The organism is Aurantibacter sp. (genome assembly GCF_039941195.1).
Classification (GTDB): domain Bacteria; phylum Bacteroidota; class Bacteroidia; order Flavobacteriales; family Flavobacteriaceae; genus Aurantibacter_A.
The window spans coordinates 1-48,809 of the sequence record NZ_JBDVFA010000036.1; the positions used below are offsets into that span (position 1 = coordinate 1).

At 34.0% G+C, this 48,809-nt stretch carries 58 protein-coding genes; 17 read left to right on the forward strand and 41 right to left on the reverse strand.

Features of this window, described 5'->3' with window-relative positions; genetic code table 11:
- Positions 1 to 278 precede the first annotated feature (278 nt).
- Positions 279 to 911 (reverse strand): 7-carboxy-7-deazaguanine synthase QueE, encoded by a 633-nt coding sequence (locus tag ABJF52_RS06645; RefSeq protein ID WP_348148117.1) that lies wholly within the window; start codon positions 909 to 911, stop codon positions 279 to 281.
- Between the two features lie 171 nt (positions 912 to 1,082).
- On the opposite strand from ABJF52_RS06645, the gene ABJF52_RS06650 reads away from it, so the two are divergent.
- Both ABJF52_RS06650 and ABJF52_RS06655 read left to right on the forward strand, forming a co-directional pair.
- A complete protein-coding gene (locus ABJF52_RS06650) occupies positions 1,083 to 2,585 on the forward strand; it encodes a helicase HerA-like domain-containing protein (RefSeq protein ID WP_348148119.1) in 1,503 nt (500 codons plus the stop codon).
- A 34-nt stretch (positions 2,586 to 2,619) separates the two neighbouring features.
- Positions 2,620 to 3,174, forward strand: coding sequence for a hypothetical protein (locus ABJF52_RS06655; RefSeq protein WP_348148122.1), 555 nt, complete (start codon positions 2,620 to 2,622; stop codon positions 3,172 to 3,174).
- A 21-nt stretch (positions 3,175 to 3,195) separates the two neighbouring features.
- On the opposite strand, the gene ABJF52_RS06660 is transcribed toward ABJF52_RS06655, so the two are convergent.
- On the reverse strand, positions 3,196 to 3,615 hold the full coding sequence (locus ABJF52_RS06660; protein WP_348148124.1) for a helix-turn-helix domain-containing protein: 420 nt from the start codon (positions 3,613 to 3,615) through the stop codon (positions 3,196 to 3,198).
- A gap of 105 nt (positions 3,616 to 3,720) precedes the next feature.
- Here ABJF52_RS06660 and ABJF52_RS06665 point away from each other — a divergent pair, with 105 nt between their 5' ends.
- On the forward strand, positions 3,721 to 4,560 hold the full coding sequence (locus tag ABJF52_RS06665) for an alpha/beta hydrolase (protein WP_348148127.1): 840 nt from the start codon (positions 3,721 to 3,723) through the stop codon (positions 4,558 to 4,560).
- Between the two features lie 32 nt (positions 4,561 to 4,592).
- On the forward strand, positions 4,593 to 5,018 hold the full coding sequence (locus ABJF52_RS06670; RefSeq protein ID WP_348148130.1) for a VOC family protein: 426 nt from the start codon (positions 4,593 to 4,595) through the stop codon (positions 5,016 to 5,018).
- 28 nt (positions 5,019 to 5,046) lie between these two features.
- Here the strand turns inward: ABJF52_RS06670 and ABJF52_RS06675 are convergent, their stop codons facing one another.
- From ABJF52_RS06675 to ABJF52_RS06710, 8 genes are all read right to left on the reverse strand, one after another.
- A complete protein-coding gene (locus ABJF52_RS06675; protein ID WP_348148133.1) occupies positions 5,047 to 6,150 on the reverse strand; it encodes a Gfo/Idh/MocA family oxidoreductase in 1,104 nt (367 codons plus the stop codon).
- Between the two features lie 20 nt (positions 6,151 to 6,170).
- A complete protein-coding gene (locus tag ABJF52_RS06680; RefSeq protein WP_348148136.1) occupies positions 6,171 to 7,220 on the reverse strand; it encodes a glycoside hydrolase family 43 protein in 1,050 nt (349 codons plus the stop codon).
- A 9-nt stretch (positions 7,221 to 7,229) separates the two neighbouring features.
- Positions 7,230 to 8,081, reverse strand: a complete 852-nt coding sequence (locus tag ABJF52_RS06685) for an alpha/beta hydrolase-fold protein (protein WP_348148139.1) — start codon at positions 8,079 to 8,081, stop codon at positions 7,230 to 7,232.
- Between the two features lie 66 nt (positions 8,082 to 8,147).
- Positions 8,148 to 8,519: a VOC family protein gene (locus ABJF52_RS06690; RefSeq protein WP_348148142.1), complete on the reverse strand. Its 372-nt coding sequence runs from the start codon at positions 8,517 to 8,519 to the stop codon at positions 8,148 to 8,150.
- A 58-nt stretch (positions 8,520 to 8,577) separates the two neighbouring features.
- On the reverse strand, positions 8,578 to 10,050 hold the full coding sequence (locus tag ABJF52_RS06695; protein ID WP_348148145.1) for a vanadium-dependent haloperoxidase: 1,473 nt from the start codon (positions 10,048 to 10,050) through the stop codon (positions 8,578 to 8,580).
- Positions 10,051 to 10,279: 229 nt separating this feature from the next.
- Positions 10,280 to 10,675 carry an antibiotic biosynthesis monooxygenase gene (locus ABJF52_RS06700; protein ID WP_348148148.1) on the reverse strand — a complete coding sequence of 132 codons (396 nt, stop codon included), beginning with the start codon at positions 10,673 to 10,675 and terminating at the stop codon, positions 10,280 to 10,282.
- Positions 10,676 to 10,741: 66 nt separating this feature from the next.
- Entirely contained in the window at positions 10,742 to 11,098 is a 357-nt protein-coding gene (locus ABJF52_RS06705; protein WP_348148151.1) for a DUF1801 domain-containing protein, read from the reverse strand.
- A gap of 37 nt (positions 11,099 to 11,135) precedes the next feature.
- Positions 11,136 to 11,864 (reverse strand): SDR family oxidoreductase, encoded by a 729-nt coding sequence (locus ABJF52_RS06710; protein ID WP_348148154.1) that lies wholly within the window; start codon positions 11,862 to 11,864, stop codon positions 11,136 to 11,138.
- Positions 11,865 to 12,109: 245 nt separating this feature from the next.
- On the opposite strand from ABJF52_RS06710, the gene ABJF52_RS06715 reads away from it, so the two are divergent.
- The 8 genes from ABJF52_RS06715 to ABJF52_RS06750 all read left to right on the forward strand — a co-directional run bounded on the left by ABJF52_RS06715 (position 12,110) and on the right by ABJF52_RS06750 (position 16,916).
- Positions 12,110 to 12,616: a TlpA disulfide reductase family protein gene (locus ABJF52_RS06715; protein WP_348148157.1), complete on the forward strand. Its 507-nt coding sequence runs from the start codon at positions 12,110 to 12,112 to the stop codon at positions 12,614 to 12,616.
- Between the two features lie 9 nt (positions 12,617 to 12,625).
- On the forward strand, positions 12,626 to 13,396 hold the full coding sequence (locus tag ABJF52_RS06720; protein ID WP_348148160.1) for a thioredoxin family protein: 771 nt from the start codon (positions 12,626 to 12,628) through the stop codon (positions 13,394 to 13,396).
- 192 nt (positions 13,397 to 13,588) lie between these two features.
- Positions 13,589 to 14,152, forward strand: a complete 564-nt coding sequence (locus ABJF52_RS06725) for a TetR/AcrR family transcriptional regulator (RefSeq protein ID WP_348148163.1) — start codon at positions 13,589 to 13,591, stop codon at positions 14,150 to 14,152.
- A gap of 75 nt (positions 14,153 to 14,227) precedes the next feature.
- Positions 14,228 to 14,791: a carboxymuconolactone decarboxylase family protein gene (locus ABJF52_RS06730; protein WP_348148166.1), complete on the forward strand. Its 564-nt coding sequence runs from the start codon at positions 14,228 to 14,230 to the stop codon at positions 14,789 to 14,791.
- Between the two features lie 98 nt (positions 14,792 to 14,889).
- Positions 14,890 to 15,531, forward strand: a complete 642-nt coding sequence (locus tag ABJF52_RS06735) for a DsbA family oxidoreductase (protein WP_348148169.1) — start codon at positions 14,890 to 14,892, stop codon at positions 15,529 to 15,531.
- Between the two features lie 9 nt (positions 15,532 to 15,540).
- Positions 15,541 to 15,891, forward strand: coding sequence for a DoxX family protein (locus ABJF52_RS06740; RefSeq protein WP_348148172.1), 351 nt, complete (start codon positions 15,541 to 15,543; stop codon positions 15,889 to 15,891).
- Between the two features lie 30 nt (positions 15,892 to 15,921).
- Positions 15,922 to 16,629 (forward strand): haloacid dehalogenase type II, encoded by a 708-nt coding sequence (locus tag ABJF52_RS06745; RefSeq protein ID WP_348148175.1) that lies wholly within the window; start codon positions 15,922 to 15,924, stop codon positions 16,627 to 16,629.
- Positions 16,630 to 16,778: 149 nt separating this feature from the next.
- Positions 16,779 to 16,916 (forward strand): hypothetical protein, encoded by a 138-nt coding sequence (locus ABJF52_RS06750; protein ID WP_348148178.1) that lies wholly within the window; start codon positions 16,779 to 16,781, stop codon positions 16,914 to 16,916.
- A 6-nt stretch (positions 16,917 to 16,922) separates the two neighbouring features.
- On the opposite strand, the gene ABJF52_RS06755 is transcribed toward ABJF52_RS06750, so the two are convergent.
- From ABJF52_RS06755 to ABJF52_RS06770, 4 genes are all read right to left on the reverse strand, one after another.
- Positions 16,923 to 17,804: a tetrahydrofolate dehydrogenase/cyclohydrolase catalytic domain-containing protein gene (locus tag ABJF52_RS06755; protein ID WP_348148181.1), complete on the reverse strand. Its 882-nt coding sequence runs from the start codon at positions 17,802 to 17,804 to the stop codon at positions 16,923 to 16,925.
- 74 nt (positions 17,805 to 17,878) lie between these two features.
- A complete protein-coding gene (gene ffh, locus ABJF52_RS06760) occupies positions 17,879 to 19,216 on the reverse strand; it encodes a signal recognition particle protein (protein WP_348148183.1) in 1,338 nt (445 codons plus the stop codon).
- 135 nt (positions 19,217 to 19,351) lie between these two features.
- Positions 19,352 to 19,810 carry a hypothetical protein gene (locus ABJF52_RS06765; protein ID WP_348148186.1) on the reverse strand — a complete coding sequence of 153 codons (459 nt, stop codon included), beginning with the start codon at positions 19,808 to 19,810 and terminating at the stop codon, positions 19,352 to 19,354.
- Positions 19,811 to 19,848: 38 nt separating this feature from the next.
- On the reverse strand, positions 19,849 to 21,603 hold the full coding sequence (locus ABJF52_RS06770; RefSeq protein ID WP_348148189.1) for a hypothetical protein: 1,755 nt from the start codon (positions 21,601 to 21,603) through the stop codon (positions 19,849 to 19,851).
- 103 nt (positions 21,604 to 21,706) lie between these two features.
- Here ABJF52_RS06770 and ABJF52_RS06775 point away from each other — a divergent pair, with 103 nt between their 5' ends.
- The 3 genes from ABJF52_RS06775 to ABJF52_RS06785 all read left to right on the forward strand — a co-directional run bounded on the left by ABJF52_RS06775 (position 21,707) and on the right by ABJF52_RS06785 (position 25,768).
- Positions 21,707 to 22,219: a sigma-70 family RNA polymerase sigma factor gene (locus tag ABJF52_RS06775; RefSeq protein ID WP_348148261.1), complete on the forward strand. Its 513-nt coding sequence runs from the start codon at positions 21,707 to 21,709 to the stop codon at positions 22,217 to 22,219.
- A gap of 119 nt (positions 22,220 to 22,338) precedes the next feature.
- Positions 22,339 to 23,253, forward strand: coding sequence for a FecR family protein (locus ABJF52_RS06780; protein ID WP_348148192.1), 915 nt, complete (start codon positions 22,339 to 22,341; stop codon positions 23,251 to 23,253).
- The gene (locus tag ABJF52_RS06785) at positions 23,234 to 25,768 is read left to right on the forward strand and encodes a carboxypeptidase-like regulatory domain-containing protein (RefSeq protein WP_348148195.1); all 2,535 of its coding nucleotides are present in this window, start codon (positions 23,234 to 23,236) and stop codon (positions 25,766 to 25,768) included. Before ABJF52_RS06780 ends, ABJF52_RS06785 begins: the two co-directional genes overlap by 20 nt.
- Here ABJF52_RS06785 and ABJF52_RS06790 read toward each other — a convergent pair.
- From ABJF52_RS06790 to argS, 3 genes are all read right to left on the reverse strand, one after another.
- On the reverse strand, positions 25,752 to 26,576 hold the full coding sequence (locus ABJF52_RS06790; protein ID WP_348148197.1) for a zinc-dependent peptidase: 825 nt from the start codon (positions 26,574 to 26,576) through the stop codon (positions 25,752 to 25,754). The genes ABJF52_RS06785 and ABJF52_RS06790 overlap by 17 nt on opposite strands.
- A 57-nt stretch (positions 26,577 to 26,633) precedes the next feature.
- Positions 26,634 to 28,280: an FAD-dependent oxidoreductase gene (locus tag ABJF52_RS06795; protein WP_348148199.1), complete on the reverse strand. Its 1,647-nt coding sequence runs from the start codon at positions 28,278 to 28,280 to the stop codon at positions 26,634 to 26,636.
- Between the two features lie 142 nt (positions 28,281 to 28,422).
- Positions 28,423 to 30,210 (reverse strand): arginine--tRNA ligase, encoded by a 1,788-nt coding sequence (gene argS, locus ABJF52_RS06800; RefSeq protein ID WP_348148202.1) that lies wholly within the window; start codon positions 30,208 to 30,210, stop codon positions 28,423 to 28,425.
- A gap of 114 nt (positions 30,211 to 30,324) precedes the next feature.
- Between argS and ABJF52_RS06805 the strand changes: the two genes are divergently transcribed.
- Entirely contained in the window at positions 30,325 to 30,750 is a 426-nt protein-coding gene (locus ABJF52_RS06805) for a hypothetical protein (protein WP_348148205.1), read from the forward strand.
- Entirely contained in the window at positions 30,747 to 32,177 is a 1,431-nt protein-coding gene (locus ABJF52_RS06810) for an SDR family oxidoreductase (RefSeq protein ID WP_348148207.1), read from the forward strand. Before ABJF52_RS06805 ends, ABJF52_RS06810 begins: the two co-directional genes overlap by 4 nt.
- Here ABJF52_RS06810 and ABJF52_RS06815 read toward each other — a convergent pair.
- The 24 genes from ABJF52_RS06815 to rplN all read right to left on the reverse strand — a co-directional run.
- The gene (locus ABJF52_RS06815; RefSeq protein WP_348148210.1) at positions 32,174 to 33,121 is read right to left on the reverse strand and encodes an arginine deiminase-related protein; all 948 of its coding nucleotides are present in this window, start codon (positions 33,119 to 33,121) and stop codon (positions 32,174 to 32,176) included. The genes ABJF52_RS06810 and ABJF52_RS06815 overlap by 4 nt on opposite strands.
- Before the next feature lie 8 nt (positions 33,122 to 33,129).
- Positions 33,130 to 34,041, reverse strand: coding sequence for an arginine deiminase family protein (locus tag ABJF52_RS06820; protein ID WP_348148213.1), 912 nt, complete (start codon positions 34,039 to 34,041; stop codon positions 33,130 to 33,132).
- An 87-nt stretch (positions 34,042 to 34,128) separates the two neighbouring features.
- Positions 34,129 to 35,415 carry a citrate synthase gene (locus tag ABJF52_RS06825; protein ID WP_348148216.1) on the reverse strand — a complete coding sequence of 429 codons (1,287 nt, stop codon included), beginning with the start codon at positions 35,413 to 35,415 and terminating at the stop codon, positions 34,129 to 34,131.
- Between the two features lie 137 nt (positions 35,416 to 35,552).
- A complete protein-coding gene (locus tag ABJF52_RS06830; protein ID WP_348148219.1) occupies positions 35,553 to 37,097 on the reverse strand; it encodes a glycogen/starch synthase in 1,545 nt (514 codons plus the stop codon).
- A gap of 143 nt (positions 37,098 to 37,240) precedes the next feature.
- Positions 37,241 to 38,533: a phosphopyruvate hydratase gene (gene eno, locus ABJF52_RS06835; protein WP_348148222.1), complete on the reverse strand. Its 1,293-nt coding sequence runs from the start codon at positions 38,531 to 38,533 to the stop codon at positions 37,241 to 37,243.
- A gap of 102 nt (positions 38,534 to 38,635) precedes the next feature.
- A complete protein-coding gene (carA, locus tag ABJF52_RS06840; protein WP_348148225.1) occupies positions 38,636 to 39,760 on the reverse strand; it encodes a glutamine-hydrolyzing carbamoyl-phosphate synthase small subunit in 1,125 nt (374 codons plus the stop codon).
- Between the two features lie 183 nt (positions 39,761 to 39,943).
- On the reverse strand, positions 39,944 to 40,444 hold the full coding sequence (gene rplQ, locus ABJF52_RS06845) for a 50S ribosomal protein L17 (protein WP_348148228.1): 501 nt from the start codon (positions 40,442 to 40,444) through the stop codon (positions 39,944 to 39,946).
- A gap of 59 nt (positions 40,445 to 40,503) precedes the next feature.
- Positions 40,504 to 41,496 (reverse strand): DNA-directed RNA polymerase subunit alpha, encoded by a 993-nt coding sequence (locus tag ABJF52_RS06850; protein WP_153757419.1) that lies wholly within the window; start codon positions 41,494 to 41,496, stop codon positions 40,504 to 40,506.
- Positions 41,497 to 41,517: 21 nt separating this feature from the next.
- Positions 41,518 to 42,123, reverse strand: a complete 606-nt coding sequence (gene rpsD / locus ABJF52_RS06855) for a 30S ribosomal protein S4 (protein WP_348148231.1) — start codon at positions 42,121 to 42,123, stop codon at positions 41,518 to 41,520.
- 91 nt (positions 42,124 to 42,214) lie between these two features.
- Positions 42,215 to 42,607: a 30S ribosomal protein S11 gene (rpsK, locus tag ABJF52_RS06860; protein ID WP_348148234.1), complete on the reverse strand. Its 393-nt coding sequence runs from the start codon at positions 42,605 to 42,607 to the stop codon at positions 42,215 to 42,217.
- Positions 42,608 to 42,704: 97 nt separating this feature from the next.
- Positions 42,705 to 43,079 (reverse strand): 30S ribosomal protein S13, encoded by a 375-nt coding sequence (rpsM, locus tag ABJF52_RS06865; protein ID WP_348148237.1) that lies wholly within the window; start codon positions 43,077 to 43,079, stop codon positions 42,705 to 42,707.
- A 2-nt stretch (positions 43,080 to 43,081) separates the two neighbouring features.
- Positions 43,082 to 43,198 carry a type B 50S ribosomal protein L36 gene (gene ykgO / locus ABJF52_RS06870; protein ID WP_013621733.1) on the reverse strand — a complete coding sequence of 39 codons (117 nt, stop codon included), beginning with the start codon at positions 43,196 to 43,198 and terminating at the stop codon, positions 43,082 to 43,084.
- 12 nt (positions 43,199 to 43,210) lie between these two features.
- Complete coding sequence (gene infA, locus ABJF52_RS06875; RefSeq protein WP_013305172.1) at positions 43,211 to 43,426, reverse strand: translation initiation factor IF-1; 216 nt, start codon at positions 43,424 to 43,426, stop codon at positions 43,211 to 43,213.
- Between the two features lie 7 nt (positions 43,427 to 43,433).
- Complete coding sequence (gene secY, locus ABJF52_RS06880) at positions 43,434 to 44,780, reverse strand: preprotein translocase subunit SecY (protein WP_348148239.1); 1,347 nt, start codon at positions 44,778 to 44,780, stop codon at positions 43,434 to 43,436.
- A 13-nt stretch (positions 44,781 to 44,793) separates the two neighbouring features.
- Positions 44,794 to 45,246 carry a 50S ribosomal protein L15 gene (rplO, locus tag ABJF52_RS06885; protein WP_348148241.1) on the reverse strand — a complete coding sequence of 151 codons (453 nt, stop codon included), beginning with the start codon at positions 45,244 to 45,246 and terminating at the stop codon, positions 44,794 to 44,796.
- A gap of 13 nt (positions 45,247 to 45,259) precedes the next feature.
- Complete coding sequence (gene rpmD / locus ABJF52_RS06890; RefSeq protein ID WP_348148243.1) at positions 45,260 to 45,439, reverse strand: 50S ribosomal protein L30; 180 nt, start codon at positions 45,437 to 45,439, stop codon at positions 45,260 to 45,262.
- 62 nt (positions 45,440 to 45,501) lie between these two features.
- Positions 45,502 to 46,026, reverse strand: a complete 525-nt coding sequence (rpsE, locus tag ABJF52_RS06895) for a 30S ribosomal protein S5 (protein WP_348148245.1) — start codon at positions 46,024 to 46,026, stop codon at positions 45,502 to 45,504.
- A gap of 7 nt (positions 46,027 to 46,033) precedes the next feature.
- Entirely contained in the window at positions 46,034 to 46,390 is a 357-nt protein-coding gene (gene rplR / locus ABJF52_RS06900; protein WP_348148247.1) for a 50S ribosomal protein L18, read from the reverse strand.
- A gap of 12 nt (positions 46,391 to 46,402) precedes the next feature.
- On the reverse strand, positions 46,403 to 46,945 hold the full coding sequence (rplF, locus tag ABJF52_RS06905) for a 50S ribosomal protein L6 (RefSeq protein ID WP_348148249.1): 543 nt from the start codon (positions 46,943 to 46,945) through the stop codon (positions 46,403 to 46,405).
- A 20-nt stretch (positions 46,946 to 46,965) separates the two neighbouring features.
- Complete coding sequence (gene rpsH / locus ABJF52_RS06910; RefSeq protein ID WP_348148251.1) at positions 46,966 to 47,364, reverse strand: 30S ribosomal protein S8; 399 nt, start codon at positions 47,362 to 47,364, stop codon at positions 46,966 to 46,968.
- Between the two features lie 66 nt (positions 47,365 to 47,430).
- Positions 47,431 to 47,700 carry a 30S ribosomal protein S14 gene (gene rpsN, locus ABJF52_RS06915; protein WP_348148253.1) on the reverse strand — a complete coding sequence of 90 codons (270 nt, stop codon included), beginning with the start codon at positions 47,698 to 47,700 and terminating at the stop codon, positions 47,431 to 47,433.
- A gap of 1 nt (position 47,701) precedes the next feature.
- Positions 47,702 to 48,253, reverse strand: coding sequence for a 50S ribosomal protein L5 (gene rplE, locus ABJF52_RS06920; RefSeq protein WP_348148255.1), 552 nt, complete (start codon positions 48,251 to 48,253; stop codon positions 47,702 to 47,704).
- 2 nt (positions 48,254 to 48,255) lie between these two features.
- Entirely contained in the window at positions 48,256 to 48,564 is a 309-nt protein-coding gene (gene rplX, locus ABJF52_RS06925; protein ID WP_348148257.1) for a 50S ribosomal protein L24, read from the reverse strand.
- A 12-nt stretch (positions 48,565 to 48,576) separates the two neighbouring features.
- A partial coding sequence (rplN, locus tag ABJF52_RS06930; protein ID WP_348148259.1) for a 50S ribosomal protein L14 occupies positions 48,577 to 48,809 on the reverse strand: 233 nt, incomplete at its 5' end.

The window sequence follows — 48,809 nt, forward strand, 5'->3', positions numbered from 1 at the left end:
TTGATGGTTGATGGTTGATGGTTGATGGTTGATGGTTGATGGTTGATGGTTGATGGTTGATGGTTGATGGTTGATGGTTGATGGTTGATGGTTGATGGTTGATGGTTGATGGTTGATGGTTGATGGTAAAAATTAAAAAAATTAGCTACTTTACTCTGAATAGACTACTATTTATTTTTATAATCCAGATGTCTATGAGCCGAAGAGTTTTTAACGAATCTATCTAGTTATTCAAAGAAATAGTATTTTTTAAAAAGTGCTACGTACTTAATTTACCACTAAGGAATATTCAAATATTTATGCGTCTGTAGTGATACTTTCCATTTCGGGTTTTTCATTACGTAATCTACAATTAAAGGCACGACTTTATCCCGAACGCTCCATTCTGGTTGTAGGTATAAAATACATTCTTCATTTACTAAAGCTGCTTGTTCTTCAGCGAAAATTAAATCATGTTTGTTGTAAATTATGGCTTTAAGTTCATGTGCCGCTGCATGTACAGCTGGTGTTGGAAGTTTGTTTTTTTTAGGCGACAAACAAATCCAATCCCAAATCCCAGTTAATTCATAAGCTCCGGATGTCTCTATATGTGTTTGCAAACCCTTTTCTTTAAGTGATTCGGTTAACGGAAACATGTTCCACATTAATGGTTCACCCCCAGTCACAACAATTGTATCCGAATATTTTGCCGCATTATCAACAATACTCGTAATCTCAGTCGGAGGATGCGACTCAGCATTCCAACTCTCCTTTACATCGCACCAATGACAGCCAACATCGCAACCGCCAATTCTAATAAAATATGCCGCGGTACCTTTATGATACCCCTCCCCTTGAATGGTATAAAACTCCTCCATCAAGGGTAACATAGATCCTTTTTCAACTTCCTGTAAAACTTCTTCATTAAGCATTCGGCAAAGATACATTTTAGCTAGCACTAACCATTGGTGGTTGGTAAAAATCAAAATCTGTTAACAAATAGAGTTTAAAAATGATAAAATGAGGACTTCAAAAAGATCATCACCTATAATGTCTGCGGCTATTTCTTCAAAATGATCTATTTTTATGGCAAATTTCTCCAAATGTCTAAAGAAGAAGATTTTTACGCCCACATTGAAAAGGGATACGCTACCAAAGGTGATTTTATTACAATGGGTGCTGCCATGTTAAATGAAGTGGCAATTAACAAGGCTTTTGTCAAAATACCATTAAAGACTTTAAACCGCCATGGACTAATAGCTGGTGCAACTGGTACCGGCAAAACAAAAACACTACAGGTTTTAGCGGAAAACCTTTCTGAAAAAGGAATACCTGTTTTATTAATGGATTTAAAGGGAGATTTAAGTGGATTGGCACAGCCAAGCCCTGGACATGCGAAGATTGATGAACGGCATGAGCAAATTGGCCTACCTTTTGAAGCAAAAAATTTTCCAATTGAAATTTTATCTTTATCAGAACAAGATGGTGTAAAACTTAGGGCAACAGTATCGGAATTTGGCCCCACTTTATTATCACGAATTTTAGACCTAACAGAAACACAGGAAGGTATTGTTGCAGTTGTTTTCAAATATTGCGATGACAATAAGCTTCCCTTACTCGATTTAAAAGACTTTAAAAAAGTACTTCAATATGCTACTGGTGCTGGCAAAGCGGAATTCACCAAAGATTATGGAAGAATTTCAACAGCTTCAACAGGTACAATTCTTAGAAAAATTATTGAACTCGAACAACAAGGTGCCGATTTATTTTTTGGTGAAAAATCGTTTGAAGTAGATGATTTAACTCGTATTGATGAAAATGGAAGGGGTTATATTAATATTTTACGACTTACCGACATTCAAGATCGACCAAAGCTTTTTTCAACTTTTATGTTAAGTTTATTGGCTGAAATATATGATAGTTTTCCGGAACAAGGCGATAGTGACAAACCAGAATTGGTATTGTTTATTGATGAGGCTCATTTAATTTTTAAAGAAGCTTCCAAAGCCTTATTAGATCAAATTGAAAGTATTGTTAAGTTAATTAGATCAAAAGGAATAGGGTTATACTTTGTTACTCAAAACCCAACCGATGTCCCGAATGAAGTTCTTGCTCAACTTGGATTAAAAGTACAACATGCCTTACGTGCCTTTACAGCCAGAGACCGTAAAGCAATTAAATTAACTGCAGAAAACTATCCAGAATCAGAATTTTACAACACTAAAGAAGTTTTGACATCATTAGGTATTGGTGAGGCATTAATTTCAGCATTAGATGAAAAAGGACGCCCTACTCCACTTGCTGCAACACTATTACGAGCCCCTATGAGCCGTATGGATGTATTAACTGATAAAGAATTAAAAACTGTTATTAAAAAATCACAATTAATTCCAAAATATAATGATGTTATTGATCGCGAAAGCGCTTATGAAATCTTAAATGAAAAGATTGAAAAAGCAGAAGCTACTGCAGCAAAGGAAAAGACTAAAACCTCTAGTAGAAGCACAAAAAGAGCAAGCACAAGACAAAACCCAGTTATTAAAGTATTAACTAGTGCAACCTTTATTAGAGGGGTTCTCGGAGTTCTTAAAAAAGTTATACGCTAATTTGGAGCTACGAATTTGCAAAAAACATGATTGCATGAAAAAAATTAAATTTCTACCACTTTTTATATTGCTACTTGCATTTATTAATTGCAAGGAAGAAAAAGATGTCACTTTTTTAATTGACCGAGACAGTATAGGCAAATTAAATAGAAGTAGTCTTGCCCGTGATATTGAAATTATTTTTGACAACGATTCTGTAGTAAAAGATACGGTTGCTTTAAAATTTGGTAATGGCGCTCAAAAAATTAAGATTTTTGAAAAAGGTGGAAAACACTTATTAACCCTTACTCCTACGGGCGATTCTATACCCATGATTGAAAATATTCGCATAGAAGACCCGCGATATACAACCAAAGATGGGGTTGGCCTAATGAGTACTTTTAAAGATATAAAGGACAATTTCACGGTAAAAAAAGTCATTACATCTCGAAAAAATGTATTGATTTTACTAAAAGATAGTGATGCTTATTTTACTATAGACAAGCAAGAATTACCATCAAGTCTACGGTACGCAACTAGCACGAATATTGAGGCTGTACAAATACCTGATAAGGCTAAAATTAAATATTTAATGGTTGGATGGAATTAGGAGTACATAGGAGTACACATACTAAGATACGTTTGCTTCCTTTCTTCTTTCAATAACCACATCACTGTATTGTGTAATCCATTCTGTAAGCTCAATTAATTTTTGCAAATACGAGTAACCGAAATCGGTTAAACTATATTCGACGCGTATCGGCACTTCTGGAAACATCTTACGTTCAAGATATCCATCGGTTTCTAAAGTTTTTAATCTTTCACTCAATACTTTATTAGAAATTCCAGTAACGTATTTTTTAATTTTATTAAAACGCAATACCCGCGAGTACCCTAAATTCAGAATAATAAGAATACTCCATTTATCTGAAGCTAAAGCCATAACATCTCGAATCGGGCAATATTCAGCCGTTTTCAAATCAATATGCCCAAACATTTTTTTAATCTTTTTTTTCGATGCAACCTTCTGGTTTTCAGTAATAGTTTCCATATGCTTACCTTGTGCGTTTTTTGTAACTAATAATTATCTCAGAAAAGAATATTAATTTTAGTATCATTAAAAGAGTAAGTTACATAAAGTAACCTGTATTTCAAAATGAAAAAAACGCTGAATAAAATACTACCCAAAGCCTACGGATTATATTTTAATTCTTTAGCCATATTCTCCAGGAAAAAAGCAGCTGAAAAAGCATTTCTATTATTTTGTACACCCAGAAAAGGTAGGGTTAAACCTCATCAGAAAAGCTTTCTAGATGCTGCCAAATCTGAAACAATAAAAGCTGAAGGAGTAAATATTCAAATTTATAATTGGAAAGGTAACAAAGACACAATTTTATTACTTCACGGATGGGAAAGCAATAGTTTTCGGTGGAAAAATTTGATTTCTATCCTCACTAAAGAAGATTACAATATTATAGCCTTGGATGCACCCGGACATGGATATTCGGGCAGTAAAACTTTTACTGCCGTAATGTATTCTGAAGCTATAAAACCGGTTGTTGAAAAATACAAACCCAAACATATATTAGCTCATTCTATTGGTGGCATGAGTGCCATTTATTACCACCACAACGTTGGTGATAACGGAGTTGAAAAAATTATAACCCTGGGTAGCCCTTCAGAATTCTTACCATTTATTACAAGTTACAAAGAAATTTTAGGCTTGAATGAAAATATTATGAAAGCTATAGGAGAACATTTTTTTCGACTTTTCGGATTTAAAATGCACGAGTTTTCCACAGCCAAATTTGTCGAAAACTTTGATACAGCAGGACTTTTAATTCATGATAAATTCGATAAAGTTACCCCTGTAAGTGGTTCCGAAAAGGTTCATGAAAATTGGAAAAAAAGTGAGTTAGTTAAAACAGAAGGCTTTGGACATTCATTACACCAAGATGAAGTAAGCAAGAAAGTACTAGCATTTTTAAAGTCATAAGAATTAGCTAATTTTATTTTAAACTATTTCTTATGACCAATATCACTCCTTTTCATATTGCTATACCTGTTTATAATTTAGCTGAATGCAGAAAATTTTATCGTGAAATTCTTAATTGTGAGGAAGGTAGAAGTAGTGACCAATGGGTAGATTTTAATTTATTCGGACATCAATTGGTCATTCATTATAAACCGAAAATAGAAACAAAAAATTTGCATCACAATCCTGTGGATGGACACTCCGTGCCCGTACCTCATTATGGTGTAGTTCTACCATGGAATACTTTTCAAACTTTTGCAGAAGAGTTAAAAGCGAAAGGAATACAATTTATTATTGAACCTTATATTCGATTTGAAGGACAGGTTGGTGAACAAGCAACTATGTTCTTTTTAGATCCCGCAGGAAATGCTTTAGAATTTAAATCATTTAAAGACATTAATCAATTATTTGCAAAATAACATTAATCAATACACACCTTTATAAGCATTACTTTTTTATGTAAATAGTTTCACCAGACTTTGCACTTTTACTAGCCGCATCCAATATTTCCATAGCCACAATATTGTTTTCTAGAGAATATAAATTATCCTCGGGTAAAATAATCGCTTTGCGAATTACTGCCGCCAAAATAGAAAACGGATCTGCATAAGGAGCAGGTCGCTCGTCTAACATCTCTTGCTGTTCTTTTTCTTTCTGATTAAATCGATACCGCATATTATGTCGGTCTTCACTAATAATGTAGCCCGTTTTACCATAAATTTCCATGTCCTTTCTACCCATTGGCCAGTTCCATGACGCCTGAATAACGCCTTGCATTTCTGGATAGGTAACAATTATAGTTGCTTCATCATCAACTTTCGGGTAAATATCTGGTTTAATTGTTTGAGTTACAGCGGTAACGCTTATTGGCCGCTCACCTTTCATTAACCAAGTAATTAAGTTAGCCCCGTAACAACCAAAGTCCATTAATGCACCACCGCCATTTAATACTGGATCCGTAAGCCATTCCAAAAATTCTTTATTGACTCCTATTTCTTGCGGGCCTTCATGCCCATCATGTACTACTATTTTTCGTAGTGGGCCAATAACCCCCTTATTAACCATGTCATATGCTTTATGATTTGTTGGATACCATGTTGTCTCATAATTAGTAAGCAAATGAATTTTATGTTTTTCTGCCAAGGATTTCATTTTCTGAGCATGTTCTAAACTAACCGCTAATGGCTTTTCTACCATCACATGAATTCCAAGTGGTGCAAAAAATTCAACCACCGCCAAATGCTCATAAATTGAACCAAATGCGGTTACGGCTTCTGGTTTTTTAGCAGCAATTAGTTCTTCCATAGAATCATAAACCAAATCCATAGAAAAACCTTTACTATCTGAAAAACGTTTGGCTAATTCTATATTCGGTTCTACAATACCAATAATCTCCACGTCATTTAAATGTGGTCTACTCCAAAGCCAATTTACATGTGAATGCGACAACCCAATTACACCAATTTTTAAAGGTTCAGTTGACTGGCCAACCAATGTATTAGTTGATAAAAATAAAAACACAATTAAGAAATAACAGTAAATATTTTTCATGATATTATTATTTTTTCGACTTACCGAACGCCTTCATAGGTCATTATTACCGGTTTTATTGTCCCATCTTCATTGAATTCCATTTTGTCTATGCACGTAACGCGATGATCTCGATCTTCATTGGGAATAGGCCTTCGGTGATACACCATAAGCCATTCATCTGTATCAATTTTATTAACTACCGAATGATGGCCAGCTCCATTGGCAATATCACCTGGTTTTGATTCTAAAACTGTTCCTATTCTTTTATAAGGACCTGTTACTTTATCAGACATGCTATACGCAACCTTATAAGAACCATCACCCCAACTTCCTTCAGACCACATAAAATAGTAAATGCCATTTCTTAAGAACATAAACGGACCTTCAACATATCCGTCGGGTGTAATTTCTTTGAACAATTCACCATTTTCCCAAGAAATAAAACCTGTGAAATCTGAATTAAGTTTTCCTAAATTACAATGGCTCCAGCCACCATAGAAAAAGTAATAAGTTCCATCAACATCTTTAAATGTAAATTGATCTATAGGCTGAGCATCATTATAAAATTCTGAAATTAAAGGCTTACCTAAATAATCTTCAAAAGGACCTGCAGGGGTATCCGCAACTGCTACACCAATTCCTCCATAGTGATTAATGTCATTATTAGGATCATACGAATTCCGGCCAGGACGTTGTATATCATTAGCACCAAAGAAAAGAAAATATTTATCCTCTTTTTGAATTATGGAGGGCGCCCATAATGCTTGTTTCAACCATTTAACCTTAGTAGTATCCAGTATGTTTTCATGTTTCTGCCAAGTGACTAAATCTGTAGAAGAAAAAGCATCAAAATGCAACTGTTTATCATAGTCATCAGAATAAGTAGGATACACCCAATAAGTATCATCGAAAACTACACCTTCAGGATCTGCATACCAACCTTCATAAATCGGATTCCCATTTTTTATTTCAGTGCTTTCTTCTGATGCTGTTGTATTTTTCTTTGCAGAATCTTTACAAGAAAACGAACAACAAATATAGAGTAAGATTACTAATTTTTTAAATTCAGATACAACACCAAAACTCATTGAATTATTTTAATTCTGATGAAATGCTTGTGATACAAATTCTAAAACTTTTGGCAAAGAAGCACGCCAATACACCCAACTATGACGTCCATCTCGCACACGGTATTCATGTGGAATTTCCTTCTTTGTCATAGCAATATGCACCAAACTATTACCTTCATATAAAAAATCATCATCGCCACAATCAATATACCATCGAACAGATTTTATATCTTCCACCGGAACAGTTTCAATCAAATTAAGTGCATTATGCTTATTAAAGTATTCTTTGATTTCAGCATTTGAGAATTCTTCTTTGTTACGGGCAAGACGTTTTTTAAGATCCTCTATTGTTAATGGACCAACATAAGCACTTAATGGACAAGCTGATGAGAATAATTCAGGATGATGTAAAGCATACATAAAAGAGCCCCCTCCACCCATAGAAAGTCCAGCAACCGCACGATATTTCTTTTCACCTCGTATTCTATATTTCTTTTCTACATGAGGCATAAATTCTTTAAAAAAGAAATCTTCATACAACCAATCTCCTCGATTAAAATAACCCATTTTTCCTGTATCAGCGTCAGGCATTATTATAATCATCGGAGTAGCCGAACCATCTTTAATAGCTGCATCTGTAATTCGCGAAACCTCCCCAAATTGAATCCATCCTGTATGATCATCTGTTGCTCCGTGCAAAAGATAAAGTACCGGATAACTTCTTTCTGATGTTTCATAGTCCGGTGGTAGATAAACACCATAGTTTCGCTCCATATCTAATATTTTGCTAGACATTGTTAGATTGTCGAAAACCTTTCCGGATTGTGCAATTGAGACATACGAAAAACAAAATACTACTAAATAAATAATCTTTTTCATGGTATAATTTTGGTTCTAAATCAAGTAACAAGATAAGTAAAAGAATACTGCCTTTATTGCTAATCGCTAAACGTGTTGGTCTATTAAGATAGCATTTCCATCAGGATCCATTACAACTATACTCGCAGCGCCTTTGGTATTTTCATCAGCTTCTGTTTCTAACTTAATACCATGATTTTTTAAATCTTTTTGGATATCACGAACATCGTCAAAAGCTGATAAGGTATTAGCATTTTGATCCCAACCAGGGTTGAATGTCAAAATATTACTTTCAAACATACCTTGAAAAAGTCCAATTAGTGAATCTTCATTTTTCATAATGAGATAATTTTTATCCATCTCACCAGCAAAAACCACAAACCCCAACTTCTCATAAAAATCACGAGAAATTTTTAAATCCTTTACCACCAGACTAATTGAAAATGCTCCTAGTTTCATAGTTCTTTCTTTTAATGGTTTATACCTTATTCAATATATTCTATTTGAAATCAATTTGCTATTTCTCCCCAATATGCATCTTATAAAAACCCCAAGCTTCATGGGCAACTTTTCTACCTAATTCCAAACCTGCTACATTATCAGCCTGAATATGATAACCCCCTAAAACTCTAGAAATACCTGCCATTTCCGCTGTTTCTGTAAATGTTGGAAATTTTAATGTAATGGTATCGCCAAGCATATTGGGTTCGGTCATGGCACCGGCCACTAAAACCGCCTCAGATCCAAATGTTTCACTTCCTGTCCATAATTTTAATGCTTCGGCACAACCTCCACTAATTGTACTATGCCCAGATGTGTAACTAGGAAATGGAGGACATAAGAATATTTCGGGTGAATATGGTCGCCACTGTGAACCATCCATTTCAATCATTCCTTTTCCTTCTCCACCCCAGCCTGTAATTTTTTTGCCGGAATAATATTCATGAACTAGTGCATATGGTCGTGCATAATCATAAAACATTTTAGAATCCCAAGAAGCAATAAAAGCATCCATCGCTACCACTTGATTATAGAAGTACATTTTTACATCTTGATCAAGTGTATGCGAATCTCTACGCGATACGTCTTGTGCAAATTTTAACCAATGACCAGCTTGTTGAACAGATTGCGGCCCATCTCTCATAAATTCGACCAAAGCCTTTTGATAATCGGTTAAATTAGCTTGCATTTCAACTACTTCTGCAACCTCTTTTTCCAATTGTTCAGACCCCACTAATGGCGGTGGTCCTGGTCTAAATTGATCACCTGTTTTCAAAGCAATCGGTTTAACCTTATCCCAAAAAGGAGTTAAACATCCGGGTGCATATTGTCCACCCTTACCGTCTGAAAAATACTTAGGTTGCCAACGGTTTATATCAACGTTTTTATCCGCTGAATTTACAGGCTCATAACCCACATAATTAAAATAAAACTCCCCATTAGAACCATCTTCCTCTGCATACTGATTTGCTCCATCACCCTTCCTTGCTTCAATTACAGCTTTTGCAGCTAGGTTACCAATACCCTCTGGCGTGTTGGGGTCTAAAGACTTATTATTAGGATCTAGTCCCAGCTCCTTCATAAAATCAGCAAACAATTCTTTATCCGAAAAATAATATTCAGACATGGCACCATAAGCAGCATAACTAATTGCTATTTCCTTATTTTTAATTGAATGTTCATCTAAAGGTCTACGTTTTGTATCTTTCAAATAAACCGGAATTGCCTTTTCGTCATACCGCGACCATGCATCAAAAATTGAAACAAAAATCAATCCTAAAAATCGAGATGTAATCGTTGGTCGAGGTTTAAATTTTTCAGTATCATTCGCGGTGGCCGTCAATGCCATTTTACCCCATTTATAAGCTACATTTTCTACACCTTTGGGCTCTGTTATTTCAGTTTCGTTGTTCGCTGCATTTTTATTTGAATTTTGCTTACAGCCAAATAGCAATAATGTGTACAAACACAGTATTATAGTACTCTTCATGATCTTTAAAAGGATTAAATAGTGATATCAGTTTAGTTTGGTTCAAAAATTATCTTCAAATACTTCACTTGGAGGAAAATGAATATTTGCTTTTACTACAATATAGGTTTCGTAATAATTTTAAATGTACAGAAACAAACAAGTAACTAGCAAATTTCTGTAAAGTGATTACAAAAAATACGATAACAAATCTAAAATTAATTAAAATTGAACCGTATAGTTTTGATGTTTAGAGCTCCCCTAATTTACTAAAAATTTCAGGCATAGTATTAAAATCAATAGCTTTCATTTCAATTAATTTTAAACCCCTTACCATTTTTACCGTGGAAGTTTTATATTTTATAAAATGTGGTGTATTTATATGCAATTCATAAGCTTCTTTATCCGCATAAATCTCTAAAATTCGAATAGACCTTTTATTATCTTTTTCATACATAGGAAAAATAGAAATCACTCCTTCTTCCATTCGTACGGATGCCTCAGATTCCTCTTTTAAAATTCCCATATACTCTTCTAAATATTCAGGAGCAATCTCGACTTCCGCAATTCGCACCATCATTTTTTCCGATTTAGTAATTTCAACTTCTTGCTTTTGGTTGGCACAAGAAATTGGTAGTAATGTCATAAATAAAGTTGTAAGCATATAATTTAAAATATTTCATGTTTTGAAATTAGTAATTTCATTTAGAACTTATTTAATAGAATTTTCTTTGGCCCTAAATTTTACTATTTCTGCAATTAAATTAATCGGTAATAATTCACTTAACTCAAATTGTACAGAACCCTTACCTTGTTTATACTTAGACAGTTCCTTTTTAAATTGTTCATGGCCTGATGGAGTAGCATAAAAACCAATATGTTTGGAAAAACCTCCAAAATAAACGAGCGGTTTTTTATTTAATTTATACGTAGGTAAGCCATAAGAAATCCCCTCTACTGCATCCGGAGCATGCAGTTTAATAGTATCTCTGATTAATTGCAATTTGATCTGAATTTCTTTTGGAAAACTGGAAATATACCGATCTACACTTTTATCACTTTTATCCATCCTAATTATTTAATTAACTATGGAACATTATTAAGTTTTATGCAAAACCTCCATTAGCTCCAATTATTTGTCCTGTTATCCAATTGGAATCATCACTTATTAAAAACAAGATAATTTTAGCAATATCTTTGGGTTCCCCAATTCTATTAAACGCGGACATTGATGCCAATCGATTTATAAATTCTTCACTTTTACCTTGATTAAAAAGTTCTGTATTAATAGGGCCAGGTGCAATACAATTTACATTAATACCTCGTTCACCCATTTCTTTTGCAAACACTCTTGTCATTTGGTCAACAGCAGCTTTAGTAGCAGAATATGCTCCGTAAGTTGGCAACATTACTCTAGTTGTAGTGCTAGAGAAATTTATTATTTTACCACCATCTCGTAACAAAGTTGAGGCCTCTCGCATGGTATTGAAAACCCCCTTTACGTTAATATCAAAAATTCTATTATAATCATCGTCTGTAGTATCCTTCAGTAGTTTATAGATTGCTATTCCTGCGTTATTAATTAGAACATCAATATGGCCATAGTTTGCTATTGTTTCAGCAAATAATCTTTTTACATCTGTAGTACTACTAACATCTGCTTTAACAGCTATTGCTTCACCGCCTTTATATACTATTTCACTCACTACAGCATCTGCAGCAGCTTTATTATTAGAATAATTAACCACAATTCTTGATCCTTTACTAGCCAATGTTTTTGCAAGCTCTGCCCCAATGCCTCTCGAAGAACCCGTGATTATAACTACCTTGCTCATTTATTTTATAATTGTGAAAGTTTATAATACAAACTTAAAGACAGTTGGGAGATTAATTTCAAAAAAAATCACAAACGTCAATAAAAAAATATTATACATTTTACATCTTAAGCTTTGCACAATCAATAGGTTATATTAAATGCTTTAAATATTAAATTATAATTGGAATTAAACCTTTTAAAAAAACAAAGTCTAATATTTTTAAATATACATTGATGAAATGCAGCATCCCCAAATTTTTGACTTTGGCATTAATACTCTGTTTTACGTTTAGTTGTAAAGACGAAAAAACGAAAAAAGAGGAGCCAAATAAAAGCCTGGTTGAAAACAATGATGAGATTGCCGTCTATAACTTTGATGAGCTAGAACCGTTGCTTTACAGTTCTGACGATGAAATACATATTATAAACTTTTGGGCAATGTGGTGCGCACCATGCATAAAAGAACTTCCCTATTTACAGGCTTTCGCTAATAAAAATTCCAATGTTAAACTAACGCTAGTGAGTCTTGATTTTGCTCAGGAAATTGAAACTAAATTAAAACCCTTTCTAGCAAAAAAAAACATTATAGAAAAAGTTATTTTATTGGATGACCCAGATTCTAATACTTGGATTGATAAAATAGATCCTAGCTGGTCAGGAGCCATTCCGTTTACGATAATTTTTAATAATGATAAGCGTTTCTATTATGAACGCTCTTTTGAGAATTTGACTGATTTAGAAAATGAAATTAATAAAAACTTCAATTTATAATTATTTAAAATGAGAAAAATAAATGTATTGATTGCCGCAGTTATTATAGCAACAACTGTATTGGTGTCTTGCAAAGAAAAAGCTGCGAAGCACCAAGAAAAAGAAATGACCGCAAAAGAACATCGTGATACAAACGATCATCCACCTAAAGGTCACCCACCTAGAGGTGAAGGGGATAGAAAAGGCCCTCCTCCAGGTGGTGGTGGACACAGTCCAGAACAGACTAAAACCCTTGAGGAAATTGGTGGCTATAAAATTGGAGATGTTGCAACAGATTTTGAACTTAAAAATATTGATGGCTCAACATTCTCTTTAGCTGACATTAAAGATGCTAAAGGCTATATTGTAACCTTTACATGTAACGAATGCCCGTTCGCAAAAATGTATGAAGATCGCCTAATTGAAATTCATAATAAATATGAATCACAAGGCTATTCTGTAGTGGCTATTAATCCAAATGGTAGTTCTGAGAATAACGGTGAAAGTTATGAGGCCATGCAAGAAAGAGCAAAAGAAAAAGAATTTCCCTTTGTCTATTTAATTGATGAGGCACAAGAGATTTTTCCAAAATATGGTGCGGTAAGAACGCCTCATATATTTTTATTGGATAATGAACGTAAAGTACAATATATAGGAACTATTGATGATAATGCTAGGTCAGCGAATGATGTAAAAGTAAAATATCTTGAAAATGCGATTCAAGCTCTAGAAAAGGGCGAAAAACCAAACCCTAATTTCACTAAAGCAATTGGATGTCCAGTGAAGCCTAAAAGAGCATAAATACTCGCAAATTTATTCAACTTTTAAGGTGATAAATGGTTATAAAAAGTGGTTAAAGTCAAAAATACTAATTGACTTTAACCACTTTTTTATATCATATAATAGTAGGATAACATACAAACAATTAAATAATAGTTAAAAGTTTTTTTATTTCAAAGCACCTGCTTAGTTTTGTATTGGATATTAAAAATAATGGCACGCAGAAAACAGTATAACGAAACGGAGGTAATAGAAAAAGCGATGCGACTTTTCTGGCGTAATGGTTATGAAAGTACTTCTGTGCGTATGTTAGAGAAAGAAATGGGCATCAATCAATTCTCTATATATGCCAGTTTTAAAAATAAAGAAGGCGTTTTTTTAGAAAGCATAAAGCTATATAATGCTCAAATTAAATCTATCACCAATATATTGGAAAATTCTGATAATGGAATTGAAAGCATAAAAACGTATTTTTTTGACTTTCTTGATTTTTCTAGAGAAGGTGCAATTTTTAAAGGTTGCTTAGTTACTAATACTGTAAACGAAATAAAAGAAGATTCAAATCCGGTAATTATGGCCGCTTTGAAACGCTTTTCTACAAATATTAGAACATTGTTTGTAAGGAATCTAAAACAGGACGACAAAAGGGATGTTAAAGAAATTGAAGCACAAGCTGATTATTTAATGAACGCTCTTTTAGGTTTATCAATTTCCTCAAAAGTGTTTCAAGAAAATCAACTAAAAAACATTATAAATATTACATTTTTACATTTATAGGTTTTTTTTTAATAAATAACTAAGCATTCGCTTAGTTTTAACATAAATATAATAATTAATTGAAATAAATAAGTTATGACAAGTTTAAAAGTACACAACATTGAAACAGCTCCTGAAGGAAGCAAAGCACTATTAGAAAATTCTCAAAAATCATTTGGAATGATTCCAGGATTACACGGTGTGCTAGCCGGATCGCCACAAATACTAAAGGCATATCAAACACTACACGAGTTATTTACGCAATCTTCATTTAATGAAGAAGAGTTAACAGTTGTATGGCAAACCATAAATGTTGAACATGCTTGTCATTATTGTGTTCCAGCCCATACAGGTATCGCCAAAATGATGAAAGTTGATGACAACATTACCGAAGCCTTACGTAACGAGACTCCTTTGGCTGATGCAAAATTAGAAGCACTTCGAACGTTTACCTTAACCATAGTTCGTAACCGTGGTAATGTTAGTCAAGAAGATTTAAAGGCTTTTTATGCAGCTGGTTATGGAGAAGCGCAAGTATTGGATATTATTTTAGGATTGTCTCAAAAGACAATTAGTAACTATACAAATCATATTGCAAACACTCCAGTTGATGAACCTTTCAAGAAATTTGAATGGTCTAAAGAAAATGTGGTTTCATAATTCCCCCGAAACCAATGGTTGATTGATTGTTGTAAACCTTCCACTTAAATGTGGAAGGTTTAGTTTGTATATATTAAGCTCATAATTAAAAACTTAACATGAAAGACAAGTTAAAGATAGATATCGTATCAGATGTGGTATGCCCCTGGTGTGCGATTGGATACAAACGCTTAGAAAAGGCGATAGCTGAGTTAGGGATTCAAGATCAGGTAGAGATTGAATGGCAACCATTTGAATTGAATCCAGGAATGCCACCTGAAGGTCAGAATGTTACCGAACATATTTCAGAAAAATATGGTTCAACCATAGAACAACAACAAGCATCGCAACAAAACATGACTGATATTGGCGAAGAGTTAGGTTTTAAATTTGATTATTTTGATGAAATGCGCATGGCAAATACTTTCGATGCACATGTGTTATTAGAATATGCAAAGGATTTCGACAAACAAACCGAATTAAAATTGCGATTAATGACTTCTTTTTTCAGCGAGAGAAAAGATGTATCCGATAGGAGTATTTTGAAGGAAGCATTATTAGCTGTTGGTTTAAATGCTGAGGAAGCGTTAGCAAAGTTAGACAGTGACGAAGCTAGGTATGAGGTGAGAACTAAACAGGGACAATGGAAAAATATGGGTGTAAACTCTGTCCCAACTATTGTTTTTAATATGAAAAGTGCTATAACTGGCGCGCAACCGGTAGCCACTTTTAAGCAAGTACTTACAGAACTAACTATATAATTTCACCTGATGAATTCAAATAAAATCATCTATTACATTACCACAGGACTTTTTAGCCTAGTGATACTGTTTTCCGCCGGCATGTATTTATTCAATCATGAAATGGTGAAAACGGTATTCACAAAATTAGGATACCCCACTTATATTATTTATCCATATGCGGCAGCAAAATTACTTGGCTTGTTTGCGATATGGAACCCTAGGTTTAATGTGATAAAAGAATGGGCGTATTCAGCATTTTTCTTTGCGGTAACATTAGCATTTTTTGCACATATAATGGTAAGTGACGGAGAGCAATATGCGGCTTTGGTTGCCCTAGTTGCATTGGTAGCTTCTTATATTTACAGTAAAAGGGTTTAAGTTTTTACAAAACTTAAATGCAGTATAACTATGAAGCAAATGAACATGCATAAAGAGAATATACGTCCTAAAGTCTTGTTTTTTGATGTCAATGAAACCCTTTTAGATCTTACAAAAGTTAAGAAACAAGTCGGTAAGGCCTTAGGCGGAAGAGAAGACCTACTCTCTCTTTGGTTTACGACTATGTTGCAGTATTCTTTAGTGACTTCGGCTAGTGGTCAATACAAACCCTTTGGACATATTGGTGCAGCCGCATTACAAATGGTAGCGGCAAATCATGATATAACCATAACCGAAGAAGAAGCCCGTAAAATAATTTCTGAGTCGATGGGTAATTTACCCGCACACCCAGAAGTGAAAGTCGCACTTACACAATTAAAAGCTTCAGGATATAAATTAGTTGCTTTTACCAATTCATCAAAATCTGGATTAAAAAAACAGTTTGAAAGTTCTGGGTTAACAGATTATTTTGATGAAATGCTAAGTGTTGAAGAAACAGAGAAGTTCAAACCTTTTACAGACACCTATGCTTGGGGTGCAAAAAAAATGAATTTAAAGCCGGAAGAATGTATGTTAATTGCAGCCCATGGTTGGGATGTTGCGGGTGCTCTTTGGGCAGGGTGGCGAGCTGCATTTATAGCTAGACCAGGGCAACAAATTTTTCCGTTAGCTCCACAAACAGAAATAGTAGTATCGGACCTCATAAAAGCCGCCGATATATTGATAGGGTATGATTGATGCACATGTAATTTTCTAAAACATTATTGCTTTATAAATAATTGCACATTATAATTATGTGGGAGTCGAATTTATAAGAATAAGAAAAGATTGTTTTTTTCGTTATCTAAGAACAGTTTACTTATCTCAAAGTACTAAACCTCAACGTCATGAAAAAAGCACTAGCAATCTTTATAATTTTTACAGCAATAGTATGTATTAGCAGTTGTGACTACGATGACAGTAACGACATCGATGTATTAACACCCCACGATAGTATAGCAGACAACACAGAAGAATCATCTTAAATTGTATTATTTATTACGATGACGTTCTCTTGCTAAAAGTGTATTTTTCAATAACATTGCAATGGTCATTGGTCCTACACCACCAGGCACAGGAGTTATATACGATGCTTTTTTACTTACATTCTCAAAATCAACATCACCAGTAATATAATAACCTCGTTCTCTAGACTCGTCTGGAACTCTTGTTATACCCACATCTATAATTACAACATCATCCTTCACCATTTCGGCTTTAAGAAAACCAGGAACGCCTAAAGCAGAAATAATAATATCTGCTTGTGTTGTAATCTGACTAATATTTTTAGTACGACTGTGTGTTAAGGTTACAGTAGAATTACCAGGAAAACTTTTTCGACCCATTAAAATACTCATTGGTCTACCTACAATATGGCTACGACCAATTACAACCGTATGTTTCCCTTGTGTTTCTACTTGATAACGATCTAAAAGTTCTAAAATCCCGAATGGAGTTGCTGGAATAAATGTACTCATATCCAAAGCCATCTTCCCAAAATTCATTGGATGAAAACCATCAACATCTTTATCAGGGTCAACAGCCATTAAAACACGTTGCGTATCTATTTGTGGAGGCAACGGAAGTTGAACAATAAAGCCATCAATATCAGGGTCAGCATTTAGCTCGTGAATTTTCTTCAGTAGTTCTTGTTCAGAAGTAGTATTCGGTAAACGAACCATAGTAGATTCAAAACCAACACGCTCACAAGATCGCACCTTACTACCTACATAAGTTAAACTAGCTCCGTCATTTCCTACAATTACGGCTGCTAAATGCGGAACTTTTTCTCCGCGTTCCTTCATCTGAGTAACCTCAGCTGCAATTTCTTCTTTTATTTGATTTGATATTTTCTTACCGTCTAGGATTTCCATAAAAAGGCTATTGATCCACTATATTATTTTCTAACTATACTTTTAATATATTGCAATATACTATGCAATAGTTTCTAACGCATTCCATTCATACCACCCATCATTTGCATCATCTTTTTGCCACCACCACCTTGCATCATTTTCATCATTTTACTCATTTGATCAAATTGTTTTAACAACTGATTTACATCTTGTACCTGACGACCACTACCCTTCGCAATTCGCTTTTTACGACTTACATTTAACTTTGATGGATTAGCACGTTCGTCTGGTGTCATTGAATGAATTATAGCTTCGATATGCTTAAATGCATCGTCGTCAATATCCAATCCCTTTAAGGCTTTACCTGCTCCAGGTATCATCCCCATTAAATCCTTTAGATTACCCATCTTTTTAATCTGCTGAATCTGACTTAAGAAATCATCGAAACCGAATTTATTCTTAGCTATCTTCTTCTGAATCTTTCGGGCTTCATCTTCATCGAATTGGTCTTGGGCTCTTTCAACAAGTGAAATAACATCTCCCATTCCTAAAATTCGATCCGCCATACGATCCGGATGAAAAACATCAATAGCCTCCATCTTTTCACCAGTACCAATAAATTTTATCGGTTTATCAACAACAGATTTAATTGAAATAGCCGCACCACCTCTAGTATCACCATCTAACTTTGTTAAAATAACACCGTCAAAATTTAAAATATCATTGAAGGCTTTTGCGGTATTTACTGCATCCTGGCCCGTCATAGAATCAACCACAAAAAGAGTTTCTTGTGGTGCGATAGATTTATGAATGTCTGAAATCTCATCCATCATCTTTTCATCAACTGCCAATCGACCGGCTGTATCTACTATAACCACATTAAATCCTTCTGCTTTCGCTTTAGCTATACCAGCCTTCGCAATCGACACAGGATCATTATTATCGCGATCAGAATACACTTCAACATTTATCTGTTCGCCAACCACGTGTAATTGATCAATAGCCGCTGGTCTGTATACATCACAGGCTACTAATAATGGTTTCTTAGATTTTTTAGTTTTAAGATAATTGGCCAATTTTCCAGAAAAGGTAGTTTTACCAGAACCCTGTAGACCCGACATTAAAATAACCGATGGATTACCAGAAAGATTAATACCTTCTGTTTCACCTCCCATTAATTCCGTCAACTCGTCTTTAACGATTTTGACCATTAATTGACCCGGTTGTAATGTAGTAAGTACATCTTGGCCTAAGGCCTTCTCTTTTACCCTGTTGGTAAATTCCTTTGCAATTTTAAAATTTACATCGGCATCAAGTAAAGCTCTACGAACCTCTTTCGTTGTTTCTGCTACATTTATCTCGGTAATTTGCCCATGCCCTTTAAGTACATGTAAAGCTTTATCGAGTTTCTCACTTAAATTGTCGAACATAGTTTTATTACATTTTCAAGAAAGACAAATTTAACAATAACTAAGAGAAACTCAGGAAAATATCAACTAAAAAAGCACCCATCTAAGACGGATGCTTTTTATGATAGTGGGGCATTAATATTATACTTTAAATCATTACTTGGCAAAAGTGAGCAACGATATACCTTCCTCCTCATCGCCAGTGTAACGAAGTTCTACCTGAGAATCGGTATATTTTTCAACTTCCCAATCTTCACTTAATTTTTTAAATGTATCTGGAGATGAAAAGTGTACTTCTATAATTACAGCACTAGATTCATCATCACTATTTTCATTTTTCAACTGCCATGCTCCCGAAAGTGAACTGCTGCCATCTGTAGCTGCAATAGTTCCATTCTCATTAAAATTGAAAATGAAATCATCGTAATCAGTTGTAAGTTGGTTTTCAGAATCGAAATAATTTGATATGTACCAATCACCAGACATTATGATAGTCTTAATAGCTGCAACATCTGCAGCTGTAATCGATACTTCTTCGGCACTTTCATCATTGTCACAAGATGTTGTACCGAAAAACAGTACCATAATAAATAGGTTAAGCATTATTTTCTTCATCTGTTGTTTATTTGGGGATAAACGAAAAATGAGTTTTTTTATTTCTGTAATGTTAAGTTTCTTACTTTTCCATCTTCATTATGCGTGGTCAAAACTATATGATTAGCTGTATATTCAACTACATCCCAAATAGCATTTAAAGCAGTTCGTTCGCTTGTTTGATCAAAATTCAAATAAACTACCAATTGGTTTTGAATATTTAGTGAAACGCGCCACAATCCTATATTATTTATTGTAGCTTGATAGACTTCCATGGTAACTTTATCGCTATCCAAAAAACTAATTAAATCTCCCTCATAATCAAGTGTAAGATCTTGTTCATCTTCTACATAATTATATATATGCCAAAGCTCAGTCGACATATAACCTCTAAGTTCTACGACATTGGCATCGTTTTCATTATCATCACATACTCTGTTTAGTTCAAGTTGATTAACATCAGCACCAAAGGTTATATAATTTCCTTCAAGACTCTTTAAAGGCCACTCATATGTAATACTAGGTTCATAATCCATCTCAATGGATAGCATTATTTGCTCCTGTTCATTAACATGTATATTATAAGTACCTTCTGAAACTATTTGTCCGCCACTCATTACTACCGTATCATCTTCATTAAAAACAAACTTATAACCTTGTAATTTATCTGATGTTTGCCCTTCTCTTATGTTTTTGTCCACCACCCATTCGCAATGTAACAACACTTCTCGTAAAGGGTTTTTTACAGGAACAACTATCTGACAGTCTGTAATCATTACTATCTTACTTTCTTCCTCTGTATAAAATTTGACTTTACCTTTTCTAATTTCATACACATGCCACTGCTTGTTAAAATCTTCTAAATCATCAAAATTAATCGCAACTATTAAATCATAATCAACCATACTCGTGCTCCATACACCAAGAATTGAGTTCCCTTCTTGATCAACAGCATGCACAGTGTAATCATTATTAAAAACAAGGATATAATCTTTATAATAGTTTATTTGATTGATTGAATTTTTTTCAAATTCAGTAAAAGACCAAGGACATTCAATTAATAAGGCATCAAGACTTTCCTTGGTAAAATCATCATCGTTGTGGTCATTATCATCATCTTCATCACACTGATTCATGGCAGATGATATCGTATTCGTTATTTCTTCAAAGGAATTTGCAACATGTTCTGTACCATCATTCAATTTAAAGGAAATCGGAAATTGAATACTTAGTTTATCACCTTCATCTAAACTTGCAATATAGCGACGCAATTCAAAATCATTATTAAAGATATAATTATCAATAATTTGGATACTAGCATCAAAAGAATAAACAGTTATTGGATAATTAATATCTAAACATTCTATATCATCATCAATACCTCCTTCAACACACAATTTTGCCGCAGCCAACATCTCGTCTTTACTACTGAATACAACCTCAGAATAATCTCCCATAACCACTGTTATTGGGAAATTTACTCTTAACAAGTCATTATCCGAATCAAATGCATCAAAAATTTCTTCAACTAGAATTAAATCAGCTTTGGATTCTATTAGAATTTCAGTATCATTTGCCCAAACCGTATAGGGGAAATTAACATCAAAACAACTACAGCCATCTATAATATTATCCCAAGAACCATCATTAGAAGATGTACGCGCTAATAAATTAATTGTAGAAGAAGAAGCAGTTAAAGATTCTTCTTGCTCCTCTTCTTGTATTACTACATGCTTTTCTTTTTGACAAGAGGAAAATGCAAGTACCAAGACCATTAGGCCAACATACACTACATTCTTTAAATCAACTCTCATATATTATTATTAATAAGCCAATACCTTCATAAAACAATGCCAATTGAAAATACCCTACCCTAATTTCGAAAATTTTAAAATATCTTTGGTAAAAACCAAACCATTGAAACCCGAAACTAGTAACAATATTTGCAATGAAACCGTATTTGATACGGTATTCAAAAGTAATTCTAAAACGGTTTTTAACTTCATATATTATAAATTCGGTAACGAAGAAAAGGCCCATGATGCAGTACAAGAAGCTTTTGTAAAGTTATGGGAAAACTGCTCAAAAGTCTCCCCTGATAAGGCAAAATCATTTTTATATACGGTTGCTAATAACCTATACCTCAATGTTATTAAAGCAGAAAAGGTGCGCTTGAAATATGCCGATAAGTCTTTAAAATCGACCAATGAAACTCCAGAATTTATTATGGAGGAAAATGAATTTAAAGTAAAATTAGAAAAGGCGCTTAACGATTTGCCTGATATACAACGAACAACGTTTCTTTTGAATAGAATTGATGGTAAAAAATACGCTGAAATAGCTGAAATGGAAGGGGTTAGCATAAAAGCCATAGAAAAACGTATTCATTTAGCGCTGAAATCGTTACGAGAAAAAATTGATGGAATTTAGTCTTTTATCTATGTCGATTATGCAGTTTTTATGCATAATGCTAATAAAAAAACTAAAAGTATGTACCGAAAAGTAGGGTTTTTCCTGAATTAGGTGTTAATAGGATATATAGCTTTAAAATGATGCAAGAGAATAACTTAGCGAAATGGCTTAACAATGAGCTTTCTGCAGAAGAACTGGAAACTTTCAGTAAAACTGAAGCATATAAAACATATCAGAAAATTGCAACGGTAACTGAAACATTGAAATCTCCAGATTTTGATACAGATAAAGCATTACTTGATTTTAAGAATAAGAATTATGCCAGTGCCCCTAAGGTAATAGCTTTGAAGTCATATAAAAACTTCTTCAAAATAGCTGCAGCGATTGCTGTATTATTAGTGGCGTCATTTTTTTACCTGAATACACTTAATGAAAGTATTAACACCCAATTTGCTGAACAAAAAGAAATAAGGCTACCCGATAATTCAGAAATTGTATTGAATGCAGATTCTAAAATTTCATATGATAAAGAGAATTGGAGTACCACAAGAAATATTGAACTTAATGGAGAAGCCTATTTTAAGGTTGCCAAAGGAAAAAAATTTACAGTAGCAACGGAAAATGGAACTGTAACTGTATTAGGTACCCAATTTAATGTTGAAAATAGAGATGAATATTTTGAAGTTAGTTGCTACGAAGGTTTGGTTAGTGTAATATATGACGGCAAGGAAACTAATCTACCAGCAGGCAATTCTTTTCTTGTAATCAATGGTAAAATTGCCAATTTAGATGCTCCTAAAAACGGTCGACCTTCATGGATTGATAACGAAAGTACTTTTAAAAGTATTCCATTAAAATATGTTTTAGCCGAATTTGAAAGACAACATAATGTTACTACAACTACTAATAACATTAATGTTGACCAACTATTTACCGGTGCATTTAGCAATACCGATATAAATCTAGCGTTAAAAAGCATAAGTGTACCTTCACAATTAAAGTTTAAATTAGAAGGGACAAAAGTGCTCTTCTATGCCGAAAACATGCCGTAATTTAATTATCGGAAGACTACTTGCTCTATTGGCCTTTATGTTTTTACAAACGGCCATAGGACAAGAAGATGGAGCACCAAGAGTATATCTTACCACGTATTTACAGGATTTGGAGGGAAAATTTGATGTTAAATTTTCATACGCAGATGCATCAATAAATTCTATAGAAATAATTTCACCGACAGAAGAAACTATTGAAGCTATTCTTAAAAATATTTACCTTCAAACTCAAATTTTAATACAAAAACTTGATGAGCGATATTATGCACTAAACGCCAATTCGAATATTGATATCTGCGCAAGAGTTTTAGACAATTTTGAACAAAATACAGTCACTGGAGCTACCATACAAGTATTAGATAATGAAAATGCTACTACTACTGATTTAGATGGGAAATTTACCCTTAAAAATATTCCGAGATTAGCAGTAATACAGATTAAACATATTGGTTATAAAACACTATTTGTTACTGCAGAAGAACTAGCAAACATACAAAATTGTTCCAGCTTATTACTTGCTACCAATTACCAACAACTTGAAGAAGTTGTAGTATACAAATTTCTTGCTTCTGGAATAAGTAAGCAATCCGATGCCAGTATAAATCTAAATCCGGCCAAATTTGGAATATTACCAGGACAAATAGAACCCGATGTATTACAAAGCATACAGGCGCTTCCAGGAATTAAGAGTATTGATGAAACAGTATCTGAAATTAATATACGTGGTGGAACAAACGACCAAAATCTTATTCTTTGGAATGGTATAAAAATGTATCAATCGGGACATTTTTTCGGCTTAATTTCTGCATTTAATCCTTATTTAACAGATGATGTCACCATTGTAAAAAATGGTACTAGTGCAATATTTGGTGGTGGTGTTAGTGGTATTATTGATATGCATACCAAAAATAAAATTGAAGAAGAGTTTATTGGTGGTGCCGGTATAAACTTAATTAATACTGATGTTTTTGCTCAACTACCTATAACGGATAAACTAGCATTTCAATTTTCCGCCCGACGTTCATTAACCGATTTTTTTGATACTGGAACCTATGGACGCTTTCGTGACCGAGTTTTTCAAGATAGTGATGCTATTGAAAGTGATGAAAATTTCTACTTCTACGATTTCACCGGAAAAGTAATTTACAATATTAATGAGCATCAAAAATTAAGATTAAGCTTAATCAACACCAATAATAAATTAGATTATTCTGAAGTTAATATGATGAGCTCTTCCAATACGACTAGTATTTTAGACCAATACAACCTATCGTTTGGTCTAAATTTAGAAAGTAAGTGGACTGATAAATTTACTTCAAGTATAAATATATATCAATCCCAATATCGCCTAAATGCGAGAAACACTGCTATAAACGATGGAATACAGCAGCTCTTTCAAAATAACAAAGTACTAGAAAATACAGGCAAACTTGTTACTAATTTTAGTTTTAACTCCTATTTAAATTGGATAAATGGTTATGAATTTAATGAAACTGGAATTCTAAATGAAACCTTTGTTAATCAACCTCGGTTTGAAAGCAACATTCTAGATGTTCTTTTAAAACATGCAGTATTTAGTGAACTAAATTTTAGTTCTGAAGATAAAAAATGGTTTGCGAGTATTGGTGGTAGACTTACAAATTTCAATAATATAGACACCTTTAACGAATCTGTTATTGAACCGCGGTTAAATATAAACTACAGTTTCGCTAATAACTTTAAATTAGTAATTCAGGGTGAATATAAGAGCCAGGCTATCAATCAAATAATTGATTTGGAACAAAACTTTTTTGGTGTGGAAAAAAGAAGATGGATTCTTTCCGATGGTACTACCTTACCCCTTACTAAAAGCAAACAAGGGTCCATAGGTGTACATTATGATGAAGAAAACCTTTATGTTGGTGCAGATGCATTCTACAAACAAGTTGATGGAATTAGTACTGCTACCCAAGGTTTTCAAAACCAAGATCAGTTCAATGGCCAATTAGGCATGTATGATATAAAAGGTGCTGAATTTTTAATTAACAAAAGAGCTAAAGAATATAGTACTTGGTTGAGTTATACCTATACGCTAAACAACTATAATTTTGAAGGTGTTATCCCTCCACAATTCCCAAACAATTTAGACGTAAAACATAACCTTACTCTCGCAGGTTCTTACACTGTAAAAGACCTTAAACTTAGTGTAGGACTTAATTACAGAAGTGGTAAACCATTTACGCAACCTGATATGGACAATCCAATAGACGACACCTTTTTCCCGGTAAGCATCAATTATCAAGATGCGAATAGTAGTCGATTACCAACTTATTTTAGAGCTGATGCCTCTGCACTATATAATTTTAATGCGAATGGAAGATTGAAAACATCCATCGGTATTTCGGTTTTAAATTTTACAGATCGCATTAATCTTCTTGACTCCTATTACCGCATAGATGATAGTGGAGAAATCGAAACTATTGAAAGTAAATCGTTGGGCCTTACCCCTAATATTAATTTCAGAGTATCCTTTTAGGCGGAATAATTATTGGTGCTTGATGAAAATCAAAATTCAACATGCGCTGTATTATTGCATATAATTCGGGAAAATCTTTTAAGAAAATACTTGGTGTCTCCATGTAGTTTTCAACTGCCACAGCGAAAAATTCTTGCAAATTTGTTAATCCGTACGCTCTAAAATAGTTTGAAGCTGCTATTTTCTCTCGAAAATCCTCATGACCAAAAAGTTCTTTTATTTTTCTTAAACCAACTCTAAATTTTCTGGCTTCCCAGGTGCTCTTTTTTACCATTTCAAAACTTAAAGCATGTCCAAATTCATGCATCGCCAAATTTATATTATCATCAGGAATTTTAAACCCTTGAATTATGGTATCTGCTGAAAAAATAACAGCTTTAAGTCGCGGATTATACTCACCTAAGTGATGTCGTTTATTAATTCGAGAATAATACTTTGAAGGATAAATTATAATTCTTAAAACTGAACGCCTCATTTTATATTGTTTCAGCCCTAACGTCATAAATACGGCTGATGCACTCAATAATAACCTTAGTTCTTTTTTATTTTCCACATCTCCATAAAACACCATTTTCTTTCTACTTCGAAACCAACTTATGCGTTTTTCGCATTTTTCCTTTATTCCCTGTGGAAGTTTAGAATAGATAGGAAAAGTATTGCTGAGATATGTTTTATCGGTTGATGATAACGGGGTTATTCTAACAAAGGGGTTAATCTGATATAATCCTAGCGCATAATAAATTAAATAGCAAATACAGCCAATAATATAAATACAAAAAAACACATGCACATTTATAGTAACTAACATTAACTTATAACTAAAGTGCTGTATTTAAATTGCTCATTATTTAATAGTCTGCATTTTTTATTTATGCAAGACCTGCCCTTTTTCTTCTAAATCATTTTTTAAAGTTTGATAATCAACATCTTGCACCGGAACTTTATTATCAATTGCAATAACTGCTGCAGCTGCTGCAGACTGACCTAATATCATAAATACGGGTTCCATACGCATTGAGCCAAAAGCGATATGACTTGAAGACACGCAAACAGGAACCAATAAATTGGTGCATTCTTCCTTTTTAGGGACCAAAGAACCGTAAGAAATCTCATAAGGCCCATTCGTATTTACACCAATATCGCCTTCATTTTGCACAAAACCATCTTCCTTAATATAACGCTGAACGTTATGTGAATCCATGGTATATGACCCCATACCAACAGGATTAGGAGTAGGTCGTTTTTTTAATAATTCGTTTTCTGTCATTACATGATGCCCTATCATTCTTCGAGCTTCTCTCACATAAATTTGATGTGGCCAGTTTCCATTATCCGTAAATTCATCTTTAGCCAATCCCCATCTTTGCATTTCTGTTTGAATGTCTTTAGGCACTCTTGGATCGTTTGCCACAAACCAATAGAATCCTTTTTGATAATCTTCATGTTCTTTAATAATTTCTTTTCTTCGTTCGTATGTCGCTTCTGGGTAATCGTAATTCATACCTATATTATCACTACTTAAAGGACCGTGATTGTTAGTATCTGTTTTATAATTGGGTATGGCATCAAATTTTTCAAAAAAATCTTTTCTACCAGTCGCTAAAGATCGTGCCAATAACTCATATTGAAGTGGGTCATAATTTTCTGGTTTAGGAAATGGTAGTCTGTTTGCATCATTATGAGTCATACATGTTCTAAAACAATAGGCCTGAATTTTATCATCACCTGTATGCTTTTCTCCAGGATTCTCCGCAGAAACACGCGGCAATACTCCACTAGAGGGATCCCCGGGAACCACATATGGTGAAATATCAGACATAAACCAATGTTTATGATGCAGTACGCCTGTTTGAACTCCATTCCATTCTTCTCCATAAACACCTTGCCCTTCTCTACCTACATGATAACTTACTCCAGCCGCTGCCATCAAATCGCCTTCATATGTGGCATCTAAAAACATTTTTCCTGAATAAGTTTTACCATTTAAAGTTGTGAAAGATGTAATTTTCCCTTGTTTGACTACAACACCATTTTCGCGATTTAGCCATTCATCCCTATCTACTTGAATTTTATATTCATCAATAAAATCTTCAAAAATATTCTCGGCAACATGAGGCTCAAATATCCACATAGTACGGCTCTCGCCATCCATAGCTCTGGTACCCTGTCCTTTATTACCATAGGCCTCTTTAGGCTGCCAGTTCCATGCTTCCTTAGTATTATAATGCATAAAAACTCGATGATAAAATTCTCTCGACAAACCACCAATTACACTTTTATCACCTGTATCTGTCCACCCTAGACCACCAGAAGTTAGGCCGCCTAAATGTATATCGGGCGACACAATAATTACTGATTTACCTGATTTTTTAGCCTCAACAGCAGCAATTACAGCGGCAGAAGTGCCACCATAAATGATAATATCTGCCGATTTATTTTGACTATTAGTTAAAATTGGAAAAGCTAACAGTATTGTTAGCAATAGAGCGAAAGTTGGTTTGGATGTTTTCATCCTTAAATATAGCAATTACCCTAAATATAAATGTCTTTTTAAAAAAACGCTTGCAGCAAATTTTGTTAAGAAAAACAACGGATACTTTTTAAAATGATATTAAGTGTAAATCCAAAGTATATTACACAACTATGCTACTTTTCTACATTCTTTCAGGCACTTCTATTCCTAATAATTTAAAAGCAGATTCTATTACTTCACTGACCTTTTTAGAGAGTTGAACACGAAGCATCTTTTTCTGATTATCAGTTTCTCCTAAAATGGAAACTTGCTGATAAAAAGAATTAAACTCTTTTACTAAATCATAAGCGTAATTGGCTATTAAAGCTGGACTATAATTTTCAGCTGCTAACTGAATGGTATCTGGGAATATCTGAATTTGCTTAATAAGTTCTTTTTCCTTTTCGTGTATTTCCAGTGTAGTCTCAATAGTCGCATCACTGTTTATTTTATTCTTTGCTGCCTTACGTAAAATAGATTGAATTCTAGCATAAGTATATTGAATAAAAGGGCCGGTATTACCTTGAAAATCCACTGATTCTTCGGGGTCGAAAAGAATTCGCTTTTTAGGATCTACTTTTAAAATATAATACTTCAACGCACCTAATCCTATCATTTTATAAAGTGCTAGCTTTTCGCTTTCTGAATAGCCATCAAGTTTACCTAAGTCCTCCGAAATTTTTGCTGCAGTTGTAGTCATATCAACCATTAAATCATCTGCATCAACTACCGTACCTTCTCTACTTTTCATTTTTCCGCTAGGTAAATCAACCATTCCATAGCTTAAATGATGCAGATTTTCTGACCAAGTAAAACCAAGTTTTTTTAGAATCAGAAACAACACCTTAAAATGGTAATCTTGCTCATTACCCACGGTATAAACCATACCTTTAATATCCTGATAATCTTTTACCCGTTGTATAGCAGTACCGATATCTTGTGTCATGTACACGGCTGTTCCATCTGACCTTAAAACAATCTTTTCATCAAGTCCTTCATCAGTTAAGTCTATCCACACACTACCGTCCTCCTTTTCAAAGAAAACTCCATTTTCTAAACCTTCTGCAACAAAATCTTTCCCCAACAAATAGGTGTTACTTTCATAATATAAAGTATCAAAATCAACTCCTAATTCTCTATAAGTTTTTTCAAAACCATCATAAACCCAACCATTCATCATTGTCCAAAGTGCGACAACTTCTTTATTACCTGCCTCCCATTTACGAAGCATTTCTTGTGCCTCTACTAATAATGGCGCCTCTTTTTCTGCAACTTCCTTTTCAATTCCGCTTTCCACAAGTTTGGCAACTTCTATCTTATACGCCTTATCAAAAGCCACGTAATAATTACCTACCAATTTATCTCCTTTTAAACCAGTGCTTTCTGGAGTTTCTCCTTTTCCAAATTTTTGCCATGCCAACATACTTTTACAAATATGAATGCCACGGTCATTAATAATCTGAGTTTTATATACTTTTTTACCGGATGCCTTTAGAATTTCAGAAACAGAATATCCTAAAAGGTTATTTCGGATATGCCCTAAGTGCAAGGGTTTATTTGTGTTCGGAGAAGAATACTCAACCATAACCGCTCCAGCATCCTTATTACTCACAAAACCAAAATCGGCTAAATTTTTTATGGAGTTAAAAAAATTAAGATAATAAACTGGACTAATAACAAGATTTAAAAAGCCTTTAATAACATTAAAACTAGATACCTCGTCTAGTTCATTTACAAGATATTCGCCTATTTGATTTCCTATTTGAACAGGGTTCCCTTTAATAACACGCAGCATCGGAAAAACAACTATAGTAACATCACCTTCAAAATCTTTACGAGTAGGTTGAAATTCAACAGATGGTAAATCGGTATTATAGATAGAAGAAACGGCTTCTTTAACTTTAGACTCTAAAACAGCTTGAATGCTCATTAAATATAGTTTTGTCGGCTGCAAAATTAATCATTTTTTTAGCTTTTATCCGCAATAGCAACGGCAATAAGCAAAGTTTGATTAACTTAAGAAATCTTATGTAAAAGAAATGCTATGTTGGTAAATGTATCCTATAACAACAAAAATATTACAAACAAAGTAGACAATGCAGTTGGAAAACCATTTACACTAAAAGAGCGATGGCAAATGAACGGAATTGGCTCACCCAAATTATTTATAATAGGAACGAGTGTGGAGATAATGAATCTTTTAATATTGGACAATAATACTAATTCATGCAATATTGAGCTGCGGCCAAAAGGAATAATTGTACGCTTTCGATCATTATTAGAAACTTTTGCTCTTGTTATTCCTTTTTATAAACTAAGTATTCTCAAAGGAGATTTAGCAACATATACCATTTATCGCGACAAGTACTTTATTAAAGTTTTGGCTGACACAAAAGCAGTTCAAAAATTCTTTCAAAAAATAATGGCGTACAAAGCTGATAATATGCCTCCTTCAATTCAAGATTTATGAACATCCTACTTACTGGAGCAAATGGTTATATAGGTATGCGGTTATTACCGCAACTACTAAGTTTAGGACATCATGTTATTTGTGCTGTACGAGATGCCGGGAGATTATCGGTAGATGATGAAATAAAAAAAAGAATAAAAATAGTAGAAATTGATTTTTTAAAAGAGGTTGATGAAAAAATTCTTCCTAGAAACATTGATACCGCCTATTTCCTAATTCACTCTATGAATTCTTCGGCTAAAGATTTTGATGAGAAAGAAGCAAATACAGCTAAAAATTTTAACGCCTATTTAAAAAACACAAATGTAAAACAAGTGATATACCTGAGTGGAATTGTTAATGACAATACACTTTCAAAACATTTATCTTCTCGTAAAAATGTTGAAAATATTTTATATAAAGGTGCATTTAATTTAACAGTACTTCGAGCTGGAATAATTGTAGGTTCGGGCAGCTCTTCTTTTGAAATTATACGTGATTTATGTGAAAAACTACCGATTATGATTACTCCCAAGTGGGTTAAAACCAAAACACAACCTATAGCTATTCGTGATATAATTCACTTTTTAACGGGAGTTTTAGGCAATGAAAAAGCTTATAATGATTCTTTCGATATTGCCGGTCCAGATGTATTAACATATAAAGAAATGTTACATCAATACGCTAAAGTTAGGGGTTTTAAAAATTGGATTTATACAGTTCCTGTAATGACGCCAAAACTTTCGAGTTATTGGCTATACTTTGTAACTTCTACCTCATATCGGTTAGCATTGAACCTTGTTGATAGCATGAAAATAGAGGTTATTGCGAGTGATAATCGATTAGAAAAAATTTTAGAAATTAAAACCCATACCTACACTGAAGCTATTGACATGGCTTTTAAGAAAATTGAACAAAACCTTGTCGTAAGTAGTTGGAAGGATAGTATGGTGAGTGGACGATTTACTAAAGATTTAGAAAAATATATTCAAGTGCCGAAATATGGCATTCTAAAAGACGAAAAAAAACTTAAAATAGACAACCCAGATTTGGTCCTCGAAAATATTTGGAAAATTGGTGGTGATAATGGGTGGTATTATGGCAATTGGCTTTGGAAAATAAGAGGTTTTCTAGATAAAATTTTAGGAGGTGTTGGTCTAAGAAGGGGTAGAACACATCCCGACAAAATTTTTGCTGGTGATGCACTTGATTTTTGGCGTGTGCTTTTAGCAGATAAAAAAGGAAAAAGATTATTATTATTTGCTGAAATGAAACTACCAGGAGAGGCTTGGCTAGAATTTAAAATTGATGAAAATAATATTCTTCAACAAACGGCAACCTTTCGTCCTCGCGGATTAAAAGGCCGCCTTTATTGGTATTCAATAGTACCATTTCACTATTTTATTTTCGGTGGAATGATACGTAACATCGCAAATAATAGAAACTAAATACTTTCTAAGCTTTGCTCTTTAGGTAAAAATATCTCAGCCATCATGCAACGTGCACTACCGCCACCACATGTTTCAATAGTATCTAAAGAACTATGCAGAATTTTGCTATACTTCTCTAAAGATGAAATTTGTTCCGTATTTAAACTATGATATGCAGCGGAACTCATTACCATAAATCGCTGGTCTTGTCTTCCGATTACTTGTAACATATTTCCAGCAAAGTGATGCATCTGTTCTTCTGATATCGAAATAATATCCTTACCATCTTTCTTAAGATGCTCAATTACACTTTTACGCTCTTGTTTATCATCAATAGCATCTAAACAAATAACTGCGAAACTTTCTCCCATTGCCATCATCACATTGGTATGATAAATAGGTAAACGCTCCTCATTTACAGTTTGATTTGCCGTAAATACCACAGGAAAACAATCGAAATCTTCGCAATACTCAATAAACAATTCTTCATTGGCACGCTCAGAAAGTGCACAATAGGCTTTTCCATTTACTCGATCAAATAAAATGCTACCTGTACCTTCCAAAAATATTCCTTCTTCCTCCGCTGAAGTATAATCCACAACATTATTAATTAGAAAACCTTGTGCTTCCAAAACATCGAAAATATCTTCACGTCTTTCCATTCGTCTGTTTTCAGCGAACATAGGATATACTGCAATGGTACCATTCTCATGAAATGAAATCCAATTGTTAGGAAAAATAGAATCTGGGGTATCAGTTTCTACCTTATCCTCTACAACGATTACATTAACACCATTGGAACGTAAAACATTAACAAAAGTATCAAATTCTTTTTGTGCCTTCTTATTAATTTCTGAGTTCTTTGCCTTTATATCTTCTTGAAAATAATTGTTAACGGCAGTTTGTTCGTTCTTGCGAAAATTAACTGGACGTATCATTAATATTGTATTGGTAATCTGCATTTTTAATCCTATTTTCTTATTAATGGTAAAGTGCTACAACGCAATAACCCCTCTTGTTTCGAAATTTCAGCATAGGGAATTTCCTCAACTCTAAATCCTTGCTTTCGTAACCAATTATTTAGTCTTGTAAAGTTCTTCTCAGATACAACTACTTCAGGAGAAATTGAAAATACATTACTAAACATCTGATACATCTCCTCATTAGTAATTTCAAAAATATTTTCAGCTCCAAAAAAATCCACTAACCATTGGTATTCTTCTTCAACTAAAAAACCATTTCTATGTAAAATTGCTTTTCCCTTTCCTAAAGGTTGAAAACAGCAGTCTAAATGCAAGGCATTCTCACGTGCGTTCTTGGATTTACGCAATTCAAATGATTTAATTGTTTTCTCTGGAAATGATGTTGTAATAAAATCTACAGCTTCTTTGTTTGTTCGAGCCGTAATCCAATCTGAATAATCATCTGCAGTGTAGGTGCCAATAAATATATAATCATTCCATGGCATTATATCTCCTCCTTCAATATGAACTTCTTCAGGTGGACGAATAATATACTCCGGAGCAATTCTATCCAACACATGTAATATAGCCTCAATCTCTTCTTCCCTATGTGGCAAAATATTGGCTAATATCAGCTTTTGCCCTATTACAAAAGCAATATCACGTGAGAATATCTGATTACAGTTCTCAATAATTTCTGGTCTATGAACCGATACACCATATTTTTCAAAAACGCTAGCGAACGCATCCATTTCACGAATCATATCTGCTTCTTTGGGGTAAGTACCTGCTAATATATGCTCCAAAGATTTTGGATCATAAGCCTCTTCCGGTTTAGGAATAGGGCCATTACTTTCTGCCGTTCCTAATAACACTTCCTTTAAAACCGAAATTTCATCATTCACATTTAAATGCAACATATCTATATTTTTTATTGGTATAACAAAAAAAAAAAGAGACCCTTTTAATTAAAAAAGAGTCTCTTTTGTTTTTATGATGGTAGCAATCTACCGCAATGCGAGATCAACAAATGGACGTTCTGTTTCACCAATATAAACTTGTCTAGGTCTACCAATTGGCTCATTTCTAAGTCTCATTTCGCGCCATTGTGCAATCCACCCTGGTAAACGTCCCAATGCAAACATTACTGTAAACATTTCAGTCGGTATACCTAAGGCTCTATAAATTACACCGGAATAGAAATCTACATTCGGGTATAATTTTCTATCAACAAAATATTGATCTTCCAATGCTTCTTTTTCCAATCCTTTAGCCACTTCTAAAATTGGATCTTCAATACCTAAGTCAGCTAAAATCTCGTCAGCTGCTTTTTTAATAATTCTAGCTCTAGGATCAAAATTCTTATAAACTCTATGCCCAAATCCCATTAAACGGAACGGATCAGATTTATCCTTAGCCTTGGCCATATATTTTTTTGTATCTCCACCGTCAGCAACAATTGCTTCAAGCATTTCTAATACTGCTTGATTAGCACCCCCATGTAATGGGCCCCAAAGTGCAGATATACCAGCAGATAGTGATGCGAAAAGCCCCGCATGTGAAGAACCTACTATACGCACTGTAGAAGTTGAACAATTTTGCTCATGATCAGCATGCAATATTAAAAGTTGATCCAGGGCATTAATCACAACATCATTTCTCACATAATCTTTAGTTGGCTTTTTGAACATCATCTTGTGAATATTCTCAACATAACCTAAAGAATCATCTCCATAATCTAAAGGCAACCCTTTTTTCTTTCTTAGTGTCCACGCTACTAATACAGGAAATTTAGCTAATATTCTTACAATTGCACCATACATTTCATCAGCAGATGTAACATTAACTGAAATCGGATTAAAGGCTATTAACGCACTAGTTAAAGAAGTAAGCACTCCCATTGGATGAGCAGATTTTGGAAATGCATCTAAAATCTTTTTCATTTCCTCATCTACATGAGATTCATTCTTAATATCTAAATGAAATGCATTAAGCTGTTCTTTATTTGGCAACTCACCAAAAATTAACAAATAGCATGTTTCTAGAAAATCTGCTTTTTCTGCAAGTTCTTCAATAGAATAACCACGATATCTTAAAATACCTTTTTCACCATCCAAAAATGTAATTTCACTTTCACAACTTCCAGTGTTTTTATAACCTGGATCAATAGTTATCATTCCTCCGGTTGCACCTCGTAAGGTTTTAATATCTATAGCAAGTTCATCTTCGGTTCCCTTAATTACTGGAAACTCATATTTTTTGCCATCGTATTCTAATGTAGCTTTATCTGACATTCTTCGTGTTTTCTATTATAGTTTATTGAACGTAAAGTTAAGGAAAAGGTATAATCTTGACAATTATCATTTTTCAATTTTAGATATATTAACAAGACTACCAAAAATCGTACTATTTAAGTACTATTAAACCTGTATTAAGTGTGCATATGATACAAATGTTTGTAATATTTGTCTACAGATTTTTGCCAAGTAAAACGCATTGCTTTAGCTTTTTTCTGTATCGTTTTCCATTGTGGTTTATCATTGCGATAAATATCAATTGCTAAACCAAAAGTATCTACCATACTTCTTATTTTATCATCATAAGTATCACCATCAAAACTAAAGCCCGTCTCCAAATGCTTTACCGTGTCTTTTAAACCTCCAGTATTGTGAACTAAACATGGATTACCGTTACGCATAGCCAACATTTGACTAATTCCACAGGGTTCAAAAAGACTTGGCATAAAATATAGGTCTGATTCTAGATAAATAGAATCAATAAGGTCTTCTGATTGACCATTAGTAAAAATGAAATTTTTATGATGATAACTTAATTCCCTAAAGGTTTCTTCATAATCTGGAGCACCTGTTCCTAAAAGCATGAACACTCCATCAATCTCCTCCAGTTTTTTTAAAATCGCTACAAAAGCGCCCGGCGACCTTTTAACAAAGTAAAATTTTTGTTCTGTTAACCTTGCAACACTTGACGCTATAAATTTTGGGCGATTTCCTTTTACATATTCCATCACCTTCTCCCCGGTATGAGCAAGAAAATCTGACTTATACTTTTTATCTTCTTCCTGTAACCACTTAAATAAAGCAGATACCGTATTTCTATATAATAGTCCCTTTTCTGCAGCTCTAATGTTTGCATAATTAGATCCATTTAATATACCAAATAACCGCCCTTCATCATTAGCTTTTCGTAAATCGTTCTCTAAGCCTTCACCACCTATAAATTCTGGAGGGGCACTTGGCTGCAAAATATCTTCTTTATAGGAAGGTGAAACTGTTTGCACAGCATCGGACAAACGAATACCTACTGCCATTAAATTAATACAATCATTATAGCGATAATCCATCAATCTCCCTTTATCAAACTCAATATCTGGAAACCAATTTTGCATTGAGGCATAATTATTCTCAAATGGTCGGATTCCTTGTATAGCTAAATTATGAATGGAATAAATATATCTGTACTGCTGTAGGGATTTATAAGCTGGCACATATTCCTTTAAGAACAACAATAAACTAGAATGCCAGTCGTGCATATGCACTATATCTAATTCGCCAAAAGCATTCTTTTTCATAGCCTCGGCAACTGCAGCACAAAAAATTGTAAATTTTAAAAAATCAGTGTAAAAAGGCTCTTCAGGATCATCATGATAAATATGTCCTATCTCACCAGCTTCAATTTCTGGGTGATGTATTACATAATGCGTCAAATTTTCAAATTCCTTTTTTGGAGTTACCTCATACAACTCGGCAAAATAAGTAGTACCTCTGAGCTCAAATTTAAGCGTTGACAATAAAATTCCATTTTGGTGTAATCTTGAATATGACGGTACAACTACATGAACTCTATCGCCTCTACTTGCAATTTCCCTTGGCACGTCGCGTACTACATCTCCCATTCCTCCAGCTTTACACTTGTCAAGAGCATCATTTTCAGCGGCAACAAAAAGAAATTTATTCATATAGAGAAAGATTTGTCAGTTCGTATGTTCGTTTATAAAGAATTAATAAAAAGGTAAGTAAAGTTTTGAGACCTCACAAAAAAAAAGCCCTTCTAACCTATAAATTTTAGGAAGAAAGACTTTTTTATTATCAATTAGATAAATTACTTGATTTTAAAAGCTTTTTCTTGTGGATAATAAGCCACACTTCCTAACTCTTCTTCAATGCGTAAAAGTTGATTGTATTTTGCCATACGATCGGAACGTGAAGCAGAACCAGTTTTTATTTGTCCTGTATTTAAAGCTACAGCCAAATCAGCAATTGTATTATCTTCAGTTTCTCCTGAACGGTGACTCATAACAGAAGTATAACCGGCATTTTTAGCCATATTTACTGCTGCAATTGTTTCTGTTAACGTACCTATCTGATTTACTTTTATTAAGATTGAATTTGCAATCCCATTCTCAATACCTTTTGATAGACGCTCAACATTGGTAACAAAAAGATCATCCCCTACAAGCTGTACTTTGTCTCCAATTTTTTCTGTTAGTGCTTTCCAGCCATCCCAGTCATTTTCATCCATACCATCTTCTATTGATATGATTGGATATTTCTCACTTAATTCGGCTAAGTACTGTGCTTGCTCTTCTGATGTTCTTATTACACCTTTGTCACCTTCAAATTTAGTGTAGTCGTATTTACCATCAACAAAGAATTCTGCAGCAGCACAATCTAAAGCAATCATAACATCATCTCCTAACTTGTATCCAGCTTTGTCCACAGCCTTAGCAATAGTATCAAGAGCATCTTCAGTACCACCTGCTAAATTTGGAGCAAAACCACCTTCATCACCTACAGCTGTACTTAAACCTCTATCGTGAAGCACTTTTTTAAGATTATGGAAAATTTCAGTACCCATTTGCATAGCATGACTGAAATTTTTCGCCTTTACTGGCATTACCATAAATTCTTGAAAAGCAATAGGAGCATCAGAATGCGAACCACCATTAATAATATTCATCATAGGAACTGGCAACGTATTTGCACTTACACCACCTATATATTTATATAAAGACTGACCTAATTCATTAGCTGCTGCTTTGGCTACTGCCAGTGAAACACCCAATATAGCATTTGCTCCTAATTTTGACTTATTTGGAGTACCATCTAAATCAATCATTGTTTGATCAATTAAATTCTGATCAAACACTAACATACCCAAAATTTCTTCTGCAATTAATGTGTTCACATTTTCTACAGCTTTCATAACTCCTTTACCCATAAAGGTATCGCCTCCATCTCTAAGCTCCACTGCTTCATGTTCACCTGTAGAAGCTCCTGAAGGTACCGCAGCACGACCCATTACACCATTTTCAGTTACTACATCTACCTCTACTGTAGGGTTTCCTCTTGAATCTAAGATTTGTCTTGCATGTACGCTAAGAATGATACTCATATGATATTTTTTAAATTGTTTTTTCTAAAATCAAATATACAAAAGACGTGCTTTATAATATGTGGTCTTTATGGTATATTCAAAGGAATAATGATTTCTTAACTATGACACCGTTTCTTTTGCGGTTTTCTTAATTAAATCATGATATTGATCAAATAGATATTCAGCATCATGTGGACCCGGACTTGCCTCTGGATGGTATTGTACTGAAAAAACATTTTTATCCTTCATTCGAATTCCAGCAACCGTTTGATCATTCAAATGAACATGGGTTATTTCTAAATCTGTGTTTGCTTCTGTCTCCTCTCTATTAATTGCAAAACCGTGATTTTGAGATGTTATCTCCCCTTTACCAGTTAGTAAATTTTTAACAGGATGATTTATTCCTCTATGACCATTATGCATTTTATAAGTTGAAACCCCATTCGCTAATGCAATTACTTGATGCCCTAAGCATATTCCGAATAATGGACTATCACTAGCAATGATTTCTTTTGCTGTAGCTATAGCACTGGTTAAAGGCTCCGGATCTCCAGGACCGTTCGAAATAAAATACCCATCAGGTTCCCAAGCCTCCATTTCAGCAAAAGAAGTATCGAAAGGAAAAACCTTTATGTAGGCATCTCTTTTCGCAATATTTCTAAGTATGTTCTTTTTAATCCCTATATCCAATGCCGAAATTTTATAAGTTGCATTTTCATCCCCAAAATAATATGGTTCTTTAGTAGAAACCTTAGAAGCCAATTCAAGACCTTCCATACTAGGCACTTCAGCCAATTGTGCTTTTAATGCAGAAATATTATCAACGTCAGTAGAAATTACGGCATTCATAGCTCCATTATCTCTAATGTAACTCACCAAGGCTCTTGTATCGACATCAGAGATACTAAACAAATTATTTTTATCTAAAAATTCTTCTAGACTACTATCAGCGTCGGCCCTAGAATAATCATAACTGAAATTTTTACAAATTAAACCAGCAATTTTAACTCCTTCAGATTCAACTTCATTTTCATTAGTTCCATAATTACCAATATGTGCATTTGTTGTAACCATTAATTGTCCAAAATACGAGGGATCAGTAAATATTTCCTGGTACCCTGTCATACCCGTATTAAAGCAAACCTCACCAAAAGCAGTTCCTTCTTTATCTCCTACTGATTTGCCATGGAAAATTGTACCATCAGCTAATAATAAAATTGCTCTTCTTTTAGACTTATACTTCATTTTATATAATTTTAATCCTCGTTTTTAATCTTTAAATTACTCTAATCGACGCAGTTTGTACTAACAAATTAAACAGCATTGGTTGAACTTAACAAATTGTATTTAATTCCTTAACAAAATAATATAAAAAAAGGATAAACTATTAAGTTTATCCTTTTACAATTATTATAAGTAATTAACATACTATTCTTCTGAATCGTCTGTTTTAGTCTCCACTGCCACTGGTGGAGTTTCAGTTTTTGCACCGCCACCTCTTCTACTTCTTCTAGTAGTTTTCTTCTTAGGTTTTCCTGCATTGTATAATTCGTTGAAATCAACTAGTTCAATCATTGCCATATCGGCATTATCTCCTAAACGATTACCCAACTTTATTATACGTGTATAACCTCCCGGTCTATCACCAACTTTTTCTGAAACCGCTCCGAATAATTCACCTACAGCATACTTATCTCTAAGATATTTAAAAACGATACGTCTATTATGCGTACCCTTATCTGCAGACTGATTATTCTCAGCTTTCGATTTCGTTATCAATGGCTCAACAAATTGTTTTAAAGCTTTTGCTTTAGCAACAGTTGTATTGATACGTTTGTGCTCAATTAAGGAACAAGCCATATTTGCTAACATAGCTTTTCTATGCGATGTCTGTCTTCCTAAATGATTTACTTTTTTACCGTGTCTCATTATTTTATTCTATGTATTTCTCCAACTGAGGGAATATCCCTTCCTGTAAGAAATATCAGTTAATCTTTATCTAATTTATATTTCGCCAAATCCATTCCAAAATTAAGTCCCTTGTTTATTACAAGCTCCTCTAATTCAGTTAATGATTTTTTACCGAAATTTCTAAATTTCATTAAATCATTTTTATTGAAAGAAACCAAATCACCTAATGTATCAACTTCAGCAGCTTTTAAGCAATTTAATGCTCTTACTGAAAGATCCATATCTACTAATTTTGTTTTCAATAATTGACGCATATGTAATGATTCTTCATCATATGTTTCTGTCTGAGCAATTTCATCAGCTTCAAGCGTAATACGCTCATCAGAAAACAACATAAAGTGGTGAATCAATACTTTTGCACCTTCAGTTAATGCATCTTTTGGATGAATAGATCCATCAGTTACAATTTCAAAAACCAATTTTTCATAATCAGTCTTTTGTTCTACCCTAAAGTTCTCAATGCTATACTTAACATTTTTTATTGGGGTGAATATTGAATCTATTGCAATTGTACCAAGTGGAGCACCAGATTTTTTATTCTCTTCCGCTGGCACATACCCTCTACCTTTTTCAATAATTATTTCCATATTAATGCTAACTTTAGCATCCATATTACAAATAACTAGGTCTGGGTTCAATACCTGATAACCAGAAATAAATTTTTGAAAATCACCTGCTGTTAATTGCTCTTTTCCACTTACAGAAATAGCAACAGTTTCAGCTTCAGAGTCTTCAATTTGCTTTTTGAAACGAACTTGCTTTAAGTTCAAAATAATTTCGGTAACATCTTCAACAACACCAGGAATAACAGAGAACTCATGTTCTACATTGTCTATTCTTACAGATGTTATAGCGTGGCCTTCTAAAGATGAAAGCAATACCCTTCTTAATGCGTTACCGACGGTTAATCCATATCCAGGCTCTAACGGACGAAACTCAAATTTCCCTTCGAAATCTGAAGAATCGATCATTATTACTTTATCGGGTTTCTGAAAATTAAATAATGCCATGTGAATCAGTGTTCTTATTAATTATTTAGAGTAAAGCTCGACGATTAATTGTTCTTTGATATTCTCTGGAATTTGCATTCTCTCAGGAATTGTAACAAATGTACCTTCCATTTTTTCTGAATTCCAAGTTATCCATTCATATACACTGCTATTTGCAGAAAGTGCATCTTGAATTGTTTGTACAGATTTTGACTTCTCACGTACTCCAACAACATCACCAGCTTTTAAAGAATAAGATGGAATGTTTACCAACTCACCATTTACTGTAATGTGTCTATGAGAAACTAGTTGTCTGGCACCTCTTCTAGAATTTGAAATACCCATACGATAAACAACATTATCTAATCTTGCCTCACATAATTGTAAAAGTACTTCACCAGTAACACCTTCTTTTCTTTTGGCAGCAGCGAAAATATTTCTAAACTGCTTCTCAAGAATACCATAGGTATACTTTGCTTTTTGCTTTTCCATCAACTGGACAGCATATTCTGATTTTTTTCCTCTTCTACGGTTATTACCGTGTTGTCCTGGAGGATAATTTTTCTTTTCAAAGGACTTATCGTCCCCAAAAATTGCTTCGCCAAATTTACGTGCAATTTTACTTTTTGGTCCTGTATATCTTGCCATCTTCTTTTTATTTGAGGTATGATTATGAATTAAGGCTTATCCTTCGATAATCGTCATTACACCTCGTGAATGAATAAATTAAAATACGTACTTAAACTCTTCTTCTTTTAGGAGGTCTACATCCATTATGTGGCATTGGAGTAACATCGATAATTTCGGTTACTTCAATTCCAGAATTATGTAATGTTCGAATAGCAGACTCACGACCATTACCAGGTCCTTTAACGTAAACTTTTACTTTTTTAAGACCCGCTTCCTGCGCTACTTTAGCACAATCTTCTGCAGCTACTTGGGCAGCATATGGAGTATTCTTTTTAGAACCTCTAAAGCCCATTTTTCCTGCTGAAGACCATGAAATTACATCTCCCTTTTTGTTGGTCAATGAAATAATTATATTATTAAATGAAGCTGTAACGTGAGCCTCACCAACACTATCAACTATAACTTTACGTTTCTTTGCTGATTTTGTACTTGCTTTTGCCATATCTTTTAGTTTCTAGTTGTTAGTTGTTAGTATTAGAATCCTAAACTTTTACATTTCAAACAGATTCAATCTAACTACCAAATACTAATGACTTTAATTATTTAGTTGCCTTTTTCTTATTAGCAACAGTTTTTCTTTTTCCTTTTCTTGTTCTAGAGTTGTTCTTAGTACGTTGACCTCTCAACGGAAGACTTGATCTATGACGTATGCCACGATAACAACCAATATCCATCAATCGCTTGATGTTTATTTGTGTTTCAGAACGCAATTCACCTTCTATAGTAAAATTAGAAACGGCTTCACGAATTCTACCGATTTCATCATCATTCCAATCAGATACTTTTGTATCTTCATCTACTTTAGCGATGCTTAAAATTTCTTTAGCTCTACTGTTACCAATACCAAAAATATAGGTAAGGGCGATTACGCCACGCTTTTGTTTTGGTATATCTATACCTGCAATTCTTGCCATAATTATCCTTGTCTTTGTTTAAATCTAGGATTCTTTTTGTTGATCACGTACAATCTGCCTTTTCTGCGCACTATTTTGCACTCGGCACTTCTCTTTTTTATGGATGCTCTTACTTTCATTGTAAATCCTTTCTAATATCTATAAGTAATTCTTGCCTTTGTTAAATCATAAGGGCTCATTTCAAGCTTAACCTTATCACCCGGTAGTAATTTTATGTAATGCATACGCATTTTACCTGAAATGTGCGCAGTCACTACATGACCATTCTCCAATTCAACTCGAAACATTGCATTTGACAATGCTTCAATTATACTTCCGTCTTGTTCTATTGCCGCTTGTTTAGCCATCCTATAACTATGCTACTTTTCTATTCTTACCTGTTTTCATCAAGCCATCGTAATGCCTGTTTAATAAATAAGCATTAACCTGCTGTACTGTATCTATTGCTACACCAACTAAAATTAGTAATGATGTACCTCCATAAAATAAAGCCCATCCAGCCTGAACATCTAACAACTTAACTATTACCGCCGGTAAAATTGCTAATATTGCTAGGAAAATTGATCCAGGCAATGTAATTAACGACATTATTTTATCCAAATAATCTCCAGTTTCTTTTCCTGGACGAATACCAGGAATAAAACCACCACTTCTTTTTAAATCATCTGCCATCTTATTGGTAGGAACAGTAATCGCTGTATAGAAAAAAGTGAATACTATAATTAAGAAAGCAAACAATAAATTATATGCCAAACCAAAAATATCAGCAAATTGCACCTCAATCCATTGTCCTACAGAAGTATCATTAAACATACTACCTAACATACTTGGTACAAACATAATTGCTTGTGCAAATATAATAGGCATTACTCCAGATGCATTCAATTTTAATGGAATATATTGTCTTGAACCTATTGCATTTTTCTCATAACCACCAGAAGCTGTTCTTCTAGCATATTGTACTGGTATTTGACGCATAGCCATTACTAAAAGTACACAAGCTAAAATTACTAAGAACCAGATAATTATTTCAACTAACACCATCATCGGTCCACCAACACCATTCCATCTTGTTACAGCTTCTTGAGCAAATGACTGTGGCATTGATGCTATAATTCCTATCATTATAAGTAATGATATACCATTACCTATACCTTTATCTGTAATCTTTTCACCTAACCACATTGCAAATACACAACCAGTTACCAATATTATTACAGCAGGAATCATAAAATCTAAACCTCTACCCATTAAAAAAGCAGAATCTGGCACACCAAAAGCAGAAAGACCAAACAAATAAGTAGGTGCCTGTACTATACAGATACCAATTGTTAACCATCTCGTAATTTGGTTTTTAGTTTTTCTACCGCTTTCACCTTCTTTATCTAACTTCTGTAAATAAGGTATCGCAATACTCATTAGTTGCACCACAATTGAAGCAGATATATAAGGCATAATGCCCAAGGCAAATACTGAAGCATTTGCAAAAGCACCACCAGTAAAGGCATTCAACAATCCAAATATTCCTTGATCTGTACCTGTACCATCAACTAAACCACCTAATTGACTGGAATCAATACCCGGAAGTACAATTTGGCAACCAAAACGATATACCAAAAGAAGTCCTAGAGTCATAAGAATTCTATTTCTTAGCTCCTCAATCTTCCACATATTAGATATAGTCTCGAAAAATTTCTTCATGGTTTGGGTATCCTTATAAATTTATTGCTTCTCCACCTGCCTTTTCAATTGCAGCTTTTGCACTAGCAGTAAACTTATGTACTGAAACTTTTAGACTAGCTTTTAATTCACCACCTCCTAATATTTTCACTAAGTCGTTTTTACGTGCTAACCTATTTTCAATTAAGGTTTCAAAAGTAATAGTATCTTTTACTTTTTTAGCATCAACAAGCTCTTGTAATTTATCAAGATTGATTCCTGTATACTCCTTACGATTAATGTTTGTAAAACCAAACTTAGGTACACGTCTTTGTAATGGCATTTGACCACCTTCAAATCCTATTTTCTTAGAATAACCAGATCTAGATTTTGCACCTTTGTGCCCTCTTGCGGCTGTACCACCTTTACCAGAACCTTGTCCTCTTCCTAATCGCTTACCTGCTCTATTGGTAGATCCCTCTGCGGGTTGTAGATTATTTAAATCCATTGACTTATATATCTTAAGCTTCCTCAGTGGAAACCAAATGTTTAACTGTATTTATCATTCCAAGAACGCTAGCGGTATCATTGTGCTCAACTACTTGGCCTATTCTATGCAACCCTAATGCCTCTAATGTCCGTTTCTGGTTTTGAGGCCTCTTAATGCCGCTCTTAATTTGTTTTACTTTAATCTTAGCCATTTCTAATCGTATTTGGCAATTTGTGTTTTAGCAACAAATTACACAGTACTTAATACTATCTATTATCCTTTAAATACCTTTTCTAAAGAAACATTTCTCTGCTTTGCAACAGTACCAGCATCCCTCAATTGAAGTAAAGCATCAAAAGTAGCTTTTACAACATTATGTGGATTCGATGATCCCTGAGATTTTGAAAGTACATCTTGCACTCCAACCGCTTCCAAAACTGCTCTTACAGCTCCACCAGCGATAACTCCTGTACCATGAGAAGCCGGCTTAAAGAAAACTCTTGCTCCACCAAACTTACCTTTTTGCTCGTGAGGTACAGTTCCTTTATTTAAAGGAATTCGAATTAAATTCTTCTTAGCATCTTCAATCGCTTTTGCAATAGCAGTAGCAACTTCTTTTGATTTCCCAAGACCGTGACCTACTACACCGTTCTCATCACCAACAACAACTATTGCCGAGAATCCGAAGGCACGTCCACCTTTTGTCACTTTAGTAACCCTTTGCACACCAACTAAACGATCTTTTAAATCTAGACCTCCTGGCTTAACGGTTTCTACGTTTTTATATTTCTGGTACATATATTCTTTAAAATTTAAGTCCTGCTTCTCTTGCTCCTTCGGCCAATGATTTCACACGACCATGATATAAGTTTCCACCTCTATCAAAAGCTACTTTCTCTATTCCTGCTTTAGTTGCCTTATCAGCTATTGCTTTTCCAACCAAGGCTGCTATTTCAATTTTCGTTCCCTTAGCCTTAACTAATTCTTTATCTCTTGAAGACGCAGCTGCAATAGTAACACCATTGTTATCGTCAATTACTTGAGCATAAATAGCGCTATTACTTCTAAATATAGAAAGACGTGGTCTTTCTGCAGTTCCAACAGAAACTTTTCTAATTCTTCTTCGTATTCTGAGTTTTCTTTCAGACGTTGATAATCCCATAACTCTTAATTATTAGGCTGATTTACCAGCTTTTCTTCTTAATTCTTCTCCAACGAACTTAATACCTTTTCCTTTGTACGGTTCTGGCTTACGGAATGATCGTATTTTCGCTGCAACCTGACCAACTAATTGTTTGTCATGTGATGTTAGCTTAACTATAGGATTCTTTCCTTTTTCAGATATTGTCTCGATTTTAACTTCAGGAGCAATATCTAAAACTATATTATGTGAGAACCCTAATGCAAGATCTAATTTTTGACCTTGATTACTAGCTCTATACCCTACACCTACTAATTCTAATTCTTTAGTCCAACCTTTGGAAACTCCCTCCAACATATTAGAAACCAATGAACGATATAAACCGTGTTTTGATTTACTCTCTTTAGAATCTGATGGACGAGTTACTAAAACTTGAGCATCTTCTATCTTCACTTCAACAGAAGAATATTCCTGCGTAAGCTCTCCTAATTTCCCCTTCACAGAAATAACACCATCCTTTACATCGACGGTAACTCCCTCGGGAATTGCAACTGGATTATTACCTATTCTAGACATTTTCTATTACTTCTTAATTATTAATAAATGTAACAAAGCACTTCGCCACCTACATTTTCTGCTTTTGCTTGCTTACTTGTCATTACTCCATGAGAAGTAGAAACAATAGCAACACCAAGTCCGTTCAAGACTCTCGGTAAATCTACAGATCCCGCATATTTACGTAAACCTGGTTTACTTACACGTTGTAATTTCTTAATTACAGGCTCTTTAGTGAACTTGTCATATTTCAAAGCAATTTTTATAGAACCTTGAACTTTATCTTCTTCAAATTTATAACTCAAGATATAACCTTGATCAAATAAAATCTTGGTAATTTCTTTCTTCAAATTTGAAGCAGGAATTTCAACAACCCTATGTCCTGCTCGGCTAGCGTTGCGCACTCTTGTTAAATAATCTGCAATAGTATCTGTAACCATCTTTATTATATTCGGTAACGGTTTTTAGCTCTTTCACTAAACCTGAAACCCATTAATTTATTTTTATTACCAGCTAGCCTTTTTAACCCCTGGTATTAACCCTTGATTAGCCATTTCTCTGAAAGTTACTCTAGAAATACCAAAATTTCTCATATAACCTCTTGGTCTACCGGTTAATTTACATCTGTTACGCATGCGCACTGGTGATGCATTTTTCGGTAATCTTTGTAATGCTTCATAATCTCCAGCTTCTTTTAAAGCTTTTCTTTTTTCAGCATAAATTGCAACCGTTTTTGCCCTTTTTCTCTCACGGGCCTTCATTGATTCCTTAGCCATATTAATTCTTTTTAAATGGTAAACCCAATTCGGTTAATAATGATTTTGCTTCTTTATCGGTATTTGCCGAAGTCACAAAAGTAATATCCATTCCATTAATACGATTAATTCTATCAATATTAATTTCAGGAAAAATTATCTGTTCAGTAACACCAAGACTATAATTTCCACGACCATCAAAACCACTAGCTTTAATTCCTTGAAAATCTCTTACTCGAGGCAATGCACTTGTCACCAATCTATCTAAAAATTCGTACATACGCTCTCCTCTCAAAGTAACTTTAGCCCCAATTGGCATACCCTTACGAAGTTTGAACGCCGCAACATCTTTCTTTGATACTGTTGCTACCGCTCGCTGACCTGTAATATTAGTCAACTCATCAACCGCTTGGTCAATTAATTTTTTATCTGCTACTGCAGCACCTATACCACGGCTTACTACTATCTTTTGCAATTTAGGAACTTGCATAACATTGTTATAGCCAAATTCTTGCTTTAACGAACCAACGATTCGTTCGGTATATTCTGTTTTTAATCTTGCTACGTACGACATAATTAAATTACTTCTTTCGATTTCTTAGAAACACGTACCTTCTTACCATCCTTCACTTCATACCCAACTTTAGTAACATTACCATCTTTATCTAGTAATGCTATGTTCGAAATATGAATAGGAGCTTCTTTTTTTACAATTCCGCCCTGAGGGTTTTTAGCACTCGGCTTTTCATGTTTAGACACCATATTAGCACCTTCAACAATTGCCTTGTTTTTTACTTTATCAACGCTCACAATCTTGCCCTCTGTACCTTTATGGTCACCAGCAACAATTCTTACAACGTCTCCTGTTTTAATCTTTAATTTCATCACTTTCAAATTTTAAAGTACCTCAGGTGCTAATGAAACAATTTTCATGAATTGCTTATCACGCAACTCCCTAGCTACTGGTCCGAAAACACGAGTACCTCTCATTTCTCCAGTCGGATTCAACAATACACACGCATTGTCATCGAATCTAATATAAGAGCCATCTGGTCTTCTTACTTCCTTTTTGGTTCTTACAACGACAGCAGTTGAAACTGCGCCCTTTTTGATACCACCGTTCGGAGTTG

What these genes read in the sequence shown, in the direction of transcription:
- ABJF52_RS06795 (WP_348148199.1), bottom strand. Translation starts at nt 28,280, where the DNA reads ATGAAAACATCCAAACCAACTTTCGCTCTATTGCTAACAATACTGTTA.
- ABJF52_RS06710 (WP_348148154.1), bottom strand. Translation starts at nt 11,864, where the DNA reads ATGAGCAAGGTAGTTATAATCACGGGTTCTTCGAGAGGCATTGGGGCA.
- ABJF52_RS06730 (WP_348148166.1), top strand. Translation starts at nt 14,228, where the DNA reads ATGACAAGTTTAAAAGTACACAACATTGAAACAGCTCCTGAAGGAAGC.
- rplF (WP_348148249.1), bottom strand. Translation starts at nt 46,945, where the DNA reads ATGTCTAGAATAGGTAATAATCCAGTTGCAATTCCCGAGGGAGTTACC.
- rpsN (WP_348148253.1), bottom strand. Translation starts at nt 47,700, where the DNA reads ATGGCTAAGGAATCAATGAAGGCCCGTGAGAGAAAAAGGGCAAAAACG.
- eno (WP_348148222.1), bottom strand. Translation starts at nt 38,533, where the DNA reads ATGAGTATCATTCTTAGCGTACATGCAAGACAAATCTTAGATTCAAGA.
- ABJF52_RS06660 (WP_348148124.1), bottom strand. Translation starts at nt 3,615, where the DNA reads ATGGAAACTATTACTGAAAACCAGAAGGTTGCATCGAAAAAAAAGATT.
- ABJF52_RS06755 (WP_348148181.1), bottom strand. Translation starts at nt 17,804, where the DNA reads ATGGAAATCCTAGACGGTAAGAAAATATCAAATCAAATAAAAGAAGAA.
- ABJF52_RS06740 (WP_348148172.1), top strand. Translation starts at nt 15,541, where the DNA reads ATGAATTCAAATAAAATCATCTATTACATTACCACAGGACTTTTTAGC.
- rplQ (WP_348148228.1), bottom strand. Translation starts at nt 40,444, where the DNA reads ATGAGACACGGTAAAAAAGTAAATCATTTAGGAAGACAGACATCGCAT.
- rplR (WP_348148247.1), bottom strand. Translation starts at nt 46,390, where the DNA reads ATGGGATTATCAACGTCTGAAAGAAAACTCAGAATACGAAGAAGAATT.
- ABJF52_RS06645 (WP_348148117.1), bottom strand. Translation starts at nt 911, where the DNA reads ATGCTTAATGAAGAAGTTTTACAGGAAGTTGAAAAAGGATCTATGTTA.
- ykgO (WP_013621733.1), bottom strand. Translation starts at nt 43,198, where the DNA reads ATGAAAGTAAGAGCATCCATAAAAAAGAGAAGTGCCGAGTGCAAAATA.
- ABJF52_RS06810 (WP_348148207.1), top strand. Translation starts at nt 30,747, where the DNA reads ATGAACATCCTACTTACTGGAGCAAATGGTTATATAGGTATGCGGTTA.
- ABJF52_RS06675 (WP_348148133.1), bottom strand. Translation starts at nt 6,150, where the DNA reads ATGAAAAATATTTACTGTTATTTCTTAATTGTGTTTTTATTTTTATCA.
- rplO (WP_348148241.1), bottom strand. Translation starts at nt 45,246, where the DNA reads ATGGATTTAAATAATCTACAACCCGCAGAGGGATCTACCAATAGAGCA.
- argS (WP_348148202.1), bottom strand. Translation starts at nt 30,210, where the DNA reads ATGAGCATTCAAGCTGTTTTAGAGTCTAAAGTTAAAGAAGCCGTTTCT.
- ABJF52_RS06770 (WP_348148189.1), bottom strand. Translation starts at nt 21,603, where the DNA reads ATGAGAGTTGATTTAAAGAATGTAGTGTATGTTGGCCTAATGGTCTTG.
- ABJF52_RS06680 (WP_348148136.1), bottom strand. Translation starts at nt 7,220, where the DNA reads ATGAGTTTTGGTGTTGTATCTGAATTTAAAAAATTAGTAATCTTACTC.
- ABJF52_RS06735 (WP_348148169.1), top strand. Translation starts at nt 14,890, where the DNA reads ATGAAAGACAAGTTAAAGATAGATATCGTATCAGATGTGGTATGCCCC.
- ABJF52_RS06820 (WP_348148213.1), bottom strand. Translation starts at nt 34,041, where the DNA reads ATGTTGCATTTAAATGTGAATGATGAAATTTCGGTTTTAAAGGAAGTG.
- ABJF52_RS06725 (WP_348148163.1), top strand. Translation starts at nt 13,589, where the DNA reads ATGGCACGCAGAAAACAGTATAACGAAACGGAGGTAATAGAAAAAGCG.
- ABJF52_RS06790 (WP_348148197.1), bottom strand. Translation starts at nt 26,576, where the DNA reads ATGTTAGTTACTATAAATGTGCATGTGTTTTTTTGTATTTATATTATT.
- ABJF52_RS06765 (WP_348148186.1), bottom strand. Translation starts at nt 19,810, where the DNA reads ATGAAGAAAATAATGCTTAACCTATTTATTATGGTACTGTTTTTCGGT.
- ffh (WP_348148183.1), bottom strand. Translation starts at nt 19,216, where the DNA reads ATGTTCGACAATTTAAGTGAGAAACTCGATAAAGCTTTACATGTACTT.
- ABJF52_RS06830 (WP_348148219.1), bottom strand. Translation starts at nt 37,097, where the DNA reads ATGAATAAATTTCTTTTTGTTGCCGCTGAAAATGATGCTCTTGACAAG.
- rpsM (WP_348148237.1), bottom strand. Translation starts at nt 43,079, where the DNA reads ATGGCAAGAATTGCAGGTATAGATATACCAAAACAAAAGCGTGGCGTA.
- rpsH (WP_348148251.1), bottom strand. Translation starts at nt 47,364, where the DNA reads ATGGTTACAGATACTATTGCAGATTATTTAACAAGAGTGCGCAACGCT.
- ABJF52_RS06705 (WP_348148151.1), bottom strand. Translation starts at nt 11,098, where the DNA reads ATGGATAAAAGTGATAAAAGTGTAGATCGGTATATTTCCAGTTTTCCA.
- rplX (WP_348148257.1), bottom strand. Translation starts at nt 48,564, where the DNA reads ATGAAATTAAAGATTAAAACAGGAGACGTTGTAAGAATTGTTGCTGGT.
- ABJF52_RS06825 (WP_348148216.1), bottom strand. Translation starts at nt 35,415, where the DNA reads ATGTCAGATAAAGCTACATTAGAATACGATGGCAAAAAATATGAGTTT.
- secY (WP_348148239.1), bottom strand. Translation starts at nt 44,780, where the DNA reads ATGAAGAAATTTTTCGAGACTATATCTAATATGTGGAAGATTGAGGAG.
- ABJF52_RS06745 (WP_348148175.1), top strand. Translation starts at nt 15,922, where the DNA reads ATGAAGCAAATGAACATGCATAAAGAGAATATACGTCCTAAAGTCTTG.
- ABJF52_RS06750 (WP_348148178.1), top strand. Translation starts at nt 16,779, where the DNA reads ATGAAAAAAGCACTAGCAATCTTTATAATTTTTACAGCAATAGTATGT.
- ABJF52_RS06785 (WP_348148195.1), top strand. Translation starts at nt 23,234, where the DNA reads ATGCCGAAAACATGCCGTAATTTAATTATCGGAAGACTACTTGCTCTA.
- ABJF52_RS06850 (WP_153757419.1), bottom strand. Translation starts at nt 41,496, where the DNA reads ATGGCATTATTTAATTTTCAGAAACCCGATAAAGTAATAATGATCGAT.
- rpsD (WP_348148231.1), bottom strand. Translation starts at nt 42,123, where the DNA reads ATGGCAAGATATACAGGACCAAAAAGTAAAATTGCACGTAAATTTGGC.
- rpsE (WP_348148245.1), bottom strand. Translation starts at nt 46,026, where the DNA reads ATGTACCAGAAATATAAAAACGTAGAAACCGTTAAGCCAGGAGGTCTA.
- ABJF52_RS06780 (WP_348148192.1), top strand. Translation starts at nt 22,339, where the DNA reads ATGATGCAAGAGAATAACTTAGCGAAATGGCTTAACAATGAGCTTTCT.
- ABJF52_RS06700 (WP_348148148.1), bottom strand. Translation starts at nt 10,675, where the DNA reads ATGACATTACTACCAATTTCTTGTGCCAACCAAAAGCAAGAAGTTGAA.
- ABJF52_RS06695 (WP_348148145.1), bottom strand. Translation starts at nt 10,050, where the DNA reads ATGAAGAGTACTATAATACTGTGTTTGTACACATTATTGCTATTTGGC.
- ABJF52_RS06670 (WP_348148130.1), top strand. Translation starts at nt 4,593, where the DNA reads ATGACCAATATCACTCCTTTTCATATTGCTATACCTGTTTATAATTTA.
- ABJF52_RS06720 (WP_348148160.1), top strand. Translation starts at nt 12,626, where the DNA reads ATGAGAAAAATAAATGTATTGATTGCCGCAGTTATTATAGCAACAACT.
- carA (WP_348148225.1), bottom strand. Translation starts at nt 39,760, where the DNA reads ATGAAGTATAAGTCTAAAAGAAGAGCAATTTTATTATTAGCTGATGGT.
- rplE (WP_348148255.1), bottom strand. Translation starts at nt 48,253, where the DNA reads ATGTCGTACGTAGCAAGATTAAAAACAGAATATACCGAACGAATCGTT.
- ABJF52_RS06650 (WP_348148119.1), top strand. Translation starts at nt 1,083, where the DNA reads ATGTCTAAAGAAGAAGATTTTTACGCCCACATTGAAAAGGGATACGCT.
- ABJF52_RS06655 (WP_348148122.1), top strand. Translation starts at nt 2,620, where the DNA reads ATGAAAAAAATTAAATTTCTACCACTTTTTATATTGCTACTTGCATTT.
- ABJF52_RS06690 (WP_348148142.1), bottom strand. Translation starts at nt 8,519, where the DNA reads ATGAAACTAGGAGCATTTTCAATTAGTCTGGTGGTAAAGGATTTAAAA.
- ABJF52_RS06665 (WP_348148127.1), top strand. Translation starts at nt 3,721, where the DNA reads ATGAAAAAAACGCTGAATAAAATACTACCCAAAGCCTACGGATTATAT.
- ABJF52_RS06815 (WP_348148210.1), bottom strand. Translation starts at nt 33,121, where the DNA reads ATGCAGATTACCAATACAATATTAATGATACGTCCAGTTAATTTTCGC.
- rpmD (WP_348148243.1), bottom strand. Translation starts at nt 45,439, where the DNA reads ATGGCTAAGATTAAAGTAAAACAAATTAAGAGCGGCATTAAGAGGCCT.
- infA (WP_013305172.1), bottom strand. Translation starts at nt 43,426, where the DNA reads ATGGCTAAACAAGCGGCAATAGAACAAGACGGAAGTATAATTGAAGCA.
- rpsK (WP_348148234.1), bottom strand. Translation starts at nt 42,607, where the DNA reads ATGGCAAAAGCAAGTACAAAATCAGCAAAGAAACGTAAAGTTATAGTT.
- ABJF52_RS06685 (WP_348148139.1), bottom strand. Translation starts at nt 8,081, where the DNA reads ATGAAAAAGATTATTTATTTAGTAGTATTTTGTTTTTCGTATGTCTCA.
- ABJF52_RS06805 (WP_348148205.1), top strand. Translation starts at nt 30,325, where the DNA reads ATGTTGGTAAATGTATCCTATAACAACAAAAATATTACAAACAAAGTA.